The organism is Phytomonospora sp. NPDC050363 (genome assembly GCF_040655735.1).
Classification (GTDB): Bacteria; Actinomycetota; Actinomycetes; order Mycobacteriales; family Micromonosporaceae; genus Phytomonospora.
The window spans coordinates 1-57,083 of record NZ_JBFAKK010000006.1; the positions used below are offsets into that span (position 1 = coordinate 1).

At 69.8% G+C, this 57,083-nt stretch carries 52 protein-coding genes (1 of these 52 running past the window's edge); 20 read left to right on the plus strand and 32 right to left on the minus strand.

Annotated features, from left to right (window positions below; translation table 11 throughout):
- Positions 1-89: 89 nt before the first annotated feature.
- Entirely contained in the window at positions 90-563 is a 474-nt protein-coding gene (locus AB0I28_RS17320) for a PPOX class F420-dependent oxidoreductase (RefSeq protein ID WP_357494297.1), read from the minus strand.
- A gap of 112 nt (positions 564-675) precedes the next feature.
- On the opposite strand from AB0I28_RS17320, the gene AB0I28_RS17325 reads away from it, so the two are divergent.
- Positions 676-1,536, plus strand: coding sequence for an SGNH/GDSL hydrolase family protein (locus AB0I28_RS17325; protein WP_357494299.1), 861 nt, complete (start codon positions 676-678; stop codon positions 1,534-1,536).
- Between the two features lie 154 nt (positions 1,537-1,690).
- Here AB0I28_RS17325 and AB0I28_RS17330 read toward each other — a convergent pair whose 3' ends face one another.
- Together AB0I28_RS17330 and AB0I28_RS17335 are read right to left on the minus strand one after the other, a co-directional pair.
- Entirely contained in the window at positions 1,691-6,043 is a 4,353-nt protein-coding gene (locus tag AB0I28_RS17330; RefSeq protein ID WP_357494301.1) for a S8 family serine peptidase, read from the minus strand.
- Between the two features lie 269 nt (positions 6,044-6,312).
- Positions 6,313-6,507, minus strand: a complete 195-nt coding sequence (locus AB0I28_RS17335) for a hypothetical protein (protein WP_357494303.1) — start codon at positions 6,505-6,507, stop codon at positions 6,313-6,315.
- A gap of 598 nt (positions 6,508-7,105) precedes the next feature.
- On the opposite strand from AB0I28_RS17335, the gene AB0I28_RS17340 reads away from it, so the two are divergent.
- The 3 genes from AB0I28_RS17340 to AB0I28_RS17350 all read left to right on the plus strand — a co-directional run bounded on the left by AB0I28_RS17340 (position 7,106) and on the right by AB0I28_RS17350 (position 10,103).
- Positions 7,106-7,873, plus strand: a complete 768-nt coding sequence (locus AB0I28_RS17340) for a PadR family transcriptional regulator (protein ID WP_357494304.1) — start codon at positions 7,106-7,108, stop codon at positions 7,871-7,873.
- A gap of 116 nt (positions 7,874-7,989) precedes the next feature.
- The gene (locus AB0I28_RS17345) at positions 7,990-8,997 is read left to right on the plus strand and encodes a phosphotransferase (RefSeq protein WP_357494306.1); all 1,008 of its coding nucleotides are present in this window, start codon (positions 7,990-7,992) and stop codon (positions 8,995-8,997) included.
- An 11-nt stretch (positions 8,998-9,008) separates the two neighbouring features.
- Entirely contained in the window at positions 9,009-10,103 is a 1,095-nt protein-coding gene (locus tag AB0I28_RS17350) for a C45 family peptidase (RefSeq protein ID WP_357494308.1), read from the plus strand.
- Positions 10,104-10,172: 69 nt separating this feature from the next.
- Here AB0I28_RS17350 and AB0I28_RS17355 read toward each other — a convergent pair whose 3' ends face one another.
- From AB0I28_RS17355 to ngcE (AB0I28_RS17380), 6 genes are all read right to left on the minus strand, one after another.
- Complete coding sequence (locus tag AB0I28_RS17355) at positions 10,173-11,072, minus strand: carbohydrate ABC transporter permease (protein WP_357494310.1); 900 nt, start codon at positions 11,070-11,072, stop codon at positions 10,173-10,175.
- Positions 11,073-11,086: 14 nt separating this feature from the next.
- Complete coding sequence (locus tag AB0I28_RS17360) at positions 11,087-12,013, minus strand: sugar ABC transporter permease (protein WP_357494312.1); 927 nt, start codon at positions 12,011-12,013, stop codon at positions 11,087-11,089.
- Positions 12,014-12,036: 23 nt separating this feature from the next.
- Positions 12,037-13,476 carry an N-acetylglucosamine/diacetylchitobiose ABC transporter substrate-binding protein gene (ngcE, locus tag AB0I28_RS17365; RefSeq protein ID WP_357494314.1) on the minus strand — a complete coding sequence of 480 codons (1,440 nt, stop codon included), beginning with the start codon at positions 13,474-13,476 and terminating at the stop codon, positions 12,037-12,039.
- Between the two features lie 24 nt (positions 13,477-13,500).
- A complete protein-coding gene (locus tag AB0I28_RS17370) occupies positions 13,501-14,253 on the minus strand; it encodes an SIS domain-containing protein (protein WP_357494316.1) in 753 nt (250 codons plus the stop codon).
- A 57-nt stretch (positions 14,254-14,310) separates the two neighbouring features.
- Positions 14,311-15,285 (minus strand): MurR/RpiR family transcriptional regulator, encoded by a 975-nt coding sequence (locus AB0I28_RS17375; protein ID WP_357494318.1) that lies wholly within the window; start codon positions 15,283-15,285, stop codon positions 14,311-14,313.
- A gap of 534 nt (positions 15,286-15,819) precedes the next feature.
- Positions 15,820-17,253, minus strand: a complete 1,434-nt coding sequence (gene ngcE, locus AB0I28_RS17380) for an N-acetylglucosamine/diacetylchitobiose ABC transporter substrate-binding protein (protein ID WP_357494320.1) — start codon at positions 17,251-17,253, stop codon at positions 15,820-15,822.
- A 147-nt stretch (positions 17,254-17,400) separates the two neighbouring features.
- On the opposite strand from ngcE (AB0I28_RS17380), the gene AB0I28_RS17385 reads away from it, so the two are divergent.
- Entirely contained in the window at positions 17,401-18,360 is a 960-nt protein-coding gene (locus tag AB0I28_RS17385) for a BadF/BadG/BcrA/BcrD ATPase family protein (protein WP_357494322.1), read from the plus strand.
- On the opposite strand, the gene AB0I28_RS17390 is transcribed toward AB0I28_RS17385, so the two are convergent.
- Genes AB0I28_RS17390 through AB0I28_RS17400 form a run of 3 tightly spaced genes read right to left on the minus strand, consistent with a single transcriptional unit; the run spans position 18,361 to position 20,704 of the window.
- Positions 18,361-19,179 (minus strand): RNA methyltransferase, encoded by an 819-nt coding sequence (locus AB0I28_RS17390; protein WP_357495118.1) that lies wholly within the window; start codon positions 19,177-19,179, stop codon positions 18,361-18,363.
- An 11-nt stretch (positions 19,180-19,190) separates the two neighbouring features.
- On the minus strand, positions 19,191-20,273 hold the full coding sequence (locus tag AB0I28_RS17395) for an SPFH domain-containing protein (RefSeq protein ID WP_357494323.1): 1,083 nt from the start codon (positions 20,271-20,273) through the stop codon (positions 19,191-19,193).
- The gene (locus AB0I28_RS17400; RefSeq protein ID WP_357494325.1) at positions 20,270-20,704 is read right to left on the minus strand and encodes an NfeD family protein; all 435 of its coding nucleotides are present in this window, start codon (positions 20,702-20,704) and stop codon (positions 20,270-20,272) included. The genes AB0I28_RS17395 and AB0I28_RS17400 overlap by 4 nt, the downstream gene beginning before the upstream one ends.
- A 100-nt stretch (positions 20,705-20,804) precedes the next feature.
- Between AB0I28_RS17400 and AB0I28_RS17405 the strand changes: the two genes are divergently transcribed.
- Complete coding sequence (locus AB0I28_RS17405) at positions 20,805-21,602, plus strand: hypothetical protein (protein ID WP_357494327.1); 798 nt, start codon at positions 20,805-20,807, stop codon at positions 21,600-21,602.
- 61 nt (positions 21,603-21,663) lie between these two features.
- Entirely contained in the window at positions 21,664-22,158 is a 495-nt protein-coding gene (locus AB0I28_RS17410) for a GNAT family N-acetyltransferase (RefSeq protein ID WP_357494329.1), read from the plus strand.
- A gap of 57 nt (positions 22,159-22,215) precedes the next feature.
- On the opposite strand, the gene AB0I28_RS17415 is transcribed toward AB0I28_RS17410, so the two are convergent.
- The 6 genes from AB0I28_RS17415 to AB0I28_RS17440 form a co-directional block, all read right to left on the minus strand.
- The gene (locus AB0I28_RS17415; protein WP_357494331.1) at positions 22,216-23,235 is read right to left on the minus strand and encodes a ferrochelatase; all 1,020 of its coding nucleotides are present in this window, start codon (positions 23,233-23,235) and stop codon (positions 22,216-22,218) included.
- Positions 23,235-24,002, minus strand: coding sequence for an enoyl-ACP reductase FabI (gene fabI, locus AB0I28_RS17420; RefSeq protein ID WP_357494333.1), 768 nt, complete (start codon positions 24,000-24,002; stop codon positions 23,235-23,237). Before fabI ends, AB0I28_RS17415 begins: the two co-directional genes overlap by 1 nt.
- Before the next feature lie 88 nt (positions 24,003-24,090).
- Entirely contained in the window at positions 24,091-24,795 is a 705-nt protein-coding gene (gene fabG, locus AB0I28_RS17425) for a 3-oxoacyl-ACP reductase FabG (protein WP_357494335.1), read from the minus strand.
- Between the two features lie 94 nt (positions 24,796-24,889).
- Positions 24,890-25,840 (minus strand): VWA domain-containing protein, encoded by a 951-nt coding sequence (locus AB0I28_RS17430; RefSeq protein ID WP_357494337.1) that lies wholly within the window; start codon positions 25,838-25,840, stop codon positions 24,890-24,892.
- Entirely contained in the window at positions 25,837-26,775 is a 939-nt protein-coding gene (locus AB0I28_RS17435; protein WP_357495120.1) for a DUF58 domain-containing protein, read from the minus strand. The genes AB0I28_RS17430 and AB0I28_RS17435 overlap by 4 nt, the downstream gene beginning before the upstream one ends.
- Positions 26,776-26,830: 55 nt before the next feature.
- Positions 26,831-27,910, minus strand: a complete 1,080-nt coding sequence (locus tag AB0I28_RS17440; protein ID WP_357495122.1) for a MoxR family ATPase — start codon at positions 27,908-27,910, stop codon at positions 26,831-26,833.
- Between the two features lie 197 nt (positions 27,911-28,107).
- Between AB0I28_RS17440 and AB0I28_RS17445 the strand changes: the two genes are divergently transcribed.
- From AB0I28_RS17445 to AB0I28_RS17455, 3 genes are read left to right on the plus strand one after another with little or no spacing between them, the layout of a single operon-like run.
- Positions 28,108-28,314, plus strand: coding sequence for a hypothetical protein (locus tag AB0I28_RS17445; RefSeq protein ID WP_357494339.1), 207 nt, complete (start codon positions 28,108-28,110; stop codon positions 28,312-28,314).
- A 22-nt stretch (positions 28,315-28,336) separates the two neighbouring features.
- Complete coding sequence (locus AB0I28_RS17450) at positions 28,337-28,834, plus strand: PH domain-containing protein (RefSeq protein ID WP_357494341.1); 498 nt, start codon at positions 28,337-28,339, stop codon at positions 28,832-28,834.
- Positions 28,831-30,162, plus strand: coding sequence for a PH domain-containing protein (locus AB0I28_RS17455; protein ID WP_357494343.1), 1,332 nt, complete (start codon positions 28,831-28,833; stop codon positions 30,160-30,162). The genes AB0I28_RS17450 and AB0I28_RS17455 overlap by 4 nt, the downstream gene beginning before the upstream one ends.
- Here AB0I28_RS17455 and AB0I28_RS17460 read toward each other — a convergent pair.
- Positions 30,089-31,120 carry a phosphatase PAP2 family protein gene (locus tag AB0I28_RS17460; RefSeq protein WP_357494345.1) on the minus strand — a complete coding sequence of 344 codons (1,032 nt, stop codon included), beginning with the start codon at positions 31,118-31,120 and terminating at the stop codon, positions 30,089-30,091. The genes AB0I28_RS17455 and AB0I28_RS17460 overlap by 74 nt on opposite strands.
- Positions 31,121-31,132: 12 nt before the next feature.
- Positions 31,133-31,900, minus strand: a complete 768-nt coding sequence (locus AB0I28_RS17465) for a Sir2 family NAD-dependent protein deacetylase (protein ID WP_357494347.1) — start codon at positions 31,898-31,900, stop codon at positions 31,133-31,135.
- 47 nt (positions 31,901-31,947) lie between these two features.
- Between AB0I28_RS17465 and AB0I28_RS17470 the strand changes: the two genes are divergently transcribed.
- Complete coding sequence (locus AB0I28_RS17470; RefSeq protein WP_357494349.1) at positions 31,948-32,328, plus strand: hotdog domain-containing protein; 381 nt, start codon at positions 31,948-31,950, stop codon at positions 32,326-32,328.
- Here AB0I28_RS17470 and AB0I28_RS17475 read toward each other — a convergent pair.
- The 3 genes from AB0I28_RS17475 to asnB are packed head-to-tail and all read right to left on the minus strand — an operon-like array spanning position 32,325 to position 34,992.
- Positions 32,325-32,720: a hypothetical protein gene (locus tag AB0I28_RS17475; RefSeq protein WP_357494350.1), complete on the minus strand. Its 396-nt coding sequence runs from the start codon at positions 32,718-32,720 to the stop codon at positions 32,325-32,327. The genes AB0I28_RS17470 and AB0I28_RS17475 overlap by 4 nt on opposite strands.
- Positions 32,717-32,986: a ribbon-helix-helix domain-containing protein gene (locus AB0I28_RS17480; RefSeq protein ID WP_357494352.1), complete on the minus strand. Its 270-nt coding sequence runs from the start codon at positions 32,984-32,986 to the stop codon at positions 32,717-32,719. Before AB0I28_RS17480 ends, AB0I28_RS17475 begins: the two co-directional genes overlap by 4 nt.
- Before the next feature lie 53 nt (positions 32,987-33,039).
- Complete coding sequence (asnB, locus tag AB0I28_RS17485) at positions 33,040-34,992, minus strand: asparagine synthase (glutamine-hydrolyzing) (protein ID WP_357494353.1); 1,953 nt, start codon at positions 34,990-34,992, stop codon at positions 33,040-33,042.
- 456 nt (positions 34,993-35,448) lie between these two features.
- On the opposite strand from asnB, the gene AB0I28_RS17490 reads away from it, so the two are divergent.
- On the plus strand, positions 35,449-36,924 hold the full coding sequence (locus AB0I28_RS17490) for an aminopeptidase P family protein (protein ID WP_357494355.1): 1,476 nt from the start codon (positions 35,449-35,451) through the stop codon (positions 36,922-36,924).
- Between the two features lie 129 nt (positions 36,925-37,053).
- Positions 37,054-38,043: an aldo/keto reductase gene (locus AB0I28_RS17495; protein WP_357494357.1), complete on the plus strand. Its 990-nt coding sequence runs from the start codon at positions 37,054-37,056 to the stop codon at positions 38,041-38,043.
- Positions 38,044-38,097: 54 nt separating this feature from the next.
- Here AB0I28_RS17495 and AB0I28_RS17500 read toward each other — a convergent pair whose 3' ends face one another.
- Positions 38,098-38,472 (minus strand): VOC family protein, encoded by a 375-nt coding sequence (locus tag AB0I28_RS17500; RefSeq protein WP_357494359.1) that lies wholly within the window; start codon positions 38,470-38,472, stop codon positions 38,098-38,100.
- A gap of 159 nt (positions 38,473-38,631) precedes the next feature.
- Between AB0I28_RS17500 and acnA the strand changes: the two genes are divergently transcribed.
- Positions 38,632-41,364, plus strand: coding sequence for an aconitate hydratase AcnA (acnA, locus tag AB0I28_RS17505; protein WP_357494360.1), 2,733 nt, complete (start codon positions 38,632-38,634; stop codon positions 41,362-41,364).
- A 93-nt stretch (positions 41,365-41,457) separates the two neighbouring features.
- On the opposite strand, the gene AB0I28_RS17510 is transcribed toward acnA, so the two are convergent.
- From AB0I28_RS17510 to AB0I28_RS17520, 3 genes are all read right to left on the minus strand, one after another.
- Positions 41,458-41,748, minus strand: a complete 291-nt coding sequence (locus AB0I28_RS17510; RefSeq protein ID WP_357494361.1) for a hypothetical protein — start codon at positions 41,746-41,748, stop codon at positions 41,458-41,460.
- A 62-nt stretch (positions 41,749-41,810) separates the two neighbouring features.
- Positions 41,811-42,950 carry an aminotransferase class I/II-fold pyridoxal phosphate-dependent enzyme gene (locus AB0I28_RS17515; protein WP_357494363.1) on the minus strand — a complete coding sequence of 380 codons (1,140 nt, stop codon included), beginning with the start codon at positions 42,948-42,950 and terminating at the stop codon, positions 41,811-41,813.
- A gap of 92 nt (positions 42,951-43,042) precedes the next feature.
- A complete protein-coding gene (locus AB0I28_RS17520) occupies positions 43,043-45,478 on the minus strand; it encodes a M4 family metallopeptidase (protein ID WP_357494365.1) in 2,436 nt (811 codons plus the stop codon).
- A gap of 258 nt (positions 45,479-45,736) precedes the next feature.
- Here AB0I28_RS17520 and AB0I28_RS17525 point away from each other — a divergent pair, with 258 nt between their 5' ends.
- The gene (locus tag AB0I28_RS17525; protein WP_357494367.1) at positions 45,737-46,594 is read left to right on the plus strand and encodes an alpha/beta fold hydrolase; all 858 of its coding nucleotides are present in this window, start codon (positions 45,737-45,739) and stop codon (positions 46,592-46,594) included.
- Positions 46,595-47,102: 508 nt separating this feature from the next.
- Complete coding sequence (locus AB0I28_RS17530) at positions 47,103-48,380, plus strand: MFS transporter (RefSeq protein WP_357494369.1); 1,278 nt, start codon at positions 47,103-47,105, stop codon at positions 48,378-48,380.
- A 21-nt stretch (positions 48,381-48,401) separates the two neighbouring features.
- Here the strand turns inward: AB0I28_RS17530 and AB0I28_RS17535 are convergent, their stop codons facing one another.
- Positions 48,402-49,271: a carbon-nitrogen hydrolase family protein gene (locus AB0I28_RS17535; RefSeq protein WP_357494371.1), complete on the minus strand. Its 870-nt coding sequence runs from the start codon at positions 49,269-49,271 to the stop codon at positions 48,402-48,404.
- Between the two features lie 227 nt (positions 49,272-49,498).
- Between AB0I28_RS17535 and AB0I28_RS17540 the strand changes: the two genes are divergently transcribed.
- On the plus strand, positions 49,499-50,152 hold the full coding sequence (locus AB0I28_RS17540) for a DUF998 domain-containing protein (RefSeq protein ID WP_357494373.1): 654 nt from the start codon (positions 49,499-49,501) through the stop codon (positions 50,150-50,152).
- A gap of 62 nt (positions 50,153-50,214) precedes the next feature.
- On the opposite strand, the gene AB0I28_RS17545 is transcribed toward AB0I28_RS17540, so the two are convergent.
- A complete protein-coding gene (locus AB0I28_RS17545) occupies positions 50,215-50,634 on the minus strand; it encodes a VOC family protein (protein WP_357494374.1) in 420 nt (139 codons plus the stop codon).
- Between the two features lie 40 nt (positions 50,635-50,674).
- Positions 50,675-51,322, minus strand: coding sequence for an HAD family hydrolase (locus AB0I28_RS17550; RefSeq protein WP_357494376.1), 648 nt, complete (start codon positions 51,320-51,322; stop codon positions 50,675-50,677).
- Between the two features lie 111 nt (positions 51,323-51,433).
- Between AB0I28_RS17550 and AB0I28_RS17555 the strand changes: the two genes are divergently transcribed.
- From AB0I28_RS17555 to AB0I28_RS17565, 3 genes are all read left to right on the plus strand, one after another.
- Positions 51,434-52,009 carry a helix-turn-helix domain-containing protein gene (locus AB0I28_RS17555; protein ID WP_357494378.1) on the plus strand — a complete coding sequence of 192 codons (576 nt, stop codon included), beginning with the start codon at positions 51,434-51,436 and terminating at the stop codon, positions 52,007-52,009.
- Between the two features lie 45 nt (positions 52,010-52,054).
- The gene (locus AB0I28_RS17560) at positions 52,055-53,218 is read left to right on the plus strand and encodes a hypothetical protein (protein WP_357494380.1); all 1,164 of its coding nucleotides are present in this window, start codon (positions 52,055-52,057) and stop codon (positions 53,216-53,218) included.
- Between the two features lie 81 nt (positions 53,219-53,299).
- Complete coding sequence (locus tag AB0I28_RS17565; RefSeq protein ID WP_357494381.1) at positions 53,300-54,496, plus strand: hypothetical protein; 1,197 nt, start codon at positions 53,300-53,302, stop codon at positions 54,494-54,496.
- Positions 54,497-54,533: 37 nt separating this feature from the next.
- Here AB0I28_RS17565 and AB0I28_RS17570 read toward each other — a convergent pair whose 3' ends face one another.
- Both AB0I28_RS17570 and AB0I28_RS17575 read right to left on the minus strand, forming a co-directional pair.
- Positions 54,534-56,444 (minus strand): ABC transporter ATP-binding protein, encoded by a 1,911-nt coding sequence (locus AB0I28_RS17570; protein ID WP_357495124.1) that lies wholly within the window; start codon positions 56,442-56,444, stop codon positions 54,534-54,536.
- A 135-nt stretch (positions 56,445-56,579) separates the two neighbouring features.
- On the minus strand, positions 56,580-57,083 hold the 3' portion of the coding sequence (locus tag AB0I28_RS17575) for an enoyl-CoA hydratase/isomerase family protein (protein ID WP_357494383.1). Its footprint extends 249 nt past the window's final position; only the last 504 of its 753 coding nucleotides appear in the window; its start codon lies off the right edge, out of view; it ends in the stop codon at positions 56,580-56,582.

Sequence of the window (57,083 nt, forward strand, 5' to 3'; positions counted from 1 at the left end):
GTACAGTGCAGTCAGAAGGGCGTCCAGATCAGTCTTCACACACCGATCCTGACGCCCTTCGTCATGCCCACTAATTCCACATCAACGATCTAGGCCGTGTTCTGGGACATGTCGAGGTGGGCGGGGAATCCGCCGGTGCTGACCGGGCTCCAGCGTTGGACGGTGACGCGGATGAGGCACTTGCCCTGGCGGGTCATGGCGGCGCGGTAGTCGTCCCAGTCGGGGTGTTCGCCGGAGATGACGCGGAAGTAGTCGACGAGGGGTTCGAGGGCGCCGGGCAGGTCGAGGACCTCGCCGGTGCCGTCGGCTTGGACGTAGGGGCCGTTCCAGTCGTCGGACAGGACGCACACCGAGACGCGGGGGTCTTTGCGGATGTTGCGGGCCTTGGCGCGTTCGGGGTAGGTGGAGATGACGACGCGGCCTTGGGCGTCGAGGCCGCAGGCGACCGGTGAGGTCTGGGGGCGGCCGTCGGCGCGGGTGGTGATCAGCAGGGCCTTGTGGCGGGGGCGGATGAACTCTTCGAGGCTCGCGCGGCTCACCGTGGTGGTCGAGGCCGTTGCCATGGGTGTCCTCCATCTGTCGGGTCTGGTGCGCAAGGCTAGTCGTTCGAGGCGGGTCGGTTATCGTCGATCCCCTGGCGGCACCTCTCCATCGATACGCATAAAGGGGACACTCATGCGCCGTACACTCCTCGCGCTGGGCTCGGCGGTTGTTCTGGTCTTGAGCGGTTGCGGTATCGACTCTCCCCTGTCGGCGCCTGCGGAGTCCTCCTCGGCGCCTGCTGTGGCCGCCGAGCTCGGTGAGCCCAATCCTGAGGCGCCGGCCTCGATCGCGGCGCTGGGCGACTCCATCTCGCGGGGGGTGAACTCCTGCGAGACGATCGGTGAGTGCGTCGAGGCGAACTGGTCGACGGGGACCGATCCGGCGGTGGGCAGTCACTTCCTGCGGTTGCAGGCGGCGCGTCCGGGTGAGGTGGTGGAGTCGCTGAACTTCGCGGTGCCCGGCGCGAAGGTCGCCGATCTGGCGGGGCAGGCGGGGCAGGCGGCGGGCAAGGCGGAGTACGTGACGGTGCTGATCGGCGCGAACGACGCCTGCGATCCCACGCCGGTGTCGGCGCTGGAGTTCGGGGGGTATGTGGAGGCGGCGCTGGCGGCGTTGTCGGCGGCCGATCCGGACGTGAAGGTCTTGGTGGCCAGTGTTCCGAACCTGTACCGGTTGTGGGAGGCGGGGCGTGACAACGACCGGGCGCTATGGGTGTGGGACCTCGATGTGTGCGGGCAGATGCTGGGCGATGCCGCGTCGGACAGTCTCGTCGATGAGGAGCGGCGCAAGGGGGTGCTGGCTTTGATCGAGGAGTACAACCAGGCGCTGGCGGCGGCGTGCGCGGTGTTCACGTCGTGCCGCTATGACCAGGGGGCGGTGTTCAACGCCGAGTTGGGTCTCGACGACGTGTCGGGGATCGACTTCTTCCATCCGAGCCTGGCGGGGCAGAAGGCCTTGTCGGAGGCTTTGTGGAAGGCCGGGTACGACTGGTGAGCGGGTGTCGGGCGCGTTGAGGTCGTAGAGGGCCCCGCGCCCGGGCACGAACGCGGGGCCGCAGGGGCTTGGAGAGGACCGGGGCAGAGTAAGGGCCGCCGCCCCGGTGCGGAGGCTGGATGCCTTCGCGCCGAGACGGCGGCCGGTGGAACCGTTAGATCAGCGGGATGAGCCAGCCGCCGTCGACCTTGGTGGCCGTGCAGCCGATCTTGTCCAGCGTGAACGACAGTTCGTTGATCTGCTGCTTCTTGACGGTGAAGACCGAGACATCGGCCGCCCAGCCGTCCTTGCTGACGATGACCTGGTACTTGGCCGCCTTCAGCCACCACGCGTAGTTGCCCTTGGCGTCGGTCTTGAGGTCGGTGCGGACACCGGTCGAGACGTTCTTGACCTGCACCTGGGCTCCCACGATCGGGCTGGTGGACCCGTCGCAGTTCTTGCCCGAGATGGTGCCGATCAGTTTGCCGAGGTTGGCTGTGGGCGCGACCAGCATCTGGACGCCCACGGCGATGGTGCCGTAGGGAGTGCCGGTCTTGACCGACAGTCCGGCGGTGTAGGTACCCGGCTGGTCGACCCCGTCAGCGGCCTTCGCCGACGTGGTGACCTTGACCGTCACGGTCTGGCCGGGGTTGACGGTGACCGTCTGCGGGTTCTCCTTCAGCCACGGCACATCGGCCGAGCCACCGCAGTCGTCGAGTCCGCCGAGGGTCTCGGCACTGTTCGTGCCGGTCCAGGCGGTCTGCCATCCACCGACCTTGAAGAAACCGCACGCGCCGGTGGTGCGAGCACGCGGAGCGGTGTTGTTGGGCAGGGTCTCCCACGCACCGGAGGCCTTGTCGAAGGCGACCGTGGCGTTGGTGGTTCCCGCTCCGTTGACCCAGCCGCCGGAGATGACCAGCTTGCCGTTGGCCGCCGAGTACGCCGAACCGGCCAGCGACACGGGGATGGCCGGGAGGGCCGTCCACGCGTCGGCGCTGGGGTCGTAGGCGTAAGCGTCGGTCGTGGGCGACTGGTCGTCGAAGCCGCCGGCGCAGACCAGGGTGCCGTCGAGGCCACCGCAGGACAGGAACGCCGTGGCCAGCGGGTAGTCGGCGTGCGTCGACCACGAGTCGGAACCGGCGTCGTAGCTGACGACGTCGTTGCTCATGGCGCACTGGTCGTCGGCGCAGCCGCCGACCAGGTACAGGTCACCGTCGACCGAGGCGTGGCCCGCCGCGGCACGGCCGGTGCCGTTGTCGGCGCCGGTCGACCAGGAGTTGGTGGAGGGGTCGTAGACCTCGACCTCGGTGGCCGGCGCGCCGCTGGCGAGCCATCCACCGGTGACGTAGAGCTTGCCTCCGATGAACTCCGACTGGGGCTGGTTACGCGGTGTGGGCATGTCGGCGATGGCCGTCCATGCACCGTCGGCGTACTTGTAGCCCTTGCCGGTCTGGTCGGCACCGATCGTGCCGCCCACCACGTAGAGCGCACCGTCACCGTAGGAGGCGGTCGCGTCGAACACGGCCACCGGGTAGTTGGCGATGGCGGCCCACGCGTCGTCGGCGGTCACCGACGGCACCGACTCCGGCTTGACCGGGGCCTGTGCGGGCTTGGCCGACAGGTCGGCCTTCTGGTCGGGGTTGAGGACGGTGAAGGGCGCGCCGGTGCTCGACGCGGTCCAGTCGCCGCCGTTCTCGCCGATCTCGATGGTCGCCGGTGCGGTACCGGTGTTGGTGAACTTCAGGTCGTGCGTCCAGGCCGCTCCGAGGGTGACCACGGAGTCCAGCTGGGTCTTGTCGACCACGATCCGGCCGGCACCGAGGGTGAAGTCGGCTTCGGTCGTGCCGTGGTTGGCGACGTCGACGGCCTTGGTGTGCGACTGGTATCCACCCTTCGAGGCGGTCAGGTCGTGGGACCCGGTCGCCTCGGTGAACAGCCAGTAGAAGCCGTCGGCCAGCTGGGTGTCGTCGGGGGTCGCCGCGGTGGTCGCGGTGGCACCCGAGACGGTGTCGGTGACCTTGGCGCCGTTGAGCGTGGTGCCGGCGTTCTGGTCGAGGACGTTGCCCACGACCAGGCCACCGTCGACGGCGACGCAGTCGGGGGTGCCGATCTGCACGTTGTCGACCTGCCACCACCAGTCGTAGGTGCCGGCGTAGTGGAACTTGACCTTGACGGCCGTGGCGGTGCCGATCGTGGCGAGGTCGATGCTCTCCACGCGCGGGCCGCGACGGTCCTGGCCGTTGGTGTACTCCCACAGCTTCGTCCACGTCGCACCGTCGTCGGTGGTGACCGAAACGGACGCCACGTCGCCGGTGAGCATGTTGAGGTCGCTGTTGAAGGTCAAGACCTTCGTCGCCGAGGCCGACAGGTCGAAGGCCGGGGAGATCAGGTCGGTGTCGACGTCCTTGCCGGAGCCCGACTCGTCACTGTCGCCGATGGCGAAGCCGCCGTCGCCGCCGGTGAGGTTCTTGCGGGCGCCCGGGTCGTTGAACACCCACGGCAGTCCACCCTTGGTGCTGTTGTTCACCACGGTCCAGCCCGCGGGGGCCGAAGTCGACGTGAAGCGCTCGGCCAGGGCCAAGTTGCCGTAGTCGAGCTCGTAGCCGGGGGTGGTGCAGTCCGCGCCCGGGATCAGCGCCACATCGGCGCTGGCGCCGGTGGAAGCGTCGACAGGGACGTCGGCGGCGGTGTAACCGGGGATGACCGACTCGACGTGGAGAGTGTGCTGGCTGCTGGGCAGCGTCAGCGCGAACTCGCCGGTGGCGGGGTCGGTGTAGGTGAACATGTCGGTACCGGTGACGGTGACCTTGGCGTACAGGGGCCAGCCCTGGCCGCCGCCGTCGGTGACGACGCCTTCGACGTCCCCGGACGGGACGGCTTCGAGCGCGAGGTCGACGGTGGTCGTCTGTCCTTCGGTGACCGTGCCGGTGGCCGAGTCGGTGCCGTACCCGAACTTGCTGGCCGTCACGGTGTAGTCGCCGACCGAGGCGACGGCCACGGCGAACTTGCCGTCGGCGCCGGTGGTCAGCGTGCGGTCCATCGGGCCGTCGATGACGACGGTGGCACCCGCGAGGGGCGCTCCGTCACCGGTGACGGTTCCGTTGAGCGCGCCGGTGCCTCCGCGAGGGCTGGCCTCGACGGCCGCGAGGGCGTCGAGTCGGCCTTCACCGAAGACGTTGTTGTTGGCGAGGGTGCCACCGCATTCAAGGTTCTCGGTGTCACGCGCGGTGCCATCGAGGAGGGCCTTGGTCGCGGCGACGTCGCCGACCAGCGCCGGAGCAGCCGACCACATCAGGGCGACGACGGCGGTGGTGTGCGGAGCCGCCATCGACGTTCCGGAGAACGCCTGGTAACCGCCGTTGGGGACCGAGGAGCGCACGTTCACGCCGGGAGCGGCCAGGTTGGGCTTGACCTCACCGTCACGGCCGGGGCCGCGTCCGGAGAAGTCGGCGATGGCGTTGTTGATGTCGTAGGCACCCGAGGAGTAGCTGACCGGGTAGACACCGGGGTCGCCGCTGCTGTTGCAGCCGAGCTCGCCGTCGTTGCCGTTGGACCACGACGGGAAGATCCCCGCGTCTTCCCACGACTGGACGATCTCCTCGTACCACGGGTCGTCGCTGGTGCCGCCGCCCCAGGAGTTGTTGACGACGTGCGGGGCCTTCGACGGATCGGGGTTGTCACCGTTGGCGTCGGTGGGAGCCACGATCCACTGTCCGGCCGCCAGGAGCGCGGCTTCGGGGCAGCTGCTGGTCGCGCAGCCCTTGGCGGCGATCCACTTCGCGCCGGGAGCCACACCGATGGTGTTGGCGCCGTCCCCGCCGACCATGGTGCCCATGGTGTGGGTGCCGTGGCCGTTGTTGTCACAGGGAACGCCCGCCGTCGGGCAGACACCGGTGGGGTCGAACCAGTTGTAGTCGTTGCTGTAGGTGCCGTCGGCGTTCTTGCCGCGGTACTTGGAGTTCACCGCCGGGTGGAGGTAGTCGACGCCGCTGTCGATGTTGGCGACGACGATTCCCTCACCGTGAACGCCGTACTGGTCCCAGACCTGGGGGGCGTTGATGTTGGTGATGTTCCACTCGACGGCGTTGACCGCCGCTTCGTCCGTGCCTGCCGTGGGCTCGTCGAGCTGGATCTCGGCGTCGGCCTTGATGCTCTCCACGCCGTCGAGGACGGCGAGGTCCTCTACGAGCGCGGCGTCGCCGGTGACCTTGATCGTGTTGACGATCCAGAAGCTCTGATAGGACACGCCCTGCTCGGCGAGCAGTTCACGGGCCTGCTTCTGCGTGCGGTCGGCGTATTCGGTCTTGGCCTCGTAGACCGCGGCGCCCTTGGCCTCCTTGGTCTTCGCCGCGTGAGCGGCGTCGAGGTCGGCGTCGTCACCGAAGCGCAACCAGAAATCGGCCGTGCCCTGGGTGGACAGTTCGGACAGAACCTGGGTGTCGACCTTCTTGGCGACCGCGTCGGCGGCGCCTCCGGCCGGGTCGGCGTAGGCCGTTCCCTGTCCCAGGAAAAGCGGCAGTGCTACCACTGCCGCTGTGATCGTTAAGGTGGTCCGCCATCGCCGTGTTGGGCTATGCACGACGGCTCCCTTCTCGGTGGTATGCCGGGAACGCGGGTTGGGTCGCCCGCGTATTCCGGTTCGCCGACGATCGTCGTCTATGCGAACACCGAGAGGCAATGGATCTGTTGTGGCGTCTTTACGCCAGGACAGGATACGCCAAAGGGTTTATGGAACCGACCGAACGGCCAGTGCGTCCTCGGGTGATCATTGCCGGGCCGGTTGAGCTGCCCCGACGATCAGTTGAACTGTTCCAGGAAGCCGACGCCGGCCGCCGCCAGCAGCAGACCCACCACGAAGAAAATGACCGAGAGGACGATGCCCGCGACCGCGGCTCCGAAGGCCCCGAAGAAGCCGATCTTGAAGGCGGTGCCCGCCGAGACCGACATTTCCTGGCGCCCGCTGTAGCCGCCCCCGTACTGCTCATAGCTCATGTCCACCGACGGTAGAGCACCGGTGCCAGGGCCGATATTGCCCGGACAGGTGATTGACGGCAGACGGGGGTATTTGAGCTGGGGCGACGCCGGTGAGTGCAGGGAATGGGGAACTCGGGGGCAGTACGGAAGGGCGGTGGGTGCCTACCGGGCGCAAAGGGGCGAGCGCGGTCGTTGTGGTGTGGGTGTCGGTTCGGTGGGGCTGTGGGTCCGCTGTGGGGCGGTGTTGGTCCGTCGGGGTTGGGCGCGGTGGGTCGGGTGTTGCGGGTGGGTTCGTCCGATTCTTCGGGGAGCGGCGGTGGTGGCGAGCGCGGTGTGCTGGCGGGTGTGGGGTTCTGCGGGGGTCGTGGTGGGTCGTGGGGCGGTGGGGTGCGTCGGGTGGTGGGTGCGGGGGCTGGTGTGGCCGGCGGGCGTGTGGGTGGCGTGTGGGCGGGTGGCGGTGGTCGGCTGCTCGGGTTGTTCGGTGGGGTCGTTCGTCGGATTCTTCGCTGGTGGTGCGGGTGTGGGTGTGGAGTGGGGGCGGGTGGGTGTCGTCACCGTTGCACCAGAACCCGTTTCGATATATCGTTGACTTACTTCGATAGATAGGAGAAGTCCGATGACAGATCATCGTGAACACCGTTGGTTCAGCGGCGGCCTCGACCCGCGCGAGCAGTTGCGGGCGCACCGCCGTTCCGAGCGGGGGCACCGGCGCGGCCGGGATCACGGCCCTCGCGACCACCAGGGCTTCCCGCCCGGACCGCCGCACATGCCGCCGGTGCCTCCCATGCCACCTGGCGTGCCGTTCCCTCCGCACGGGGGCGTGCCCCCGATGCCCCCGCCGGGGCCGTGGGGCTTCGGTCCGCAGCACGGCAGACGGGGCCGTCCCCGGATGCGGCGCGGTGACGTCCGCTCGGCGGTCCTGAGCCTGCTGGTCGAGCAGCCGCGCAACGGCTACCAGCTCATCCAGGAGCTCGGCAACCGCAGTGGCGGGATGTGGCGCCCGAGTCCCGGCTCGATCTACCCCGCTCTCCAGCAGATGGAGGACGAGGGCCTGGTGCGGGCCGTCGACGTCGACGGCAAGCGCACCTTCGAGCTGACCGAGGAGGGCCGCGGTTATGCCGAGGCCAACCCCGAGCGGCTGCGCGACCCGTGGGAGACGCTCCAGTCGTCGGTCGACGACGAGGCGGTGGAGTACCAGCGCCTCATGGGTCAGGTCGTGACCGCCGCTCAGCAGGTCGCCGCCGCCGGCGGGCCGGGTCAGCTGGACAAGGCGCGGGCGCTGCTGGGCGAGACCCGCCGCGGCCTGTACCGCATCCTCGCCGAAGACGAGGAGGCCGCCCCGGTCGCGCCGGTGGCCGACGACATCGACGACGGCGAGGAGTGACCCTCCACGCCGGTTGAGACCGCGCCCGGCGCGGGCGCGGTCTCAACGCTCACCCCAATCGACAAGCGGAGGCCTCCGGTGCCCACAAGCGGGCCACGACCGAATACCGTGGCGACATGGTGTTGACCTCCGTGCCGCCCCCGGCAACCGTTATCGCCCAGTGGCGGCTTGGCCAGGTCCACAAGATCCACCGCGTCGCCACCGGCATGATGAACCGCAACTGGCGTGTCGACACCGACACCGGCAGCTACGTCCTCAAGCTCTTCCTCGACGTCCGGGGCCCTCAGCTGGCCTTCCAGATCCGTGTCCTGCGCTCGCTGGCCCAGGTCGGGGTGCCCGTGCCGCTGCCGGTGCGCACCCAGCACAACACCGACACGATCCTGATCGGCGGGCACGAGTACGGGGTGTTCCCCTGGGTGACCGGTGTGCACCGCTCGGGGCTGTCGATGACGTTGGAGCGCTGCGGTGAACTGGGCGCGACCCTCGGCCGCATCCACGGCACCCTGCGGCAGACCCTGCCCACTCCCCCGCACCCCTACCAGGCGTCGGCGGCGCCGACGGTGCAGGCGCTGACCAACATCGACCGTCTCCTCGACGTGGTCGACAGCCGCAACGGCAACACCGACTTCGACCGCCTCGCCGAACGCACCCTGCGCATGAAGCGCGGCATGCTCCTGCGCCTGGCCGACCGCTGCCCGCCGCAGATCCCCACCACCATGGCCGGCTACGTGCACGGCGACTTCCACCCGCACAACGTCCTGCTCGACCGCACCGACGACGTCATCGCCGTCCTCGACTGGGACCGCCTGCGCATCGGCCCCTACGCGCGCGAGCTCGTCCGGGCCGCGACCTTCTTCTTCACCTACGGCGACGAGCGCGGCTTCGACCTCGAACGCGCCAAGACCTTCGTGGCCGGCTACCGCCGTGTGTTCGACATCGGCGTCCCCGCCATCGCCGACGGCCTGCACCGCCTGTGGTGGGAGCGGCTCACCGAGAACTGGATCGTCGAATGGCACTACCTGCGCAAGAACCCCGCCTCCGACCACCTCCTGGCCGGCCAGGCGGCCCTGCTGCAGTGGTGGACGGCAAGATATGACGAGGTGATGGCGGCCCTCACCATGTAAGACTGGCCGCCATGACCACCACCCCCCTCCCGCACCTGACCCTGTCCGGCTCCCCCCGCGAGCAGGGACTGACCCACGGCCGCGCCCTGGCCGACGACATCGCCGCCAACATCGCGCTGTACGCGCGAAGACTCCACGACGACGCCGGCCTCACCGACGCCGAGGTCAACGCGCGGGCGGCGGTGTACCTGGAGGTCTTCGGCCGCGCCGACCCGGCCTACCGGGAGATGATGGAGGGCATCGCCGAGGGCAGCGGGCAGCCACTGGCCGCCATCACCGTCCTCAACGCCCGCTACGAGGTCCTCTACAGCGCCTGGAGCGCCGCCGGCGTCGCCCACGACGTCGACGAGTGCACCTCATTCGGGATCCTGCGCGAGGCCGCCACCGACGGCCGCCAGCGCATCGGCCAGAACTGGGACTGGTTCCCCGACGTGCGCTGCGCCCTGCTGCGCGTCGAGGAGCCCGGCCGCACCGTCCTGGGCTTCACCGAGGCCGGCATCGCCGGCGTCAAGATCGGCGTCAACGACGCCGGCGTCGCCCTGTGCGTCAACGGGCTCACCTCCGACAGCGACGACTGGACCCGCGCCGGGATCCCCTTCCACCTGCGGACCTGGCGGGCACTGCACAGCTCGACGGTCGCCGAGGCCGTCGGGCACCTCACCACCGGCGTGGCCGACAAGGCCGTGTCGAACTCGGCGAACTTCATGGTCGGCGGGCCCGAGGCCGTCGTCGACGTCGAACTCGCCCCGGTCGCGGCCAACGAGATCGCCTGCGAGGGCGTCCTGGTGCACGCCAACCACTTCACCGACCCCGCCGCGCTCGGCGTGACCGAGACCTGGCGGCACTGGCCGCCGACGACCTACGACCGCAACGACCGCCTGAGCACGCTGCTGGGCACCGGCCCGGTCGACCCGGCCGCGCTCCCGGCGAAGCTGCGCGACCACGAGAACGGCGCCAACGCCCTGTGCCGCCACCCCATCGCCGCGCAGGAGCCGCACCAGCGGATCCACACCGCCCTGTCGGTCGTCATCGACGTCGACGCCCGCGAACTGTCCTACACCGCCGGCCCGCCCTGCGAGTCGGAGTACACCACCGTCGCCTTGTAGAAGACGACGAAACGGCGCCGGGACGGTCATCCACAGTGACCGTCCCGGCGCCGCCCGCGCGGAGTCCGGCTACTTCAGCGCACCGGCGGTCATGCCGGCCTGGATCTGCCGCTGGAAGATGATGTAGGCGATGAGCACCGGCACCATCGAGATCACCATCGAGGCCATCAACGCCGAGAAGTCGGGGTTGTAACGCTCCTGGACGGCGATGTTGGCGATGCCCTGGGTGATCACCGAGTTGCTCTCCCCGGGCATGAGCACCAGGGGCATGAGGAACTGGTTCCACTGGCCGATCACGTTGAAGATCGCGATGGAGATGATGCCCGGCTTGGCCATCGGCAGCATCACCTGGAAGAACAGGCGGTAGTGCCCGGCCCCGTCGATCATCGCCGCCTCGGCGACACCGGTGGGAAGCGTCCTGAAGAACGACGTCAGGAAGAACACCGTGAACGGCAGTGAATAGGCGGTGTAGACCAATATGAGGCCGTGGAAGGTCCCGAGCAGGCCCATGCCGTCGACTATGTAGTACAGCGGCACCAGTGCCAGGAACACCGGGAACATCATGCCCGAGACGAACATGTAGAAGAAGAACCGGTTGCCCCTGAACTCGTAGCGGGCCAGGACGTAGGCCGCCATCGAGCCCAGCGTCATGGTGAAGAACACCCCGCCGCCGACGACGATGATGGTGTTGATGAAGAACTGGCCGATGCCGGCCTTCTCCCACGCCCGGATGTAGTTCTCGAACTGCCACACGTCGGGCAGACCCAGCGGGTCGGTGAAGATCTCGGTGTTGTTCTTCAGCGAGGTGACGACCATCCAGATGAGGGGAAGGATGATCATCACCGCCCACAAGAACAGGAAACCGTGGGAGAAGACGTTGAGGACGCCGCCGGTCTTCTTCTGCTTACCCCCGGTCGGGGGGTTGTTCTCGACCGGGGCCGGAGCCGTCTGGCTGGTAGTGGTCGCCATTGCAGTGGCTCCTCTCAGAATTCCACGCGGTCGCGGCGGGTCAGCCGCATCGACAGGGCCATCAAAGACAAGGTGAAGAAGAACAGGATCACGCCCACGGCGCAGGCCATGGCGGCCTTGCCGTTGGCGAAGAAGTTGTACATGACCCCGCCGAGGACTTCACTGCCGTGGTCGGGGCCGCCCTGCTGGGGCGTCATGATGAACACCAGCGCGAACCCGTCGAGAGCCACGATGCCCAGGTAGATCCAGGCGGTGCGGATGGAGTCGAACAGCAGCGGCACGGTGATCTTGAAGAAGGTCTGCACCCGTGTCGAACCGTCGAGCGCGGCCGCCTCGTAGATCTCGGCGGGAATCGAGGCCATCGCCGAGGAGAAGTAGACCAGGTAGAACCCGACCGAACTCCAGATCATGACCAGCATGACCATGATCAGCACCAGGCTCGGATCGGACAGCCAGCCACTCGACTTCAACGGCACCCCGAACAGCGCCAGGACCGAGTTGAGCAGACCGTACTCGTCCGAGCGGTACACCGCCTGCCACAGCACACCGATCATGACGACCGAGAGCACCTGCGGGAAGAAATAGATGATCTTGTAGAAGCCGGCGCCGCCGACGCCGCGCATCTGACCGCCCCGGCTTCGCCCTCCGACGTTCAGCATGAACGCGAAGAACAAAGCCAGGGCGATCACGACCAGGGGCACCACGATCAGCATCACCGCGTTGTGCTTGAGCGCAGGGATCAGATACACCGAGTAGAGCTCGCTGGTGAACAGCTTCTGGAAGTTCTCCAGACCGACGAACTCGTAGTTCGGATTCGTGCCGTTCCAGTTCGTCATGGAGAACCAGAACGCCTGCGCGAATGGTGACAGCACCAGTACGAGGTACAGCGTCACCGGCAGCACCAGGAACGATGCCACGAACAAGTTCTTGCGGCGTTTCATGGTCGTGGTGCCTCCCGCCCCGTCTAGCGCTTCTGCTTGAGGATCGCCGAGTCGCTCTTGACGTCGTCGGCGGCCTTCTGGATGGTGTCGATGAACTCGTCGGGGGTCAGACGTCCCGCCATGACCTCACCCAGCTTCGGACGCAGGATGCCCTTGCCGAAGTCGGGGTACCACTCGTCGATCTTGAACGGGAAGGCCGAGGTGGCCGTGGTCTTGAGCGCCTCGTTGGCCGCGCGGACACCGGGGCTGTCGGGCATGCCCTCGGTCTTGCCGGCCACCACCGTCAGGGAGCTCGTGTTCTTCGAGAACGCCTCACGGCCCTTGGCCGACAGCATGATGCGCAGGTACTCCAGGCCGCCTTCACGGTTCTTGGCGTCCTGCGGCACCGCGAAGCCCTCACCCGGAGCGGCCCAGACCGCGTTGGGGTTGGTGCTGCCGTCCAGCGGCGGCATGATCAGGCACTTCATCTCGAAGTTGGGGTCGGCGGCGAGGAGTTCCTTCTCCTCGTTCTCCAGCCAGCTGCCGACCGGGATGAACGCCGCGTCCTTCTTGGCCCAGCGGGCCTGGGAGGCGCGGTGGTCGAGGCCGTCGGAGCCTTCGAGGATGTAGCCCTTGGCCTTGAGGTCGGCCATGGCCTCCAGCGCCAGCTTGATCGACGCGTGACGCCACGCGTCGGGCTCAAGGTTGTCGATGTTCTTGATGACGTCGTTGCCACCATGACGGGCGGCGAGGGTCACCATCATGTCGAACAGGTAGTACGGGTGGACACCGGTGTAGGTCCACGGCGCGATGCCGGCCTTCTTGATCTCCTCACAGAGGGTCAGCATTTCGGCCCACGTGGTCGGAGCGGTCCAGCCCTTCTCGGCGAACAGGCCGCCGGAGTACCAGATCGCGTACAGCGTGAACCCGTAGTTGAGCACGTGGAACTTGCCGTTGTAGGTACCCAGCTCGACCACGCCGCCCAGCAGGGTGTCGCGCACCTTGACGTTGGCGTCGTCGATGGTCGGGGCGTCCAGCAGCGGCGTCAGGTCGGCGTACTGCCCGTTGTTGGCCAGGTCGGCGTGGTTGATCTGCTGCGCGCCGGAGTTGTCGATGACGTCGGGCGGGTTCTTCGAGTTGAAGCGCGGACCCATCTCGGCCCGGATGTCCTCGATGCCGTGGTGGGTGATGACCGACTCGGGGAACTTCTCCTTGTAGATCGCCTCCTGGGCGATGGCGTACTTGTCGTCGTAGCCGCCCTTGAAGATCACGACCTCGAGGGGCTTCTTGCCGTCGACCTTGAAGGGGTTGACCGCGTCGGCGGTGTCGACGCCGACGCCTTCCTTGTCCTCGCTGCCGCCGGACGCGCACGCGCTGAGCAGACCCACGGCCGGGACGGCCAGCAGGCCGAGCGCCGCGGAGGTCTTGAGGACGGAACGACGGGTGAGGTCGCCGGCCTCGTTGGGGGTGGTGTCAGATGCCATGGTGTTGTCTCTCCTGGGTTCGGGTCACGCGGTGCGCCGGATGCGTCCGGCGTACCGCGACTCGAGGGTGTTGTTGTGGGCGTCCCCTTCGGGAACGTTCGCGGAGAGGTACACGGGTGGCACCTCACCGCCGTCGAGCTGTCGCCGCACGACCTCGGCGACGACCATCTGCGCGAGCAGCGCCGCGCTGATGGAGGAGGCGGCGCAGACCGCGCCGCCGGTGGGCATGGGCAGTAGCGCGTCGCCGTACGGAGCGCAGTTGTCGAGCACTACGTCGGCGATGTCGAGCAGCCGCTTGCCCGAGGGGTGCCGCGGTGGAACCCGGGCACTGTGGTCGGTGGACGTGATCGCGATCAGCGGGTGGCCGTGCTCTTTCACGGTGAGCGCGAACTCGACGATGGAGCCGTTGATCCCCGACTGCGAGGCGACGACGAACACGTCGCCCTCGGCGGCGCCGGCGAGGCTGTAGAGCTCGCGGGCGTAGGCCGGGTCGCGTTCGAGGAGGCCCCCGTCGAGGATGGCGGCGTCGTGGCCGCCGAGGAGGACCAGGTCGCGCAGGGCGACGCGGTTGGTGGGGACGAACCCGCCGGCGCGGCCGGCCAGTTCCATCGCCAGGGCCTCGGAGTGGCCGGTCCCGAAGACCTGCAGGACACCGTCGGCGCTCAGCGAGGCCGCGATCAGGTCGGCGGCCCGGGCGACGTTGTCGCCCTGGGTTGCGGTGACGGTGGCCAGCACCTTGTTGAGTGCCTCGACGTAGGCGTTGGCGTCGACGCTCATGGGCCGGGCTCCTCTTCTCTTCGGGATGTGGCGCGGGTCGCTAAACGGTACAGATACCTAAGAGTTGTTCGGCGCGGGGGCCGTGATCTCCTGCGCCGGCGGATCGGCGCCCAGCGCCCGGTCGGTGCGGTGCGCCGCGACCGCCCGTGAGGTGGAGGCGAAGAACGTGTTGGTGCGCCGGAAGGTGCGCTGGGCGACGGCCACGTAGAGCAGGTCGAGGACCAGCAGCTGGGAGTGGCGGGCGGCCAGCACGTCGGCGCGGAAGCTGCGCGCCTGGGTGCAGGTGGTCAGCACGATGTCGGCGACGTCGGTGATCGGCGCGGCGAGGTAGCTGGTCACCGCGATGGTCAGCGCGCCGTGACTGGAGGCCTCGGCCAGCATCTCGATCGTCTCGACCGTCGAGCCCGAGTGCGACACCGCGATGGCCACGTCGCCGTCGCCGAGCAGGGCCGCGCTGGTCAGCCCGTCGTGGACTTCGCGCCAGGCCCAGATCGGGATGCCGATGCGGTGCAGCCCCGACTGCAGTTCGGCGCCGACCAGGGCGCTGCCGCCGATGCCGTAGACGTCGACGCGGCCGGCGTGACTGATGGCGTCGGCGGCACTGGCCACCGCGGCGATGTCGATCAGCGCGGCGGTGTCCTGGAGGCTGGCCACGCCGGCGGCGAGAATGTTTCCCAAGACGAGATCGAGCGGGTCCTGCGGCGAGATCTCGCGGCCGATGTCGACCGTCCAGCCATTCGAGGCGGCCGCGCGGCCACTGGCCGTGGCGATGGCCACCCGCAGCGCGGCGTAGCCGTCGAAGCCGAGCGCGCGGCAGAAACGGGTGATCGTCGCCGGTGAGGTTCCGGAGCGTTCGGCCAGCTCGACGATGGTGCTGCGGGCCGCGCCGGCGGGGTCGGCGAGCACCTGTTCGGCGACTTTGCGCAAGGCCCCGGTGAGCTCGTGCTGAGCGGTGCGGATACGGACCAGCACTCCGCCGGCGGAGTCTTCGGCCGTGGCGGCCGGACCCGCTTCGGTGTCGTGCTCGGTCATTCCCAACGCTCCTTTGCGCCGCGCCGGTGACGTTGAGCGCGTCGTGGCTTGAGAAGAACTTTTACCTTCTGGAGCCGATCGTCAATAGCGGGCGGCAAATCTTTTCAGAGCCGAGACTTTTCGTAACAGTGCGTTAAAGATCTCGTCACGATGAGCTGACCTGCAGGGCCCGTCCGTGGGCGAAACGATTACCGAGCCCGAAGGGGCGCCGACCACGGCAGCGGGAAGTAGGGGATGGCTTACGCGGCACTGTCCTCGGCGAAAATAGGAGTTACCAAAGCGTCGGGGGCGGCGGGACGCTCATGGTCTGAGGGCCCTCGACGGCCGGCATCGGCGTGACCGCGGCCAGCCTGATCCCCGACGACCTCGCCGCGAAGCCGAGGTGGCCCCGCGCGGCGGCCACGGCGGCCGTGCGCGCGCGACCGGCACCGGCCGGGGATTCCCCCGTCGGCACTGTTGTTACCCACGGGTCCGGGGGCTCTGGGGCCTCCGGGCACAAAAACGGCCCCCGCCGACCCGGCGAGGGCCGTCGCCCTAGGCGATGCTCTGCTTGGCGCCGCTCTTGCGGAGGGCGTCGGTGGCCTTCTGCATGTCGCGGACGAAGTCGTCGGGCCGCCGGGCGTTCGACAGCAGCTCGCGAATGGCGGGGCCGACGGTCTTGTCGGCGAAAGCCCGGTAGCGCTTGTCGAAGTAGAACGCGTAGACGTCCTTACCGGCCGTCTTGAGCAGCTCGTTGGTGGAGCGCACGCCAGGGGCGTCGAGGCCCTCCTCGGCGCCGGCGACGCACGTCAGCGACGACACCCGGCTGGTGAACTGCTTGGCGCCCTCTTTCGACAGCATCATGCGCAGATATTCAAGGCCCCCGGCGCGGTTGCGGGCCAGCGCCGGGACGATGAAGGCCTCGGTACCGCTGGCGCAGACCGTTCCCGGGGAGACACTGCCCTCCAGCGGGGGCATGGCCATGATCTGCATCTCGAAGTCGGGCGGGGTCTTGTCGCGCTGCTCGTTCTCCAGCCACGTGCCGCAAGGGATGAAGGCGGCCTCGTCGGCGTTCCACAGGTCCTGGGCCTCGGTGTGGGAGGCCGAGACGGCCTTGTTGTGGACGTAGCCGGACTCGCCGAGATCGTAGAGGGCCTGGGCCGCCATCCGCACGGAGTCATTGTCCCAGGAGCCGGGTTCGAGCTCGTCGATGGCGCGGGCGACGCCGATGCCGCCGTGGCGCACCGCCAGGGTCATGAACGGTTCGAGCAGGTAGTACGGGTACTGGCCCTGGAAGATCAGCGGTGAGATGCCCTGGCCGCGGATACGGCCGCACAGGTCGGTGAACTCCGGCCAGCTCGCCGGCACCTCCCAGCCGCGGTCGTCGAAGAGGGTCTTGTTGTACCAAAGACCGAAGGCGGTGTAGCCGTAGTAGAGCAGGTGCATGCGCTCTTGGCCTTTCAGGCCGAGCGAGCCGTCGGGGATGATCCCCGGGCGCAGCGTGTCGCGGACCTTGACGTCGGGATCGTCGAAGGACGGCGCGTCGAGCAGCAGCGTCAGGTCGGTCAGGTGCCCGTCGCGGAACAGCTCGTCGGCGGGGACCTGGTGGGCACCGGAGTTGTTGACGACGTCGGGCGGGCGGCCGGCGACCAGCAGCGGGTTGAGCTGCTCGCTGATCTGGGTGACCGCGATGTGCTGGATCGGCGCCTCGGGGTATCGGTTGTGATAGATGACCTCATGGCCTTCGGCCGCGTAGCGGTCGCTGTAGCCGCCGTTGAAGATCACCACGTCGAGGGCGCGCTCGCCGTCGACGTTGAAGGGGTTCGACGGGCCGCCGGTGTTGCTCAGCGGCAGCGGCGCCGAGGCCTCCTCTTCGGCGGGCGAACAGCCGGCGAGCAGGCCCGCGGCCGGTCCGGCGGCCACGGCCGCGGCCGCGCCGCGGCGGAGGATCTGACGACGGGTACTGCCTGACGACGGTTTCGGGGGCACCGACGGTCTCCTTCGGGCGTCACCGTGTGACAAATTTTCAAGACTGGGAGGGTAAATTACCCTGACAGCGGCCCAACGTACACACACGGCCTCCTCGTCGACACCCGCCGAACAGTCCGGGGCATCCTCCGCGCGTACGATCGCCCGATGCGCAAGGACCTCGTGCTCGGCTTCGACATCGGCGGCACCTCCACCCGCGCCCTGCTGGCCACAATGGACGGAACCCCCGCCGGAACCGGCCGGGCGGGCGGCGGTAACCCCACCTCCCACGGCGTCGAGGCGTCCATCGCCGCGATCGGCGCGGCCGCCCGCGAAGCCCTCGGCGACACCGACCCGGCAAGGGTCCGCGCCGGTCACCTCGGCCTGGCCGGCGGCCAGCCCTACGAGGAGCCCGGCAACCGCGCACGCCTCGATCACTTGTGGACCGCCCTGGGACTCGACGCGCCGTTCGCCGTCGACATCGACCTCACCGTCGCGTTCGCCGCGGCCACACCTACCCCCGACGGCACCGTCGCCATCGGCGGGACCGGCGCCATCGCCGCCGCCGTCGAACAACGCCGCCTCACCCGCCGCGCCGACGGCTACGGCTGGCTCCTCGGCGACGAGGGCTCCGGATTCTGGCTCGGCCGCCAAGCCGCCCGCACCGCGCTGAAAGCCGTCGACGGGTTCCTGCCCACCGGCCCGCTCGCCGAGGCCGTCATCGCCGAGGCGTGGCCGCACCCGCGCCGCCCCGCCATCCGCGAACTCGTCGACGTCCTCGCCCGCCGCCCGCCCCTCGAACTGGCCGCCTACGCCCCGCTGGTCACCGCCGCCGCGGGGGCCGGCGACCCGCAGGCCACCGCGATCCTCGACGAGGCCGCGCGCCTGCTGTCGGCGACGATCGCCTCGATCCGCGACGACAGCGCCGACACGCCCATCGTCCTCGGCGGGAGCCTGCTCACCGCGGGGACACCCGTCGGCGCGAGCGTCCGCGCCCGCCTTGCCGAACTGTTCCCCACCGCCACGATCCACACCGCCCGCGACGGCGCCGCCGGGGCGGCCTGGCTGGCCGCGCTGCCCTACCTCGCCGACCCCGAAGCGGCCCACAAGGCCTTCACCGGCGCCTGATCACACCGGGTCGTCGCGGGTCAGCTCCCAGCAGGCCACCGCCGCGGCCGCGGCGACGTTGAGGGAGTCCACTCCCCCGCGCATCGGGATCCGCACCCGCACGTCCGACGCGCCCATCGCCGCACCCGTCAGGCCCGGACCCTCCGCGCCGAACAGCAGCGCCGCCCGGTCACGCTGCGCCGCCGTCAGCCGCTGCATCGGCAGCGCGTCCTCGGCCGGAGTCAGCGCCAGCACCGTGAACCCCGCCGCGCGCACCTCGTCGAGAGCCTGCGGCCACGGCCCCAGCGTCGCGTAAGGCACCGCGAACACCTCGCCCATGCTCACCCGCACCGCCCGCCGGTACAGCGGATCGGCGCACGTCGGCGACAGCAGCACCGCGTCCATCCCCAGCCCCGCCGCGCCCCGAAACAGCGCCCCGATGTTGGTGTGGTTGTTCAAGTCCTCGCAGATGATCACCCGCCGCGCCCCCGCCAGCACCTCGGCGGCACCCCGCGCCGGTTTGCGATGGAACGAGGCGAGCACGCCCCGGTGCACGTGGAACCCGGTGACGGACTCCAGCACCTCCTGGCTCGCCGCGTAGACCGGCGCGCCCTCGGCGCCCGGATGCGCGGCGAGGTCGGCGACCTGCCCGACGCGTTTGGTGTCGACGAGCAGCGAGCGCATCCGGTATCCCGCGCGCAGCGCCCGCCGGATCACCAGCTCCCCTTCGGCGATGAACAGCCCGTGGGGCTGCTCGAACCTGGTGCGCAGCGCGACGTCGGTGAGTGCCTGGTAGTCGCCGAGCCGGTCATCCGTGGAGACGGTGACCGGCTCGGCGATGAGCGGAGTGACTATTTCCGTTCGCCTTCTTCGGCGGCCGCAGCCGGGGCCGGGGCCGGGTGGACCGGGTCGGCCGTGGCCGGCGGCTTGAGCAGACCCGTCGAGGCCATCGGCACCGCCGAGGCCTCGATGGCGCGCTCGCTGTCGCCGCTGTCGTTGTCGGCCGTCTCGTCGGACTCGGCGGGCTTGTCCTCACCACCGCCGGCTCCACCGAAGTTGCCCAGCGCGCCGGAGAACGACTCCAGTGCCCGGGTCAGCTCGGCCGGGATGATCCAGATCTTGTTCGACGGGCTGTTGGCGATCTGCGGAAGTGTCTGCAGGTACTGGTAGGCCAGCAGCTTCTCGTCGGGCTTGGCGGCGTGGATCGCCTCGAAGACCTGCTTGATGGCCTTGGCCTGACCGTCGGCCTGCAGGACACGCGCCTGGCGCTCACCCTGCGCGCGCAGGACCGCCGCCTGCTGCTCGCCTTCGGCCGACAGGATCTGCGACTGCTTGACGCCCTCGGCGTTCAAGATCGCCGCACGGCGGTCCCGCTCGGCGCGCATCTGCTTCTCCATGGAGTCGCGGATGCTCGGCGGCGGCTCGATCGCCTTGATCTCGACCCGCGTGACCTTCAGGCCCCACTTGCCGGTCGCCTCGTCGAGGACACCGCGCAGCACGCGGTTGATGTCGTCGCGGCTGGTCAGGGCCTTCTCCAGGTCGAGCGAGCCGACCACGTTGCGCAGCGTCGTCACCGTCAGCTGCTCGACGCCCTGAAGGTAGTTCTCGATCGAGTAGGTCGCGTCGGTCGGGTTGGTGACCTGGTAGTACAAGACCGTGTCGATGGATACGACCAGGTTGTCGGAGGTGATCACCGGCTGCGGAGGGAAGCTGACGACCCGCTCGCGCAGATCCACCTTCGCCCGCACCGCGTCGACGAAGGGCACCAGGAAGTTCAGGCCCGCCCCGAGGGTCTTCTTGTAGCGGCCGAGCCGCTCGATCACATAGGCCTGCTGCTGCGGCACGATCCGGATCGACTTCGCCAGCGTCACGACCACGAACAGGCCGATCACGGCGAGGAAGAGCCAGACGACTATCTGGCCGGCGTCACTCACTGTTGCCTCCATACCATTGCGGTTGCACCTCTGATCTCCACGACGTGGACGCGCTCACCGGCTTCGAGGATCTGCCCGTCCTCATAGACCCGCGCGGTCCATTCTTCCCCGCCGATCTTGACCAGACCGTGCTGGTCGTCGACGGTCTCCAGCACCAGCGCCGGCGAACCTTCCAATGCGGCCAGTCCGATATCGGCGTCGGGACCGGTCCGGTCGTTCATCATCCTCTTGGCGAATGGACGGACCACGAAGAGAGCGAACGCCGACACCACCGAGAAGACCCCGACCTGGACGAACGGGTCGGCGCCCAGCGCCGCGGCGCCGGCGGCCGCCAGCGCACCGGCGGCGAGCATGATCAGCACGAAGGAGAGCGCGAACATCTCGGCGACGGCCAGCAGGACCGCGATGATCAGCCAGATGAAGGGGGCCATCCGTAAATCCTGGCATGTTCGCGCTCGTCTCGCCCACCTGGCCCGCCATCGGCGATCTCCTCACACCACCCTCGGGCGCCCGAGAGGTTAAGTTGGGCAGATGCCGGTAGCGTCCCCCCACTCTGGATTGACGATCCGCCCGTCGGCGCGATTGGTGCCGTGGCTGCGCTCCTGGCGCACCGGACTCGTCCCCTACGACGCGGTCGTCGACGCCGTCGTCGAAGAGATCGACGGGGGTGACGACATCGAACACGTGGTGGCCGACCTGCCCGACAGCTGGCACCCGGTCTCCCTCGCCGAGGCTCCCGCCCTGTTCTCCCGCATCCACCCCGACGACATCCGCCTGATCCTCCCCGCGCCCGGCGACCCCCGCGGCCTGCCCGTCAAAGGCCCCTTCACCGCCGCCGCGCTGGGCACCGGCGAGGCCGTCATCGCCGGAACCGTCGGCCTCGTCCCCGAGATCACCACTCACGTCTCCGGCTCGGGCGACCAGTGGCAGTCGGTCACCTGGCGCGTCTACGAGTGCGGACCGGTCAAACCCGTCCCACCGGTCTCACCCGGTGAGGCCGAGGCCGAACTCGCCGAAGCGCTGCACACCGCCACCGGGCAGCTCGTGGCCCTCGACGTCGCGCGCTGGCGCCCCGAACTCGGCGTCGCCCTGACCCAGCTGCGCCGCAGCGAGCACGGCATGGACCTGCCGCCCGGATACGACCAGCGGGCCCGCCGCCTCTACGCGCGCGCCGGCGTCCTCGAACGCGTCCTGGCCATCGCCGACGGCGACGCCCCCGGCGGTGCGGTCAACGTTCACGAGGCCGGAGCCCGCGACGCCGCCCTGCGCCCTTTGGGCGCAGCCTGCCGTCAGGCGCTCACCGCGGCCTGCAACTCCACCCTCGGCTGAGGCGCCGACCGGCTCAGCCGAGCGGCCGAAATCCGCTCGACACGTCGGTTAGGTTCTGGTCATGCCCGAACTCCAGCTCCTCGACGCCGGCCACGTCTCCGCGCTGCTGGCCTTCGAACTCGACAACCGCGACTTCTTCGCCGCGACGATCCCGGACCGGGGTGACGCCTACTTCGCCGAGTTCGACGAGCGGCTCGCCGCGCTGCTGGCCGAGCAGGCCGAGGGCGTGTGCTTCTTCCACGTCCTGGTCGACGACGACGGCTCGATCCTCGGCCGCTTCAATCTCGTCGACGTCGCCGACGGTCAGGCCGAGTTGGGTTTCCGGCTCGCCGAGAAGGCCACCGGGCGCGGCCTGGCCACCGCCGCGGTCGCCGAGTTGTTCGGGCGGGCGGCGCGCGACTACGGCCTGACGTCGCTGCGGGCCGGGACGACGCTGACCAACACCGCTTCGCGGGCGGTCCTCGAACGCAACGGTTTCCAGCGCGACGGTGTGACCGAGTTTCGGGGCCGGCCCGCCTTGACGTTCGTTCGCGACCTGCGCGAGTTCACCGTTTAGGGGTATACCGCCGAAAAGATGATCGGCCCGGGTCGGTGTGCGACCCGGGCCGCGTCGTCATCGTGAGGGCAGTGGCGGCCGCCGCGCGGGGCAGCAGCCGTCGGGGGTGTTGTCGAAGGTCGCGATCTTGCCGAGGTGCTGTGCGGGGGCTCCCTGGGTGCGCTCGGCGATCAGTTCGCGCACCATCGACACGAAAGCCGGGTGCGTGCCGGGCGTCGGCACCCGGGTGAAGGCCATGCCGTGCTGCTCGGCGGTCTTGGCGGCCTCGTTGTCGAGGTCCCAGATCACTTCCAGGTGGTCGGAGGTGAAGCCGATGGGCACCACGATCACGCCCTCGGTTCCGCCGTCGGCGAGTTTGGCGAGGTGGTCGTTGACATCCGGTTCGAGCCACGAGGACTCCGGTGTGCCCGACCGCGACTGCCACACCAGGTCGTAGTCGAGGCCGGGCGCGGCGGCCTCGGCCACGATCCGGGCGACCTCGGCGTGCTGCTCGGTGTAGCGGGCCCCGGCGGGTCCCGACACCTCGTTCATCGACGTGGGGATCGAGTGGGAGGTGAACACCAGGCGCGTGTTGGCCGGCATGCGCGGCAGGGCCGCCTTGACGCCGTCCACGAAGGGCGCGATGAAGCCCGGGTGGTCGAAGTAGTGGCGGATCTTGTCGACGATGGGCGCGTCGACGCCCACCGCGGCGCGGGCCGCGGCGATGTCGTCGAGGTACTGCCGGCACGACGAGTAGGACCCGTAGGCGCTGGTCACGAAGGCCAGTGCCCGCTTGATCCCGTCGGCGCGCATGCGCTGGAGCGCCTCGACCAGCATCGGCGGCCAGTTGCGGTTGCCCCAGTAGACCGGCAGGTGCAGGTTGTGGACGGACAGTTCTCCGCGCAGCGCCGCGATCAGCGCCCGGCACTGGGCGTTGATCGGCGAGACGCCGCCGAAGTGGTAGTAGTGTTCGGCGACCTCGGTGAGGCGGTCGTCGGGGACACCCCGTCCCCGCGTGACGTTACGCAGGAACGGGAGTACGTCGTCGGGCCCCTCGGGTCCCCCGAAGGAGACCAGGAGCAAAGCGTCGTAGGTCATCAGACCCCAACCGCGTGAAACCCGCCATCCACGTGGACGATCTCGCCGGTGGTGGCCGGGAACCAGTCGGAGAGCAGGGCGAGGCAGGCCTTGGCGACCGGTTCGGAGTCGGTGAGGTTCCAGCCGAGAGGGGCGCGGCCCGTCCAGGCCTCCTCGAAGGCCTCGAAACCCGGAATGGACTTGGCTGCCAGGGTGCGCACCGGTCCCGCCGCCACGAGGTTGACCCGGATCCCCTTGGGACCGAAGTCGCGCGCGAGGTAGCGGCAGGTGGACTCCAGGGTCGCCTTCGACACGCCCATCCAGTCGTAGACCGGCCACGCCTTGGAGGCGTCGAAGTCCAGGCCGACGATGCCCGCGCCCTGACTCAGCAGCGGCAGGGTGGCCATGGCCAGGGACTTGAACGAGAACGCCGAGACGTGCAGGGCGGTGGCGACGTCCTCCCACGGGGCGGTGAGGAACCCGCCGCCGAGGGCGCTGGGCGGCGCGTAGGCGATGGAGTGCAGGACCCCGTCGAGGCCGTCGGTGTGCTCTTTGACCCGCTCGGCGAGGGAGTCGAGTTGCTCGGCGTCGGTCACGTCGAGTTCGAGCACGGGGGCGGGCGCGGGCAGCCGTTTGGCGATCCGCTCGACGAGGGACATCCGGCCGAACCCGGTGAGGATCACCTGGGCACCGTGTTGCTGGGCGAGCTTGGCCACCCCGAATGCCAGCGATTGCTCTGTGATCAGGCCGGTCACAAGCAGACGCTTACCTTCAAGCATCCCGGTCACGTGTGTTCCCTTCGTACGGTCGTTTTTCGGCGAAGCAAGGGGGTCTTCGCCCACCTGCCGCCTACGCAGTCAGTATGGGGGTGCGCGGCTAGTGGCCCATCCCGAGGCCACCGTCGACAGGAATAACCGCGCCGGAGACGTAACCGGCGGCGTCGCCGGCGAGCCAGCACACCGCCGAGGCGATCTCGTCGGTGCGCCCGAAACGAGCGGCGGGAATGGCTTTGAGGAACCCGTCGCGCTGGGCTTCGGGCAGTGCCGCGGTCATGTCGGTCTCGACGAAGCCGGGAGCGACGACGTTGGCGGTGATGTTGCGGCTGCCCAGTTCACGGGTGATCGAGCGGGCCATGCCGACCAGTCCGGCCTTGCTGGCGGCGTAGTTGGTCTGACCTGCGTTGCCGTAGAGGCCCGAGACCGAAGAGATGAAGATCATCCGGCCCCACTTGGCGCGCAGCATCTTCGACGAGGCCCGCTTCGCGCAGCGCCAGGCGCCGGTGAGGTTGGTGTCGACGACGCTGGTGAACTGGTCCTCGCTCATGCGCAGCAGCAGGGTGTCGTCAGTGATCCCGGCGTTGGCGATCAGGACCTCGACGGGGCCGAGCTCCTTCTCCACGCTGGTGAACGCGGCGTCGACGGCCGCGCCGTCGGTGATGTCGCATTCGACGCCGAAGAGGCCGTCGGGTGCCCCGCTGCCCCGATGCGTCACGGCCACGGTGTCGCCCTGCTTGGCGAACGCCTGGGCGATGGCCAGTCCGATGCCGCGGTTTCCGCCGGTGACGAGGACGGTTCTAGGCACGGCGGATTCTCCTCGGTGTTGTGGCCTCAGACGGTCGGCGATGATCGTACGCGATGGGGGCCGATCAGCCGCCGCCCCCACCCGTACGGACACGTCACGGAATGCGAGAAGTCCACAGTAGACTCATCGCGGCCGCGGCGATGGCGGCGACCAGGCCTATCCCGATGAACCACTGCGCGATCTCTCGGGCCACCGTCCGGTAGCCGATCGAGGAGCCCATGTCGGCGTAGACCTCGCTGAGCTCGTCGCCGGAGACGGCCTCGTAGTAGCGGCCCTCGGTGTCCTCGGCGAGCTGGGCGAGCGCCTTGCGGTCGACGGGGACCTTGGTGGTCTGGCCCTCGATCTCCACGACGCCGTCGTCGGTGCCGAAGGCGATCGTGGAGACCGGCACGTTGGCGGCCAGGGCCGCCGCGGAGGCCTCTTCGACGAAGCGGCCGGCGGTGCGGTAGCCGTCGGACAGCAGCACGATCCTGGCCGGTGCCAGGCCCTGGGCGCCTTCGGGCGGGACCGACTGGATGGCCTGGAGCGCGGCGAAGACGGCCTCGCCGGTGGCGGTGGCGGCGGCCATTTCGAGTCCGTCGATGGCCGTCGACATCTGGGCGCGGTCCTTGGTCGGGGAGACCACGACGTTGGCGGTCTTGGCGAAGGAGACCAGGCCGACGTTGAAGTTCTGGGGCAGTCCGGTGACGAACTTCTTGGCCGCCTCCTTGGCGGCCTCCATCCTGGTGGGGGCGACGTCGTCGGCCATCATCGACAGTGAGACGTCCATGGCCAAGACGACCGTGGCGCGCTCGTTGGGTTCCTGGATGTCGACCGAGGGCCTGGTCATGCCCACGGCCAGGACGGCCAGGGCCGCCAGGAGCACCCCGGCGGCGGCGTGGCGGCGCCAGCCGAGGCCCTTGGGGGCGATGTCGCGCAGGAGTTCGAGGTTGGAGAAGCGCACGGCGGTGACGCGGCGTCTGCGCTGGGCCCAGATGTAGGCGCCCGCCAGCGCCAGCACGGGAAGCAGTGCCAGCAGCCAGATGGGTTGAAGCAGACGGATCATCGGGTGGTCCCTCCGGTGCGTGCGTGGCGGCGGGCGGCCACGAAGCGCACGATGTCGAGCAGCCAGTCGGAGTCGGTGCGCAGGCGCAGGTGGCCCGCACCGGCTCGGCGCAGGGCCGCGGCGATGGTGGCGCGCTGCGCGGCGGCGGCCTGTTTGTAGCGTTCGCGCAGGCGCGCGTCAGCGGTCTGGATTTCGTGCACGGCGCCGGTCTCGGGATCGACGAGTTCGAGGACGCCGACGTCGGGGAGTTCGAGTTCGCGCGGGTCGACGATCTCGATGGCCAGCAGGTCGTGGCGCACGCCGAGCTTGCGCAGCGGCTTCTGCCAGCCGTCGGCGGCCAGGAAGTCCGACACGACCACGGCCAGGCCCCGCCTGCGCGGGGGCCTGTTGAGGGTGTCGACGAGCGCGGCGAGGTCGGTGCGGCCGCCGGCGCCGGCGCGCGGGGTGTCGTGGACCTTCTTGAGCAGGACCTGGGCGCCTTTGCGTCCCGGCATGGCCGGGATGCGCCGGGGCGTGCCGCCGGTGCCCACGACCGCGCCGATGCGGTTGCCGCCGCGCACGGTCAGGTGCGCCATGGCCGCCACCGCCGCCAGGGCGAGGTCGCGTTTGAGGCAGCGCGCGGTGCCGAAGTCGAGGCTTGCCGACATGTCGACGGCCAGCCACGTCTCGAGTTCGCGGTCGGCGATGGTGGTGCGCACGTGCGGGTGGGTGGTCCGCGCGGTCACGGGCCAGTCCATGCGGCGCACGTCGTCGCCGGGCCGGTACTCGCGGGACTCGCCGGGTTCGCTGCCGGCGCCGGGCAGCAGGCCCAGGTAGTCGCCGTGGAGGAGCCCGTCGAGTTTGTTGGTGATCAGCAGCTGCAGTTTGGCCAGCACGAACTCGTCGCGCCCGCCCGGCCCGGCGGCCGGATGCCCACCGGAGTCGTCGCGGCGCATCCGGCCGAACACCGACAGTCCCGCGCGGCTCATGCGGCGCTACCGCCCGCGCCGGTCACAAGGGCCGTCCGGCGGGTTCGCCCGGCCCGACCCAGCCGGTGGCCGCCTTGGCGGCCACCGGCCGCGCGTTGGCGTCCTGGCGGGGCGCGACGGTCGGCGCCGGCACGGTCGCCAGGACCATGCTGACGATCTCCTCGGCCGGGACGCCGTCGGCGAGCGCGTCGTAGGACAGCACGAGCCGGTGGCGCAGGATGTCGGGCGCGATGTCCTGGAGGTCTTGGGGCAGCGCGTAGTCGCGGCCGCGCAGGAGCGCCAGTGCCCTGGTGGCGCGCACGATGCCCAGCGACGCGCGCGGGCTGGCGCCGTACTGGATGAGGCCCGCGGCGGAGGCCAGGCCGTACTCGGCGGGTTTGCGGGTGGCCATGACCAGCCGCACGGCGTAGTCGACCAGCGCGTTGTGGACGAAGACCTCGTCGGCCTTGCCCTGGAGCCGGCGGACGTCGTCGGGGGTGAAGACCGGCTCCGGCTCGGGCGCCTTGACGCCCATTCGGTAGACGATCTCGCGCTCCTCGGAGTCGGTGGGGTAACCGACCATGATCTTGAGGAGGAAGCGGTCGCGCTGCGCCTCGGGCAGCGGGTAGACGCCCTCCTGCTCGATCGGGTTCTGCGTGGCCATCACCAAGAACGGGTCGGGCACCGAGTGGGTGTCACCGCCGATCGACACGTGCGCCTCGGCCATGACCTCCAGCAGCGCCGACTGCACCTTCGCCGGTGCCCGGTTGATCTCGTCGGCGAGCAGGAAGTTCACGAACACCGGCCCCAGCTCGACGTCGAACTTCTCGCTCGACTGCCGGTAGATCCGGGTGCCCACCACGTCGGAGGGGACCAGGTCGGGGGTGAACTGGATCCGGCTGAACGTCCCGCCGACCACCCGCGCCAGGGTCTCCACCGCGAGGGTCTTGGCCACACCGGGCACACCCTCCAGCAGGCAGTGGCCCCTGGCCAGCAGCGACACGAACATCCGCTCGATCATCCGGTCCTGCCCGACGATCACCTTCTTGACCTCGAACAGCGCCCTCTCCAGGGAAGCCGCGTCCTGCGCGGGGGTCGTTCGACCCGCCTCGTCGTTCGTCATGGCCTCGGTAGCCACCTGCACCTCCAACACCCGTCGCCGACGATCCTAACGACCATCGGCGAGCGGCGAACTTTTACGCGCCCGGGTCTGGACAACCCCTGAGGTGACACCTGTAACATGAGCCTCACGTCGGGCGGCTTCCCCCGTGGCCGCCCGACGTCTCCACGCCCACCGCGACTGTTCTAGGCTCTGCGGTGATGCTCCCCCTCGAAGAACCCGCCCCCGTGTGCTCGGCACGCGGCTGCCGGCGTGTCGCGGTCTGGGCCCTCAACTGGCGCAACCCGAAGATCCACGACGCCGCGCGGGTGAAGACCTGGCTCGCCTGCGACACCCACCGCGACACCCTCGGCGAGTTCCTGCGCGCCCGCGGCTTCCCTCTCGAGGTCGAGGCCTTCACGCCCTGAAGGCCATGACTAGGCTCGCGGTGTGGAGCACCCGATCTGGAACGGCATGGACGGCGAAGTCGACTGGCGCCCGGTCGACCCGCGCCTGGTGTGGGTCCGTCTGATCAACCTCGCCCTCGGCGCGATACCCGCCACCGCCCTGGCGGTGGTCTTGTCGGCCTGGTGGTGGGGGGCGCGCTTCGCGCTCCTGGCCGGCGTCCTGGCCGCCGTCCTGATCGTCTCGCGCGTCATCGCCATCGTGCGCGCCGTACGCGTGTGGGCCTACGCCGAGGCCGACGAGCACCTGCTGATCCGCCACGGCATCTGGACCCGCCGACTCTCGATCGTCCCCTACGGACGGCTCCAGTACCTCGACTTGACCGCCGACCCCGCCTCCCGCGTGTTCGGCCTGACCACCGTCAAACTCCACACCGCCGCGGCCACCACCGACGCCACCGTCCCCGGCCTGGCACCCGACGAGGCCACCGCCCTGCGCGACCGCCTCGCCGACGTGTCCGGCGCCCGCACGGAGGGCCTGTGAAACCCGCCGCCGCGGGCATGGACCGCCTGCACCCCCTCACCCCCCTGATCAAAGGCGTGCGCAGCTTCTGGTTCGTCATCGCCGCGATCTCCTGGCAGGGCTTCGCCCAGCTCGGCGTGTCGCGCGGAGCGATGATCGTCGCCGCGTTCGGCGTCTTGGGCCTGGCGTGGTCGTGGATCGGCTGGTTCGTCACCGGCTACGAGGTCACCGACGACGAACTGCGCATCGCCGACGGCATCCTGACCCGCAGCCGCCGCACCATCCCCGTCGCGCGCCTCCAGGCCGTCGACGTCGTCCGTCCCCTCCTGGCGCGCCTGTTCGGCCTGGCCGAACTGCGCCTCGAAGTCGCCGGCGGATCCAAGACCGAGGCACCCCTGTCGTATCTGACCCTCCCCCGCGCCCGCCAGCTGCGCCGCGACCTGCTCGCCGCCTCGGGCACCCACGACCGGCCCGAACCCCAAGACACCGACACCGATCCCGACGCCGAGGCGCCGCCCGTCGCCGAGACCGCCGTGGTCACCGTCCCGGCCAGACGCCTGCTCGTCGCCCAGCTGATCACCCCCCAGATCCTGTTCCTCCCCATCGCCGTGGCCGTCACCATCTGGCTGTTCGCCGTCGACCCCGACCTGACCCTGCTCGGCCTGGCCGGCGTCATCACCGCCGTGGCCGGCATCATCTTCCAGCCCGTCAAAGAGGCCTTCGTCAACTACGGCTTCACCGGCAAGGTCACCGCCGACGGCCTGCGCATCCGCCACGGCCTCATCGAACAACGCCAGCAGACCCTCCCCCTGCGCCGCGTCACGGCCGTCACCGTGCGCTCGCCGCTGCTGTGGCGCCCGGCGGGCTGGGTTCGCGCGCACGTCGCCTCGGCGGCCTACTCGACCACCGGCGCCGGTGCGGAGGCCTTCACCGGCCGCAGTCTCCTGCCGGTCGGCACCCGCGACGAGGCCCGCCTGATCACCGGCGAGGTGCTCCCCGGTGTCGACATCGACGACGTCGTGTACCGCGGCCTGCCGTCCCGGGCGCGCTGGCGCGCGCCGCTGCGGTGGCGGTTTTTCGGCGTGAGCCTGACCGGGGACGTCTACGCGGTCCGCTCGGGCCGCTGGACCGGCTCGGAGGCGTTCATCCCCTACGAGCGGATCCTGAGCGTGCGCGTGACGCAGGGACGCTGGCAGCGGGCGCTGCGCCTGGCCACCGTCCACGTCGACCTCGCCGGGGGCATGTCGGTGCGCTCGGCGGCGCGCCACCGCGACGTCAGCGAGGCGGTGACGCTGGCGAAGGACCTGATCCGGCGTTCACGGACTCCTCGTCCTCCCGCTCAGGACTGACCTCGGGATCCGGCCCGGCGGCCTCGGCCTTGCGTCGCTTGCGGCGGGCCCACCACTTCTCGGCCCCGCCAACCACCGCGAACGTGATCGCCACGTACACCCACCCGACCAGCACGTCGATGATCCAGTGCTCGCCGCTGTAGACGAGGGTGAAGGTCATGGCCAGGGGGTAGACGACCAGGACCGGGATCCACATCTTGCGGACCTTCGGGAAGAAGAACGCCACGACCAGTAGGGCGAAGGCGGTGTGCAGTGATGGCATCGCCGCGACGGGGTTGGACAGCCCGATCTGGGCCTTGTTGAGCATGTTCCCGGCGCCGTGGAGCCCGACGAGGTCCCAGCCGCGGGTGGAGATGCGCGCGATGGGCTCGATCATCCCGTACTTGGCGGCCCACCAGGGGGGCGCGGCCGGGTAGAGGAAGTAGGTCAGCAGGCCGAAGAACATCAGGAAGAACCAGCGGCGGGTGAAGCGGCCCCACTGCGGGCGGTCGCGCAGCCACAGCAGGACGGCCACGATGAGGGCGGCCACGAAGTGCGAGAAGTAGACGACGCTGACCACGACGTCCCACCACTGGACGTGGGCGGGGTCGTAGAGGTGCTCCTGGAGCCACACGGTGGGCACGTGCCCGCCGAACATCCAGGCGTCGAAGGCGATGAGTTCGGCGGCGTGGGGCACGAAGCCGTCGTCGGCGAAACCGCGGGAGACGTTGTAGACCTGCAGCAGCAGGATCATCGGCAGCCAGTCGCGCAGGAAGCGCAGGTGCCGCCGGGCCGGGTAGTGGCTGTTCCAGGCGTAGGTCAGCGCCCACAGCCACAGAAACGCCAGCACGGGGTCGGTCGTCGGCAGGCCCAGCGCGAAGCTGTAGGCCACGAACGCCGCGATCCACGCCGTGACGCCGATGGCGCGCCGTTTGGCGATGCTCATCGTCCCGGTCGTCTCACCGCTGTCGGCCGTCATGCGCATCCACCCTCAGGGCTGCTCGTCGATTTCGGTTTCCGCGACCACCGAGGGCAGCGCCTCGCCGATCGGATCGCGCACCACCGCGTGCGCCACCGCATCGTACGGGGTGGGTTCAGCGTTGCAGATCACGACGCGCGACCCGGCGTTCAAGGCGACGTCGACGAGCCCGGCGGCGGGGTGGACGGTCAGGGAGGTGCCGATGGTGACCAGCAGGTCGGCGGCGCGGACGGCCTCGACCGAGGCGCGCAGGACTTCGGTGTCGAGGTTTTGCCCGAAGGAGATCGTCGCCGACTTGAGGATGCCGCCGCATTCCAGGCAGGCCGGGTCGGCCTCGCCGCCGGCGACGCGGTCGAGGGCCGAGCGCATCGTGGTCCGCTGCCGGCAGGTCATGCACTCCACACCGAAGATCGTCCCGTGGATCTCGATGACCTTGGCCGGGTCGCTGCCGGCCTTCTGGTGGAGGCCGTCGATGTTCTGGGTGATGATCGCGGCGAGCTGTCCGCGCTTTTCGAGGGCGACCAGCGCGGCGTGGGCGGCGTTGGGTTCGGCGTCCCAGGCGGGGTGGTCGCGGCGGCGCAGCCACGACTCGCGGCGCAGTTGCGGGTCGGCGAGGTAGGTGTCGAGGGTGACGTACTTGGCGGCGTCGGGATCCTTCGTCCACACCCCCTGTGGGCCCCGGTAGTCGGGGATGCCGGAGTCGGTGGAGATCCCGGCGCCGGTCAGGACGCACACCGCGGGTGCGGCCGCCAGCAGCCTGGCGAAGGCGCTCGTGGTCATGCCGCGACGCTACCGGGCGGGCGCGCGCCTCCTTTAGGCTGGTGGGCATGGAAATCGTTGCGGGCCAGGAGTCGGGCGTGGAGTTGAGGGTCACCGAAGCCGACACCGCCCAGGCGCTGGGGTCGGGGGACGTGCCGGTTCTGGCCACGCCCAAGGTGGTGGCCCTGGCCGAGGCGGCGTGCGTCGCGGTCACGGTGGGCCGCCTGGGGCCGGGCCGCACGAGCGTGGGCACGCGCGTGGAGTTGACGCACCTGGCACCCACACCCGTCGGGGGGCGTGTGTGGGCCACCGCGCGGGTCGAGTCGGCCGAAGGACGCCGGCTGGTGTTCTCCGTGCGCGTCTCCGACGGCGTCGAGGTCGTGGCCGAGGGCACCGTCGAGCGTGTCGTGGTCGACCGGGAGAAGTTCGTCGCGAAGGCGCTGGCCTAGGGCAGGCGGTCGATCTCCAGCGAGGAGTCCATTTCGAGCAGTGCCTGGGGCTCGCCGGTGACGACGGGCCAGCCGCGGCGTCTCTGCGCGCACCAGGCGACGTGTCCCGAGGAGAGGTTGCCGTGCTGTTTGGTGCGTGACAGCAACAGGCCGATGTCCTTGGCGGCGCGGTGGTCGAGGTCGAGGATGACCGTGACGGGCAGGCCGAGCAGGACGGTGAGGGCGTCGCGGTCGCGGCGGGGCGCGTGCGACCAGGCGGCGGTGAGCGCGCCGGAGGGCACGGCCAGGACCATGCCCTGTTCCACGGCGGTCCACACGACGGCCTGGGGGTAGGGACGGCTGGCGGCGAAGCCGATGATGGCCGAGGAGTCGAGGATGCGGCCCCCGATCACGACACGGCACCCTGGGGGTCGCCGGCCTCGTCCACGCCCAGGAGTTCCCTCGCCCACGCCAGGTGCTCGGCGCCGGGCCCGGTGCCCTTGCGGTCGAACAGGTCGCGCAGGTCGGCCAGGCCCTGGTCGCGGTCGAGGCGGGACTTGACCGCCTCGGCGACGTAGGAGGACACCGAGTCCGCGCCGCCGGCGTCGACGAGCCTCTTGAGCTGATCGGCCTGATCGGCCGGCATCGTCACGGTTATCCGCTGACTGTTGCTCTGCATACCGGACACGGTAGTCCACGCATACTCGTCGTCGCTAGCGGCGTGTCGTCCCATCAGGCCACCACCGAGCCGACCGCGGGCTTGTTGGCGAGCTGGGACGAGGCGCGGCGCACGCCCGGGTCGAGGGACTTCTCCACGAAGATCGCGAACCAGGTGCAGAACACCAGGACCGTCCAGACCTTGCGGGAGTTGTCGGCCACACCGGCCTTGTGGTCGCGCAGGAGCTTGCGGGCGTAGTTGAGGTCGAGGTACTCCCCGGCGTTGGAGGTGGCCAGGATGTGGTCGGCCCACTCGAACATCTCGTCTTTGAGCCACACGCGCGTCGGGGTGGGAAAGCCCATCTTCTCGCGGTTGACGATCGGCGGGGGCACCACCGATTCCAGGGCCATGCGCAGCGCGTGCTTGGTCTGCCCGGCCATGCGCGCCGGGACCTTCAAGTCGAGCGGGACCTTCGAGGCGACCTTGAACACCTCGGGGTCGAGGAAGGGCACGCGCACCTCAAGGGAGTGCGCCATCGACATCCGGTCGGCCTTGACGAGGATGTCGCCGCGCAGCCAGGTGTAGATGTCGACGTACTGCATGCGCGTGGTCGGGTCGAGGCCCTGGCACTCGGCGTAGACCGGCCCGGTGATGTCGGTGTAGCGCACGTCGGGGTTGTAGCGGCGCATCAGCAGCTGCTTCTCGGCCTCCCCGAAGATGTTGGCGTTGCCGACGAAGCGCTCCTCCAGCGGCGTGGTGCCGCGCTGGAGGAAGCTCCTGCCCTTGACGCCCTCGGGAATGACCTTCGAGACCGCGCGCAGGCCCGACTGCATCGTCTGCGGCAGCGACTGCACGCCCTTCAGCGACAAAGGCTCACGGTAGATGGGGTACCCGGCGAAGAACTCGTCGGCACCCTCACCCCCGATGGCGACCGTGACGTACTCGGCGGCCTTCTTGGCCACGAAGTACAACGGCACCAGCGCCGGGTCGGCGACCGGGTCGTCGAGGTGCCACACGATGCGCGGCAGCTCCTCCATCATCTCCCGCGCGCCGATCTTCGTGCCGATCGAGGTCACGCCCATGTGCCGCGCGGAGTCCTGGGCGACGTCGAGCTCGTTGTAGTGCCCGGGGACGTCGAAGCCCATGGTGAAGGTCAGGATCTCGGGGTTGAACTCCCGGGCGAGGGCGACAACACCGGTGGAGTCGATGCCCGAGGACAAAAACGCCCCCACCGGCACATCCGAGCGCATGTGGATGCGCACACTCTCCCGCAGGACGTCGAGGATCTCGTCATAGAGGCGCTTGGGATCGTCGACCGGACGCGGCTGGAAGTCGGCGCGGTAGTAGCGCGCCGAGGTCACCGGCGCGGCCGGCTCGCCCGGCGCACCCGGATCGAACACGACCTGGTAGCCCGAGCCGATGCGCTTGACCGGCCGGTGCATCGTGCCCGGCTCCGGCGGATACTGCAGCGTCAGATAGTGCGAGAGGTTGACCTCGTCGATGTCGCGCGAGTCGACGAAGGGCATCAGCGCCTTCTTCTCGCTGGCGAAGAACACCCCGTCACCGGTCTGCAGGTAGAACATCGGCTTGATGCCGAAGGGGTCGCGCGCACCGAACGCGCGGCGGTCGCGCCGGTCCCAGATCACGAACGCGAACATGCCCCGCAGACGCGTGGTCACCGACGGACCCCAGTGGTGGTACCCGGCGAGGATGACCTCCCCGTCACCGTCGGTGGCGAAGGTCGCCCCGTGATTGGCGATCAGCTCGGCGCGCAGTTCCTTGTAGTTGTAGATCTCGCCGTTGAAGGTCATGACGTACCGGCCGTCGGCGTACCACATCGGCTGATGCGAACTGGCCACGTCGATGATCGACAAACGCTTGTGCGACAGCACCGCGTCGTTGTCGATCAGTTCCACGCCGGTCTCGTCAGGACCCCGGTGGTGGAGATGCTCGACAGCCTCCCCGATCGGGCCTTTGAACAGGCTCGCCGTCCCGTGGGCGCTGATGAAGGTAAGGAGTCCGCACATGGAAAACGTGTAATCCCTTCACGGCGGTGGATCTCAAGTCACTACAGACTGGGTCGAGACTACCGAGATGCCCGGCGACGGCGAGCCCCGGCGTGCGAATGCGATCGACGAACGACACCCGCACCACACCCCGGCCACCGAAGCCACCCACGACACGGTGACCGCAACGTGCCACCGACGTGACAGCCGGTGCGATCCGCCACCCCCCAAGCCCGCCCGCACACCCGCCGAAAGAAGTGGCACGGATCACTGAACGCGACCCCGGCCACCCACATCCGCGCCCGCGCTCGCCCTCCCGCGGCGCTCGTGCCTGCTCCTCGGCCCGCGACCTTGCCCACCCCCACGGCCGCCTCGCCCCCACGGCCGCCGTCCAGGCGATACCGTCGAGAAGACAGCGCGGCGAGCGCAGTAATATTGCAATGGCGCAATGGTTTCGTGTGAATGGAGACACCCCGCATGACCGCTGAGGACAACGCCGTTCCCGCCCAGGGAGTCGAAGGCGAACGCAAGCACGACCCCGGTTTCCCGCCGAAACTGCTGGAGTTCATGCGCACCGGCTGGGGCGAGAGCACCATCCCCGACCTGCGTGAACTCGCACAGGCCCGCCATCACGCCCGCCGCCGCGAGCAACTGTCGGCGGCCTTCCCCGGCGACACCCTCGTCATCCCCACCGGCGCCGAACTCCGCCGCGCCAACGACACCTTCTTCCGCTTCCGCCCCGGCAGCGATTTCGCCTGGCTCACCGGCGACTACGACCCCGAGTCGGTCCTGGTGCTCCACCCCACCGAAGGCGGGCACGACGCCGTCCTCTACCGCCGGCCCCGCAAATCCCGCGAGACCGACGAGTTCTTCCGCAGCGCCCAGTACGGCGAACTGTGGGTCGGCCGCCAGCTCTCCCTCGACGAGAAGGCCACCCTCCTGGGCCTGGAATGCCGTGACCTCGCCGAGCTCGAGGCCGTCCTGGCAGCCCTCGACGACGCCAAGGCCCGCGTCCTGCGCGGCCTCGACGCCGACGTCGACGCGGGCGTGGCCGTCACCGGCGAGGGCGAGCGCGACAAGGAGCTCGCCGAGATCCTGTCGGAGCTGCGCGCGATCAAGGACGAGTGGGAGATCGCCCAGCTGCAGGACGCCATCGACGCCACCGTTCGCGGCTTCGAGGACGTCGCGCGGATCCTGCCGGCCGACCGGGCGGTGTCGGAGCGCCTCATCGAGGGTGTCTTCGAGCTGCGCGCCCGCCACGACGGCAACGCCGTGGGTTACTCCTCGATCGTGGGCGCCGGTTCGCACGCCACGACCCTTCACTGGATCCGCAACGACGGCAGGACCACTCCCGGCGAGCTGCTGCTGATGGACATGGGTGTGGAGAACGAGCACCTCTACACCGCCGATGTCACCCGCACCGTTCCGGTCGACGGGGCCTTCACCGATCTTCAGCGTCAGGTCTACGACCTGGTCTACGCCTCGCAGCAGGCCGGCATCGACGCGATCCGCCCGGGTCTGGTCTACAAGGAGATCCAGCAGGTGACGATGCGCGTGCTGGCCGAGGGGCTCGCCGACCTCGACCTGCTGCCCTCGTCGGTGGAGGAGGCGATGGACCCCGACTCGCAGGTCTACCGCCGCTGGACGCTGCACAGCTTCGGGCACATGCTCGGCCTTGACGTCCACGACTGCGCCGAGGCGCGCCGGGAGCACTACCAGGACGGCGAGTTGCAGGCCGGGCACGTGCTGACCGTCGAGCCGGGTCTGTACTTCCAGGCCGACGACGAGCTCGTCCCGGCCGAGTTGCGGGGTGTGGGCGTGCGCATCGAAGACGACATCCTGGTGACCCCGACGGGTTCGAAGAACCTCTCCGACGGTCTGCCGCGCACCTCCGCCGAGGTGGAGACGTGGCTGGGCGAGCAGCGTGAGGCGGGGCCGCGCCTGCCCGGTTAGCCGTCTGTTCTCTGCGATCGAGGGCGCCCGCATTCGCGGGCGCCCTCTTTCGTGCCTTGACCTGGAGTGCGCTCCAGGTCCTATCGTCGGCCCGGCGTAGTCGAACAACTTTCTTAAAGGAGAGCTCTCGTGGAGTATCGCTATCTGGGCCGCACCGGCCTGAAAGTCAGTGAACTGGCCCTTGGTTCGGCCTTCTTCGGGGGCAAGGTCGACGAGGCGGTCGCCCACACGATCCTCGACGCCTTCGCCGAGGACGGCGGGACCTTCATCGACACCGCCGACGGCTACTCCGGCGGCGCCGCCGAGCAGGTCGTCGGCCGGTGGCTGAAGAACCGCGTCCGCGACGACTTCGTGGTGGCCACGAAGGTCTACGGGAGCACCGGGGACGGCCCCAACGACGGCGGGCTGAGCCGCAAGCACATCATCGCCGGTGTCGAGGCGAGCCTGCGGCGCCTCGACACCGACTACATCGACCTCTACTACACCCACGTCTTCGACGACGCCACGCCGCTGGAGGAGACGCTGTCGACTCTCGACGGTCTGGTGCGCGCCGGGAAGGTGCGCTACCTGGGCGGGTCGAACCTGTCGGGCTGGCAGCTGCAGAAGGCCGTCGACGTTGCCGACCGCAACGGCTTCGAGCGCTACAGCGCGCTCCAGCCGCTGTACAACCTCCTCGACCGCGAGGCCGAGTGGGAGCTGGTGGAGGTGGCGCGCCACGAGGGCATCGGCGTGGTGCCCTGGGCGCCGCTGCGGGAAGGGTGGCTGTCGGGCCGCTACCGGCGCGGCGACAGCGCCGGCGCCCCGGGCACACGCCTGGGCGACACCCCCGCCGCGTGGGACGACTACGCCAACGAGCGGACCTGGTCGGTGCTGGACGTGCTGGGCGAGGTGGCCGCGGAAGCCGGCCGCAGTGTCGCGCAGGTCGCGCTGCGCTGGCTGATCCAGGCCGACACGGTGACCGCCCCGATCATCGGGCCGAGCAGCGCCGAGCAGTACGCCGACTGCGCCGGCGCGGCCGGGTGGACGCTCAGCCCCGAACAGGTCGAGCGGCTCGACACCGTCAGCGACACCAAACTGCCCTACCCCTACAACGTGCTGGCCGCCAACCGGCGCCGCTGAAGCGCACACCGGCGCCCGGCCCCTCACCAGGGCCGGGCGCTTTGGCGTGTAGGTCTACACCGGCGCCAGGAACTCCAGGCGGTTGCCGTGCGGGTCGCTGGTGTGGAAGCGGCGACGGCCGACGATCGTCTCGTTGTCCCAGGTCACCGGGTACCCGGCGGCCTCAAGACGCTCGGCGAGGCCGTCGAGGTCGGGCCACAGCAGCCCCGGGTGCGCCTTGCGGGCGGGAGCGAAGTCGGCCTCCACGCCCAGGTGCAGCTCGATGCCGCCATCGCCGGGGCCGCGAAACCAGCAGCCGCCGCGCGCGGCCAGCTCCGCGGGCTTGGGCAGCTCGGTCATGCCCAGCAGGCCGGTGAAGAATGCTCGCGAGGAGTCCTCCGAACCCGCCGGGCAGGCCAGCTGAACGTGGTCGATGCGGTATGAATTCATCAGGGTCTCCTCGGGTGCTCGGGGTAACACCGAGACCATAGCAAGACGAACGTACGGTTTGTAGTAGGGTGGAGGCGAACCAACCCTTACCGCAACACCGCACCACCCCCTACGGCAAACTTGACAACGATCATCAATCAACCATTCGAGGGAGTACCAGTGGCCAGCCTCGACAGCTTCGGCGCCAAGACCAACCTCCAAGTCGGCGACCAGGCGTTCGAAATCTTCAACCTGTCCGCCGTCGACGGACACCAAAAACTCCCCTACAGCCTCAAAATCCTGCTGGAAAACCTCCTGCGCACCGAAGACGGCGCCAACATCACCGCCGACCACATCCGCGCGCTCGCCGGCTGGGACCCCAAGGCCAAGCCCAGCGTCGAGATCCAGTTCACGCCCGCCCGCGTGATCATGCAGGACTTCACCGGCGTCCCCTGCGTCGTCGACCTGGCCACCATGCGCGAAGCCGTCCGCGACCTCGGCGGCGACGCCGACCAGATCAACCCCCTCGCCCCCGCCGAACTCGTCATCGACCACTCGGTCATCGTCGACTACTTCGGCAACGCCGACGCCTTCGAACGCAACGTCATCCGCGAATACGAACGCAACCGCGAGCGCTACCAGTTCCTCCGCTGGGGCCAGACCGCCTTCGACGAGTTCAAGGTCGTCCCCCCCGGCACCGGCATCGTCCACCAGGTCAACATCGAACACCTCGCCCGCGTCGTCATGTCGCGCGAGGAAGACGGCACCGTGGTCGCCTACCCCGACACCTGCGTCGGCACCGACTCCCACACCACCATGGAAAACGGCATCGGCGTCCTCGGCTGGGGCGTCGGCGGCATCGAAGCCGAAGCGGCCATGCTCGGCCAGCCCATCTCCATGCTCATCCCCCGCGTCCTCGGCTTCAAGCTCACCGGCGCGCTCCCCGCCGGCGCCACCGCCACCGACCTGGTCCTCACCATCACCGAAATGCTGCGCGACCACGGCGTCGTCGGCAAATTCGTCGAGTTCTACGGCGAAGGCGTCACCGCCGTACCCCTGGCCAACCGCGCCACCATCGGCAACATGAGCCCCGAGTTCGGCTCCACCTGCGCCATCTTCCCCATCGACGACGAGACCGTCTCCTACCTGCGCCTGACCGGCCGCAGCGAAGAACAGCTCGCCCTCGTCGAGGCCTACGCCAAGGCCCAGGGCCTGTGGCACGACCCCTCCGTCGAGCCCGTCTTCAGCGAGTACCTCGAACTCGACCTGTCGACGGTCGTGCCGTCCATCGCCGGCCCCAAGCGCCCGCAGGACCGCATCTCGCTGACGGACTCCAAGCAGACCTGGCGCCACGACGTCGGCAACTACGTCTCCGACGGCGAGGAGGCCGGCAAGGAGAGCTTCCCCGCCTCCGACGCCCCCGCCGTGGCCGCCAACGGCAACCGCCCGCACCGGCCCACCCCGGTCACCCTCGAAGACGGCTCGGCCTTCGAGCTCGACCACGGCGCCGTGGTGATCGCCGCGATCACCTCCTGCACCAACACGTCCAACCCCTACGTCATGATCGGCGCGGCCCTGCTGGCCAAGAAGGCCGTCGACAAGGGACTCTCCCGCAAGCCCTGGGTCAAGACCTCCCTGGCCCCCGGCTCCCAGGTCGTCACCGGCTACCTCGAGCGCGCGGGCCTTGCCCCCTACCTCGACAAGCTCGGCTTCAACCTCGTCGGATACGGCTGCACCACCTGCATCGGCAACTCCGGGCCCCTGCCCACCGAGGTCTCCGCGGCCATCGCCGAGGCCGACCTCGCCGTGACCTCGGTCCTGTCGGGCAACCGCAACTTCGAAGGCCGCATCAACCCCGACGTCAAGATGAACTACCTCGCCTCCCCGCCGCTGGTCGTCGCCTACGCCCTAGCCGGGTCGATGGACTTCGACCTCGACAACGAGGCCCTGGGCACCGACGCCGACGGCAAGCCGGTCTTCCTCGCCGACATCTGGCCCTCGCACGACGAGATCTCCACGATCGTCAACTCCTCCATCGGCCGCGAGATGTTCCTGTCGGACTACGCCGGCGTCTTCGACGGCGACGAGCGCTGGACCTCGCTGCCCATCCCGACCGGCGCGACCTTCGAGTGGGACCCCGACTCGACCTACGTGCGCAAGGCCCCCTACTTCGACGGCATGCCGGCCCAGCCCGAGGCCGTCACCGACATCAGCGGTGCCCGCGTCCTGGCCAAGCTCGGCGACTCGGTCACCACCGACCACATCTCCCCGGCCGGCTCCATCAAGGCCGACTCCCCCGCCGGGAAGTACCTCACCGAACACGGCGTGCCCGCCGGAGACTTCAACTCCTACGGCTCCCGCCGCGGCAACCACGAGGTCATGATCCGCGGAACCTTCGCCAACATCCGCCTGCGCAACCAGATCGCGCCGGGCACCGAAGGCGGCTTCACCCGCGACTTCACCCTCGACGGCGCCCCCGTCAGCACCATCTACGACGCCGCCCAGAACTACGCCGCCGCCCAGACACCCCTGGTCGTCCTGGCCGGCAAGGAATACGGCTCGGGCTCCTCACGAGACTGGGCCGCCAAGGGAACCTCCCTGCTGGGCGTGCGCGCCGTCATCGCCCAGTCTTACGAGCGCATCCACCGCTCCAACCTCATCGGCATGGGCGTCCTGCCCCTCCAATACCCCGAGGGCGCCACCGCCGAGTCGCTCGGCCTGACCGGTGAGGAGGCCTTCACCATCACCGGCGTCACCGCACTCAACGACGGCGGCATCCCCGAAACCGTGAAGGTCACCGCCGGCGACACCACCTTCGACGCGATCGTCCGCATCGACACCCCCGGTGAAGCCGACTACTACCGCCACGGCGGCATCCTCCAGTACGTCCTGCGGTCCCTGATCGCCAAGTAACACCAGCCAGAACAAGCAAGAGGGCGGCGCACCCATCAGGTGCGCCGCTCTCTTGCTCAAGTGGCCGCGAGAAGCGCGCCACCGGCCGGCCCGCTACCGGTGATTGAGCACCTGACTCAACGCCTCCCCCGCAGCCCCACCCATCACCGGATCCAGCAACAACCCCCGCAACACCCGCAACGCACGCTCACGATCCACACCCCGCGGCGCCAACCGCCCCAACGCCACCGCCCCCACCCGACGCACCTCGGCATCGGTGGCCACCAGCATCTCGTGCGCCAGACCCTCCAACTCCCCCACCGGCTCACCGGCCTCCACCGCCGCCGCCATCGCCTGCGCGACCCGCCCCCGCGTCACCGCCAACCGCACCAACGCCGAGCGCACCCCGGCCGCCGTCCCCGGCGGCGCCTCACCCAACGGCCACCCACTACTCCCCCCGGGACCGCTCACCGCACGGCCTTGACGATCCGGTCGACACCCTCGGCCAAGATCTCCCGCGAAGTCGCCAGATTCAACCGCGCGAACCCCGCCCCCTCCACACCGAACGCGGGCCCCGGCACCAGCGCCACCCGACCCCTCTCCAGCAAGACCCCCGCCGGATCATCCCCAAGACCGAGCCGGCGAAAGTCCAGCCACGCCAGATACGTCGCCCGCGGCGGGAAGAACCCCACCTCCGGCAACCGCTCGGCCAGCTCACCGGCCAGCCACGCGGCATTACCCCCGATCGCCACCCGCAACGCCTCCAGCCACCGCTCGCCCTCCTCGAAGGCGGCGGTACCGGCCAGCACGCCCAGGTGCCCCACGTGTTCCTCCAGGTCGATGGCCGAGGCCGGCCTGGCGCAGGCCGTGCCGGGCACCAGCAGCGCCGCCTTCAGCCCCGCGAGGTTCCACGCCTTCGACGCCGACACCGCCGTATAGGCCAGCGCCGAGGCCTCCGTCGGCAGCGACGCGAAGGGGATGTGCTCCACGCCCGGCATCGTCAGCGGCGCGTGGATCTCGTCGGCGACGACCCGCACGCCGTACTTCTCCGCCAGTGCCGCCACGCCCAGCAGCTCCTCGCGGGTGTAGGCCAGCCCGCAGGGGTTGTGCGGGTTGCACAGCAGGTAGGCCTTGGCGCCTGCCGCGAAGTCCGACTCCAGCCGATCCAGGTCGAGACGGAAACCCTCGGGCGTGGACCGCAGCGGACTGGAGATCAGCGGCCGCCGCGACAACTCCAGGTTCCGGAAGAACGGCGGGTATGCCGGCGTCGACACCACCACCGGATCGCCCGGCCCGCACACCTCGTCCAAAGCCGCCATCAACCCGACCATCACATCGGAGACCAGGACCGGCGCCTCATCGGCGACCGCCCACCCGAACCGCCGCGACGCGAAACGCGCGAACGCCGCCGGGAACCGACCCGGATGCGGGTACCCGGTGTCCCCGCGCTCGATCGCCGCGGTCAACACCGCCGCCACCGGCGGCGCCAGACCCGCGTCCATCTCGGCGACGAACAACGGCAGCACGTCGGGCTCGAACAAGCGCCACTTCACGCTCTCGCGAGTGCGCAGCCCGGACAGGGAGACTCGGCTGAGTGGATCGGTCACCGGTCCATCCTGCCAGCACATCGAAACATCGAAAAGGATCACCGGGCGCCCGCCGAAACGGGCACCCGGTGATCCATGGGAAGGGAGGAAAGTCAGCCCGAGACCACCCGCACGTTGTCCACCGAACCCTCGACGAGACTGGCCGTCGAACCATCGGTGACCGACACGGTGATCCTGATCGTCGACCCCGCGAACTCACTGATGCTCACCGCCGACAGCGCCGCCCACGCACCCGCGCGGTTGCTCGCCGCGCCCGCCACGGACAGCACCGTCTTGGTGGCCACACCCGTCGCGGTGATCGTGACGGTGAGACCGTCGGCCGAACTCGAATTGTTCAGGTGCGCCAGGTAGTACGACAGCGACACCGTCGCCGGCTCACCCGCCGGTACGGCGATCGCCGGCGAGGTGATCGACGTGCGACCACCATCGACATCGTTGCCACCGGCGTCGGCACCCGCCGCCGCACCCGTCACCAGGCACTGCGACTCACCGGCACAGTCCGCACGCTGCAAAGCCGTACCCGAGTAGGTCGTCCCCGCCGGGTCACCGCGCTCGAACAGACCCGACGTGGCCGTGTCACTGCCGGCCGAGTTGCGCGTCCAGCCCTTGTTCGTGGTGAAGTCGTCCTCGAACACCACCGTCGGACCGGTACCGTCGCTCACCGCCAGCGAGTAGGTCTTCGACTTCGTACCCGTCACACCCACACCGGTCACCGTCAACGTGTACGTCCGCTGCGGCGTGGCCGCCGTCGTCGACACGCTCAACGTCGCCGACGCCCCCGACGTCACCGAGGACGGCGACACCGACGCGCTCACCGTCGAGTCCGCCGGAGACACCGACACGCTCAGGTTCACCGTCTGCGCGGCACCCGACAACGTCGTCGTCGACACCGTCGCCGACGCCGAACCACCCGGAGCCACCGAACCGCTCGCCGGCGTCACACCCAGATCCCAGTCACGCGTCGGCGTCTTGTTGCACACCGGGTCACTGCCACCGGGAACACTCACAGCGTCGAAGGCGGCCTTGGCCACGTTGTACTCCGCACACGTGGCGAACACCGGAGAACTCGCCGCGAAATTGAGCGCCGCGCGACGCGACTGCGCGTAGGTCCACGAGGAGTTCTTGCCGTTGAGGGCGCCCATCCACACCTTGCCGGCGTCGTCGACGCCGATGCCGGCGGCGATCGTGGTGCCGTTGCAGGTCGTGCTGCCGGGCTTGCCGGCACCACCGGCCGCGGTGCCCTCGGCGGTCAGGTAGAACCAGTGGTTGATCGGGCCGGCCGCCGCGTGCACCTCGGTGCTCGGGATGGACGTCGACCAGCAGTTCGGGTCGCCCTCGGCGCCCGGGTTGGGCATGTTGCGGATCGGCACGCCCGGCGACGACAGGCCGCCCTCCTCACCGACGAGATAGTCGGGCGGGTCGTTGGGCTCGGCGTTGGCCTGGTTGTCCCACCACTCGGTCAGCGCACCGAAGATGTCGCCGGTGCCCTCATTGAGGCCACCGGTCTCGTTACCGCCGCTGGAACCGCCGGGCGTGGTCTGGAAGATCCCGTGACCGAGCTCGTGGGCCACGATGTCGATGGGCGTCAGCTGACGCTGGTTGTCCTGCGAGTGGCCGAAGGTCGCCGAACTGCCGTTCCAGAAGGCGTTGACCTGGTTGAGACCGACGTACATCGGATAACCCGAACCGGAACCGTTGATGCCGTTGCGGCTCAGCCAGCCGGCGAGCATGTCCCACTGCTGCCCGGCGGCGTACATCGCGTCGACGCAGGCGGTCACCAGGTTGGTGCCGGTGCTGTTGCCCCACACGTCGTCGGGGTCGGTGTAGGGCTGCCCACCCTGCTGCGCGCAGGACACACCCGGACGCGCCGGGTCGCGCATCACGTAGGAACCGCCCGAGGACGTCGTCCCGAAGGCGACCTGTCCACCACGCCCGTTGTAGTAGGTGTTACCCGTCCCGGCCATCGCCAGGTCGTAGACCGCGAGCTCGCCGCCGGAGTCGGCGTCGGTGTAGACATGGCGCAGGATCGGCGCGCCCTCGTCGTCGACACCCGTCAAGACGCTCTCCCAGGCCAGCGCGGGCTCATCGCCGTGCGCGAAGACGACCAGGCGCGCCCGGCCGATCGCACCCTCGACGGTGCCCTCGGCCGCGGACAACTCCGCCGAGGTGTCGACCTTGAGCGTCGCCGTCTGAGCCACCGACGTGTACTCGACGGTGCCCACGTCATCGGTCACCACGACGAAGTCACCGCCGACGACGGGAACACCGTCATGGCTGCGCGCGTAGGAGATGAAGTTGAGGCCGAGAGAGTGCTCGGCCTTGACCCGCTGGAAAGTGTCACCCGGACTGACGAACAGTTCGGCGGCACGGGAGTTGACGTAACCGTCGGCGGACCGCGCCGCGACCGATAACACGTCCGGTCGAGCGGAGGGCGCGGCCGGGTTCGGATCGGCGAAGGCGGCACCCGGGGTTAAGGCGACCCCGGCGCACAATCCGAACGCGGCGGCCGCCACGAGCAGGCGTCTCATATGGACCGTCTCCTTCATTGTCAGCGGCCCGGAAACCAGGCCGGTAACACCGCAATGTGTCGGAACGGCCCCGAACTGTCAACGCACGACACCACGAGGTGAGTCAGCGAATACCGAACGTTCGTTCAGTGCACCCTCAAGCGCCACCCATTCCCACTACCACCGACCACCACCCAGGCCACAGACCCCCGACCCACCGATACCGCCAACGATTGTCATCCCAGCCGACCCCGGTTACCCGCCGGTAGGATGGCCGACGTGACCCCAGCCGTGTCCCACACCCAAGACCACATCCCCCACCAAGGGCAGCGTCTCGGCGTGCACCGCTACCCCTCCCCCGGCCACGGCCCCGCCGTCCTCATCCTCCCCGCCATGGGCGTCCCCGCCGGCTACTACCGACGCTTCGCCGCCGACCTCACCGAACAAGGCGCCAACGTCGCCGTCGCCGACCTGCGCGGCACCGGATCGAGCTCGCCGAGGGCCGTGCGGGCCCAGCGCTACGGGTACGCCGAACTCGTCGCCGACGTCCCCGTGATCCTCGATCACCTCATCGGGCGCGGCTTCCTCGGCGACGACGGGCGGCGGCCCCTCATGCTCCTCGGACACAGCCTCGGCGGCCACATCGCCAGCCTCTACCTCGCCACGACACCGGACACTCCTGTTCGCGGACTCACACTGGTCGCCTGCGGCATCCCGTACCACGCGCTCTACGGCTGGCGAAGTCCCTTCGTGCACGGCATGGCGACCACGCTGCGCACGACCGCGCGGGCCCTCGGGCACTGGCCGGGCACCGGTTTCGCCGGGCGCCAGACCCACGGCATCATTCGCGACTGGGCCCACACCGTGCACAAGGGACGGTTCGTCGCCCTCGCCGGCGTCGACGCCGACCAGGCCCTGGCGAGCGTCCGGCAGCCGGTCTTCGCGGTGACCGTCGACGCCGACCAGTTCACGCCCCCGGTCACCTCCGAGCACCTCTGCGCGAAGTTCACCGGCACCAGCGTGACCAGGCACCACTACACCACCGAAGAGGCCGGCGGACGACTCGACCACTTCATGTGGGCCCGCTCGGCCGCTCCCCTGGCCGCACGCGTCACGAAATTCGCCGCCGGGCTTTAAGCAAGGCTCACCCGCGGCCGGTGCCGTGCTGTCGGGCACACGGCGCGGGGGACGCGCGTACGCAAGATCAACTGCTGGGAGGCCGTTCGTTGGTGAGGGTTGTGGCTTTCGGATCTCGCTTCCCGCGCCGAAAATGACATAACCCTTGCTTATCGTCCGATTGAGTTTCGGTGCGCGGCCGCAAGTGATCCGTGGTTTTTCGCGAAAGCAACCGCCGCCCCTGGCCCTCGGCGCCTTCCTTCCAGACGACGCGACCGGACCCGCGGGCCCACCCAAACCCCTTTCGCTCCACCGTGTGCGGCGGCTACTCTTGCCGGCAGCAAGCGACTCAAGGGAGCTGAGGATGGTCGGTAGACCCCGCACGCGCTGACGTCTCAGGCCGACATCGGCCGGTCAACCGCGTGCTGCCTTCGATCCGCGGCACGGCGAACCCTTTCACGCCCTGAAACCGGCGCACGACCCGTGCGCCGGACGGTGGGCGCCATCCTCAGTGTTCCCAGGAGTCCCCTTGCCGTCCTCCCCCTCCCCCACCATGCCCAAGAGCCTGTGGCACGACCCGGATTTCCGCCGGCTCTGGATCGGCCAGACCGCATCCCAACTCGGCGCTCAGGCCGTCATGGTGACCCTCCCGCTGATCGCGGTACTCGCCCTCGACGCCTCGGCCGGCGAACTCGGCCTGTTGCGCGCCGTCGAGCAGGCACCGGTCCTGCTGTTCTCACTACTCGCCGGCGCATGGGTCGACCGCCGGCGTTCCCGCGACGTCCTGGTCGGCACCGACTTCGGCCGGGCGCTGGCCCTCACCGCGATCCCGGTGGCCTTCGCGTTCGGGCTGCTGGGCATGCCCGTGCTGCTGGTGGTCGCCTTCACCGTCGGCGTGCTCGGCGTATTCTTCGACGTCGCCTACCACGCCTCGCTCGTGCGACTGGTGGACCGAGACCGCCTCACCCTGGGCAACAGCGCCCTCGAGGGGAGCAGATCGGCCGCCCAGGTCGCCGGTCCGGCACTCGGCGGCACCCTGGTATCGCTGTTCTCGGCCCCCGTGGCGGCGGCGAGCGCGGCCGTCTTCTTCGTGTGGTCCTTCGTCGCGGTGCGGCGGATCCAGCGTGTGGAGGTCGTCGCGCGGGAGAGTGGCCCGGTCGAGCCGGTATGGCGGCGGATCGGGGCGGGCCTGCGGTTCGTGGTGGGCAACGGCGTGCTGCGCGCGGTGGGTCTGGCCTCGGCGGCCTACCAGTTCTCCTTCGCGGCGATGATGACGGTCTACCTGCTGTTTCTGCCGCGTGAGCTGGGTCTGCCGGGTTCGGCGGTGGGTGTGGCGCTGGCCGCGCCGGGGCCGGGGGCGATTCTCGGCTCGGTGCTGGCGGCGAGGTTGCCGGGCCGGTTCGGGTACGGGGTGGTGATGGTGTCGGCGGCGGCCTTGGCCGACGTGGTGCTGCTCGCGCTGCCGGGGCTGGATGGTTCGGGGGTGGTCACGGTGGCGCTTCTGGTCGCGGTGAACTTCGTGTTCGGCGCGTGCGGTCAGCTCGTGAACGTGACGGTCATGGCGGTGCGGCAGGCGATCACGCCGGTGGCGGTGCAAGGTCGGGTGGTGGCCACGATCAACTTCGCCGGCATGGGCATGATGCCCTTCGGCTCGCTGCTCGGCGGGTTCCTGGCCGATGCGTGGGGACTGCGCACCGGGTTGCTGCTGGCGGTGCTCGGCATGACGCTGTCGCCGCTGTCGATGGCCCTGTCGCCGTTGAGGCGACTGGGCCGGCGGCTTCCCGAGCCGTGCGACGGGCCGCGGTGACGGCCCGTCGCACGCGGTGGACTACATGGGCGCCTTGGTGATGGAGCGGCCGCCGAGGTCGCCGGGACGGTCGACGAGCATGGTGTGGTCCGAGCGCGTCTCCGACAGCCGCTGCGGGTCGAGGTCGGCGACGGCGAGGCCCTCGGTGTCCTCCTCGACGCGGGAGAGGACCTGGCCCTCGGGGTCGAAGATGGCGCTGCCGCCGCCGAAGCGCCAGGGGTCCTCGCCGCCGACGGCCCCGGCGAACACGGTGTAGAACGTGTTGTCCAGCGCGCGGGCGGCGTGGTAGAGGTCGCGGCGGTGTCCTCCGCCGGTGAGGTAGGCGCCGCCGACCACGTAGGCGTGGGCGCCGTCGGTGGCCGCGGCGCGGGCGTGCTCGGGGAAGCAGGCGTCGTAACAGATGCCCAGACCGAGGTGCCAGTCGCCGAGGAGGACCGAGCCGCCGTCGGTGCCGTTGGTGAACAGGCGCTTCTCGTCGGCCCACAGCTGCTGCTTGTGGTAGACGTCGTGCACGAGCCCGTACTTGTCGACCAGCAGCTGGGAGATGTGGCGCTCCCCGCCACGCCGCACACTGGCTCCGATGAGGACGCTGACGTGGTGGTGCTGGACGATCTGCCGCAAGGGGTCCAGCCGCGTGTCGGCGACCAGGCCCTCGGCGTCGGGCTCGACGTCGCAACCGGCCGGATCGGCCGCGAGGGTGTCGGGTTGGTAGCCGGGCAGGTAGAGCTCGCCGAAGACGACGAGGTCGGCGCCCTCGTTGTCGGCGCGGTCGACGAAGTCGGCGGCCTTGGCGACATTGGCGACCAGGTCGCCGGGTACCGACGCGGCTTGCGCGGCGGCCACCCGCAGGTCCGTCACCGGCGGTTGCGGAAGTCGCTCCTCAGCAGTCATGAGCCGATGATGACATGCCGCGCCGGGCGCCGGCTGAGAGCTCTTTCAGGCTGGGACGGCAGGGGTGGTGGCGGTCCGCGAAGAGAGCGGGAGCCGTCGGTGGCCGTTGGCGGTCGGGAGAGATTTCGGCGGTCCTGTTCCTCGATCGTGTCGAGATCGCGTCTTCGGCTTCGTGGTGTCGGGGAAGCGCCGCCGAAGGGGCGGCGCCGCGATCGGAGGAGACAGTCATGAGCACCATCACCGCACCCGCGACTCCCACCGGCGAGCGCGTCGCGCGGAGGTCGACGCGGGTGTTGCTTGCCGGGGCCATGGCGGCGGGTCCGGTCTTCTACGCGTCGTCGCTCGCCCAGGCGCTGGCCCGGGACGGTTTCGACATCAGGGTGCATCCGCTCAGTCAGCTGGCGACCGGAGGGCCCGGCTGGGTTCAGGCGGCGACGTTCGTCCTCGCGGGGCTCGGTGCGGCCGGTTTCGCCGTCGCCCGCAGGCGGGTCGTGAGCACGGGGGTCGGGGCGCGGCTCGTTCCGGTGTTCGTGGCGGTCTTCGGGGTGGCTTTCGCGCTCGCGGGGTGTTTCCCGATGGACGCCCAGAACGGGTTTCCTGTGGGGGCGCCGGCCGGGGCGGTCGAGATGTCGTGGCACAGCGTGGTGCACACCGTGGCGGCGGCGGTGTCGTTCCTGGCGCTGGCCGCGGCCTGCGTGACGTCACTCGTCGCCTCGATCCGTGGCCGCCGGGTGTGGCCGTCGGTGGGGCACGCGCTGGTCGCGTTGGTGTTGCTCATGCCGGTGTCGCCGACCGAATCGAGTGTGCAGATCGCGGTGACCGGCGCGATGGCGTTCGCGTGGGTGGGCGTCTCGGCGGCACGGTCGCGGCGAGCGCGCTGAGCTTGAGGGCCTTTCGCGGCGATCGCGGGGACGGCCGGGCGGGTGCGCCCGGCCGTCGTCGATCATGCCCGGCTGCTGATCTCCTGTACCGCCCACGAGTTGCCGTCGGGGTCGTCGAAGGTCAAGAACCCGACGTTGTTGAGGTTCTCGCCTTCCTGTGCCGGCCGGAAGCCCTCGGGTGCGGCGACCTGGACCTCGCCGACGTCGACGCCGCGTTCGGTGAGTTCGGCGTGGGCGGCTCGGATGTCGTTGACGACCAGCTGGATGCCCTTGAGGGAGCCGGGCTCCATGTACGCGATGCCCGGGCCGAAGCCGAAGACGACCGAGCAGCCTGAGCCGCGCGGGGTGACCTGCACGATGCGGCCGGTGTCGCCGAAGTGGGAGTCGTGGTCGAGGGCGAAGCCGAGACGCTCGGTGTAGAACTCCTTGGCGCGATCGATGTCGGCGACGGGGACGATGACGACTTCCAGGGTCCAGTTCATGGATCTTCCTCCTGGTACTCGGACCGGTGAGCCGCCATTGTCACCCGGCGAGGGCGCTTCTGACCGCTTCGCCGACGGTCGCGGCGGTCAGCGTCGGCCGGAACTCCCCGATCGTCCACTGCCTGCCGAGGTGCAGCCACACGCTCGACAGGCCGAGACGGTGGGCACCGGCGATGTCGGCGTCGTCGCGGTCGCCGATGACCCAGGCACCGTCGAGGGGCAGACCGGCGGTCGCGGCGGCGGCGTGGAAGATCGCCGGCTCGGGTTTGCGCGCGCCCACGCCCTCGCTGACGGTCCACCCGTCGACGAGGACGTCGAGCCCGGCGGTGCGGATCTTGCCGCTCTGCTGCTCGACGAGTCCGTTGGTGACGATGACGACGCGGTGCCCGGCCTCGCGCGCCTCGGTGAGCGCCTCGCGGGTGTCGGGAGTGATGCGGGCGTGCTCGCGCGCCCCTCGTCGCAACAGGTCGAGGACCTCGTCGGCGTCCAGACCGGTCCGGCGGTACCGGTCGGCCACGGCGGCGGCGACCGTCGGACGAGGCGTATAGCCTGAGGCGTCGACCTCCATCACCCAGTCGACGTCGGCGGCGGGCAGACCGTGCGCGGTGAGGAAGTCGCCGACACCGGTCCGGAAGGCCGCGTCCCGGTCGATGAGGGTGTTGTCGAGGTCGATCAGCAGCAGGGTCACGCCGCGAGGGTGGCACGCGGCGGGCAAGTCGTACGTACGGATTGCATCGCTGTCCACTTAGTGGAACGATCAACGCGACACGGGAAGCCGGGCGGGGAGGGGAACGCAACTGTGCCACGGGTGAGCCAAGACCATCTCGACGCCAGGCGCCGCCAGATCCTTGCCGGCGCGCGCACCTGCTTCGCCCGCTTCGGCTACGAGGGCGCCACGGTGCGGCGGCTGGAGCAGGAGATCGGGCTGTCCCGCGGCGCCATCTTCCACCACTTCCGCGACAAGGACTCCCTCTTCCTGGCCGTCGCCGAGGACGACGCGGCGACCATGGTCGAGACCGTCGCCGACAACGGACTGGTCCAGGTCATGCGCGACCTCGCCGAACGCGCCCACGAGCCGGAGACGGCCGGCTGGCTCGGCAGCCAGCTCGAGGTGTCGCGCCGGCTTCGCACCGACCCGGAGTTCGCCGCGCGCTGGGAGCAGCGTTCGGCCGCGATCGCCGAAGCGACCCGCGAGCGCCTCGAACGGCAGCGGGAGGCCGGGGTGCTGCGCGCGGACCGGCCCATCGAGGTCCTCCAGCAGTTCCTCGAACTCGCCTACGACGGTCTGGTGCTGCACCTGGCGATGGGCCGCGACGCCAAGGACATCGAGCCGATCCTCGGCCTGATCGAGGAAGCCGTGCGCCGCCGGAGCTGACCGTTACCCGGCGGGTGTCCATGATCGACACTACATTGTGGAACTGTGTCGCGAATATCGTGGAATGTCGCACGGCTCGCCTTCGTCGCCGTGTCCTGCGCGGCACTACTGACGCAGACCTCCTCCCCTGCCCTCGCCGGCGGCCCTGATGCGGGCCGCTTCAAGTTCGGCTACGAACCCACCTCGCCCGACATCCTCGGTGAACTCGACGACCGGCTTCCCAACTCCTCGGTCCGCGACCTCGTCGACGGCGCCAACCGCCAGGCCCGCGCATGCGAGGCCCCGGTGGCCCGACTGGCGGCCTCCTTCTGCTGGAACGACGACGACGCCGAGACCGGCAGGTGGATGCCCCAGGGCATCACCACCAGCGCCGACGCCGAGAAGGACGGCCTCTACCAGGACCGCCGGATCCTCATCACCTCCTGGTACGACACCGGCGACGGCGGAGACGACGACAAGGGCTCGCGGATCACCTTCGTCAACCTCACCGACCCCGCCGCGCCCACCTACCGCCACGTCGTGCTGGTCGCACCCACCGGACGCGCCGGCTCGGCGAGCTTCGCGCCCATCCGCATCCACGCCGGAGGGCTCGCCTGGTACGGAGACCGCCTCTTCGTCGCCGACACCTGGCGCGGCGTGCGTGTCTTCGACCTCTCCCACATCTGGCGGCCCGCCGCCGACTCCCCCGACCAGCTCGGCCTCCAGCCCGATGGCAGCTACCAGGGCTACGGCTATGCCTACGTCCTGGGCCAGTCGGGCCTCTACCGGCACACCACCGACGACGGCGAGCGCGGTCTGCGCTTCTCCTTCCTGTCCGTCGACCGGGGCGCGGGCCGCGACTCGTTGCTCGCCGGGGAGTTCTCCGCCTCGGGCGACGGAACCCGGCTGGCGCGGATCCCGCTCGGCAAGGAGGGCATGCCCTGGGAGGGGGAGGACGGTTTCGTCCGCTGCGACGAGGTCCACGTCGTGTCGCTCGGGAACATGCAGGGCGTCGCGCACGTCGGTGAGAGGTATCTGTTCGCCACCAGCGAGGACGCCGGCAACGGCGGGGATCTCACCGCGTGGCGGCCCGGGGGCAAGGCCACCACCGAGTACGACGTGTTCCCGCCGGGCCCGGAGGATCTGTCCTACTGGGAGTCGCGGGACCAGTTGTGGTCTCTGAGCGAGCATCCCGGGCAGCGTTTCGTCTACGCCATCACTCCGGGTTGAGCCCGCTTGGGGCTGTTGTATCGAATATGTGCCTTGATCGGTTAGTGTGCCCGCCAATACCGAGCACTCGGAGGTGCACCAGTGAAGACCACCTCAGTCCCCCGCCGCGGCTTAGCCGCACTGCTCACGATCGCCGCGACGGCACTCGCCGCGATCGCGCCGCCGGTCGCGGCCAACGCGGCCGATCCGGCGGTCTCGTCGGTGCTGACGGCGCCGAACTTCCGCTTCAAGCTGTCGAACACCCCGGCCTCGCTGATCTCGGGCCTCGACGCGGCCCTGCCCAACGTCACGATGCAGGCGGTCGTCGACTCGGGCAACCGCACCGGTGTCGCCTGCAGCGCTCCCGCGCAGCACCGGGTGGCGTCGTTCTGCTGGAACTCCGGTGACGCCGGGACCGGCGAGTGGATGCCGCAGGGCATCACCACCAGCGCCGACGCGCTGGGCGCGGGCACCTACGAGGACCGGCGAGTCCTCATGGCGAGCTGGTACAGCACCGCCTCGACGGGCCTCGACAAGGGCGTGCGCATCAGCGTCGTCGACTTGTCCAACCCCTCGGCGCCGGCCTACCGGCACATCCTCCTGGTCGCACCGGCCACCATCGGGGGTCAGCCCAGCTTCAACCCCGTGCGCGTTCACGCCGGCGGCCTGGCCTGGTACGGCAACCTGCTCTACGTCGTGGACACCTACAACGGTCTGCGCGTGTTCGACCTGAACCACCTCTGGCAGGTCACCACCGGCGACGAGTCGAAGATCGGCCGCCAGGCCGACGGGACCTATCACGCTTACAACTACGCCTACGTCCTGCCGCAGACGGCCGCCTACGCGCACAGCACCGAGGGCGGTTACGCGAAGTTGCGCTTCTCGGCGGTGTCCCTCGACCGCACCAGCACCCCTGACAGCCTCGTCATCGCCGAGTACGCCAGCCCCGGCACCGGTACGCGACTGGCGCGAGTCCCCATCGACTACACCGATCGCCTCCTGGTGACCGGGTCCGACGGGTACGCCCGCGCCAACGAGGCGCATCTGGTGAACTTCACCAGCATGCAGGGCGCCACCGCGATCAACGGAACCTTCCACGTGTCCACCAGTGACGGCACGGGCAACGCCGGTGACCGGATCAAGTGGAAGCCGCCAGCCGGGGCGGTCGACATCGCCACCGACACCCTCCCCATCGGGCCCGAGGACGTCTCCTACGACGGGCCGAGGGACATGCTCTGGTCTTTGAGCGAGTACGCCGGCAAACGCTACGTCTGGGCCAGCAGGGCCTCGAGTCTGTGAGCACCGCGGGGCCGGGCATCGCGCCCGGCCCCGCCTGTCACAGCTCCACCGGTGAGGCGACCGGTCGCGTCGCGGCCGTCAGCGGATCGGGATCCTCCGGGCGCGACGGCGAGTCCGTCCGCGCGAACTGCGTGCGGTAGAGGTCGGCGTACATGCCCCCGGCGGCCACCAGCTCGTCGTGCGTGCCGCGCTCGGCGATCAGCCCACCGGCCAGCACGATGATCTGGTCGGCGTCGCGGACCGTCGACAGGCGGTGAGCGATCACCAGCGCCGTGCGCCCCGCCAGGGCCTCGGCCAGTGCGGCCTGCACCGCGGCCTCCGACTCGGAGTCCAGGTGCGCGGTGGCCTCGTCGAGGATCACCACCCCCGGCGAGCGCAGCAGCAGCCGAGCGATGGCCAGCCGCTGCTTCTCGCCTCCGGAGAAGCGGTAGCCGCGCTCACCGACGACGGTGTCCAGGCCGTCGGGCAGGCCCCGCACCAGCGGCGCGATCTGCGCCCGCTCCAGCGCCTCCCACAGGCTCTCGTCGGGGGTCTCGTCGAGACCGTAGGCGAGGTTGGCGCGGATGGTGTCGTGGAACAGGTGCGCGTCTTGGGTGACCACACCGATCTCGGCGCGCAGGGACGCGGCCGTGGCGTGGCGGACGTCGACGTCGCCGACCAGGACCGCGCCCTCGGTCACGTCGTAGATGCGGGGAACGAGCATCGACGTGGTGGTCTTGCCCGCGCCCGAGGGGCCGACGATCGCGACGAGCTGACCGCGCTCGACGGTGAAGGAAACCCCGCGCAGCACCGGCTCGTTGCGCGACTGGTCGAGGGTGGCGACCTCCTCCAGCGAGGCCAGCGACACCTCCGAGGCCGAGGGGTAGCGGAAGTGAACGTCGCGGAACTCGACCCGGCCGCTGCCGCGCGGGATGTCGACCGCGTCGGCAGCGTCCTTGATCGGCGGGTCCAGGTCGAGGATCTCGAAGACCCGCTGGAAGCTCACCAGCGCGCTCATCACGTCCACGCGCACGTTCGACAGCGCCGTCAGCGGACCGTACAGGCGCGTCAGCAGCAGGGCCAGGGTCACCACGGTGCCCGCGCTGAGGCTCTGGTTGAACGCCAGCCAGCCGCCCAGGCCCCAGGTCAGGGCCTGTGTCAGGCCAGCGGTCACGGTCAGTGCGACGAAGAAGATCCGGGCGTACATCGCCGAGGTGACACCGATGTCGCGGACCCGCCCGGCACGAGACCCGAAGGCCTCGGCCTCGCGGTCGGGGTTCCCGAACAGCTTCACCAGCAAGGCCCCGCCGACACCGAAACGCTCGGTCATCCGCGCGTTCATGCTCGCGTTGAGGTCGAAGCTCTCCTTGGTCAGCGCCGCCAGCTTCCGCCCGAAGTACCGCGCCGGGAACACGAACACCGGCAGCAGCACCAGCGAGATCAGGGTGATCTGCCAGCTCTGCCCCAGCATCACGCCCAGCGTCAGCGTCACCGCGATCGTATTGCTCGCCACGCCCGACAAGGTCGTCGTGAAGGCCCGCTGCGCGCCGATGATGTCGTTGTTGAGCCGCGACACCAGCGCACCGGTCTGCGTGCGCGTGAAGAACTGCAGCGGCATCCGCTGCACGTGCCCGAAGATCCCCCGCCGCAGGTCGAAGATGATCCCCTCGCCGATGCGCGCCGAGAACCACCGGTCCACCAGCGACAGCGCGCCGTCGACGACGGCCAGGATCGCGATGATCACCGCGATGCGCACCACCACCGAGGCGTCACCGCCCCCGCCGGTGATCGCGTTGATCACGTCGCCGGCCAGCACCGGTGTGGCCACCCCGATCGCCGAGGAGAGCACCACCGTGACCAGGAAGACCACGATCTTGCCCCGGTAAGGCGACGCGAAGCGCAGAATCCGGCGCATCGTGCCCTTGCTGAGCTTCATCCCGGCCAGTTTGGTGCGGTCATGGCGGACCATCATCGGGAATCCGCGCCCGCCCATCATCGCCACAGTTCAATACCTCCGGGTGAGTCGTCCCCTGTGACAATTTCGAAAGGCGTCGAAATATTTCACTCCGGTGAAGTGATGTGAATAGAAGTGGGCTGCCGCGAGTCAGGCACCGCCGGCCAGACCGCGCAGCAGACGCAGCTGCGCCGCCCGCTCGGCCTCCAACTGGGCGGGCGCGCCACGGCCCACCGCACCCAGCAGCAGAGCCTTCGCCTCGATCGCGGCGTCCCGGGGAGCCGACAGCAAGGCCGCCACCAGATCCCCCACCGCGCCTTCCAGGTCACCACCGTCGACGGCCAGCGTGGCCAGCCCCATCGACACCGCCTCCGACGCGCCCACGGCCCGGCCGGTCAGGCACAACTCCAGCGCCCGCCCGTAGCCGACCAGCTCCACCAGACGGCCCGTACCGCCCAGGTCGGGCACCAGCCCGAGGCTCACCTCGGGCATCCGCAGCTTCGCGTCCAGGCTCAACACCCGAAAATCGCAGGCCAGGGCCAACTGCAGCCCCGCCCCGATCGCGTGCCCCTGCACCGCGGCCACCGTCAGCAGATCCGGACGGCGAAGCCACGAGAAGGCCTCCTGGAAGCGCGCGATCCGCGCCTCACCGTC

Coding starts and splice junctions, on each gene's coding strand:
- AB0I28_RS17460 (WP_357494345.1), bottom strand. CDS start 31,120: ATGACGGCCGACAGCGGTGAGACGACCGGGACGATGAGCATCGCCAAA.
- AB0I28_RS17370 (WP_357494316.1), bottom strand. CDS start 14,253: ATGAGCGTCGACGCCAACGCCTACGTCGAGGCACTCAACAAGGTGCTG.
- AB0I28_RS17340 (WP_357494304.1), top strand. CDS start 7,106: ATGACAGATCATCGTGAACACCGTTGGTTCAGCGGCGGCCTCGACCCG.
- AB0I28_RS17350 (WP_357494308.1), top strand. CDS start 9,009: ATGACCACCACCCCCCTCCCGCACCTGACCCTGTCCGGCTCCCCCCGC.
- AB0I28_RS17360 (WP_357494312.1), bottom strand. CDS start 12,013: ATGAAACGCCGCAAGAACTTGTTCGTGGCATCGTTCCTGGTGCTGCCG.
- AB0I28_RS17405 (WP_357494327.1), top strand. CDS start 20,805: ATGCCGGTAGCGTCCCCCCACTCTGGATTGACGATCCGCCCGTCGGCG.
- asnB (WP_357494353.1), bottom strand. CDS start 34,992: ATGTGCGGACTCCTTACCTTCATCAGCGCCCACGGGACGGCGAGCCTG.
- AB0I28_RS17355 (WP_357494310.1), bottom strand. CDS start 11,072: ATGGCGACCACTACCAGCCAGACGGCTCCGGCCCCGGTCGAGAACAAC.
- AB0I28_RS17540 (WP_357494373.1), top strand. CDS start 49,499: ATGAGCACCATCACCGCACCCGCGACTCCCACCGGCGAGCGCGTCGCG.
- AB0I28_RS17490 (WP_357494355.1), top strand. CDS start 35,449: ATGACCGCTGAGGACAACGCCGTTCCCGCCCAGGGAGTCGAAGGCGAA.
- AB0I28_RS17480 (WP_357494352.1), bottom strand. CDS start 32,986: ATGCAGAGCAACAGTCAGCGGATAACCGTGACGATGCCGGCCGATCAG.
- AB0I28_RS17500 (WP_357494359.1), bottom strand. CDS start 38,472: ATGAATTCATACCGCATCGACCACGTTCAGCTGGCCTGCCCGGCGGGT.
- AB0I28_RS17570 (WP_357495124.1), bottom strand. CDS start 56,444: ATGGTCCGCCATGACCGCACCAAACTGGCCGGGATGAAGCTCAGCAAG.
- ngcE (WP_357494314.1), bottom strand. CDS start 13,476: ATGGCATCTGACACCACCCCCAACGAGGCCGGCGACCTCACCCGTCGT.
- AB0I28_RS17400 (WP_357494325.1), bottom strand. CDS start 20,704: ATGGCCCCCTTCATCTGGCTGATCATCGCGGTCCTGCTGGCCGTCGCC.
- AB0I28_RS17325 (WP_357494299.1), top strand. CDS start 676: ATGCGCCGTACACTCCTCGCGCTGGGCTCGGCGGTTGTTCTGGTCTTG.
- AB0I28_RS17520 (WP_357494365.1), bottom strand. CDS start 45,478: ATGAGACGCCTGCTCGTGGCGGCCGCCGCGTTCGGATTGTGCGCCGGG.
- AB0I28_RS17440 (WP_357495122.1), bottom strand. CDS start 27,910: ATGACGAACGACGAGGCGGGTCGAACGACCCCCGCGCAGGACGCGGCT.
- AB0I28_RS17430 (WP_357494337.1), bottom strand. CDS start 25,840: ATGATCCGTCTGCTTCAACCCATCTGGCTGCTGGCACTGCTTCCCGTG.
- AB0I28_RS17465 (WP_357494347.1), bottom strand. CDS start 31,900: ATGACCACGAGCGCCTTCGCCAGGCTGCTGGCGGCCGCACCCGCGGTG.
- AB0I28_RS17335 (WP_357494303.1), bottom strand. CDS start 6,507: ATGAGCTATGAGCAGTACGGGGGCGGCTACAGCGGGCGCCAGGAAATG.
- AB0I28_RS17535 (WP_357494371.1), bottom strand. CDS start 49,271: ATGACTGCTGAGGAGCGACTTCCGCAACCGCCGGTGACGGACCTGCGG.
- AB0I28_RS17375 (WP_357494318.1), bottom strand. CDS start 15,285: ATGACCGAGCACGACACCGAAGCGGGTCCGGCCGCCACGGCCGAAGAC.
- AB0I28_RS17445 (WP_357494339.1), top strand. CDS start 28,108: ATGCTCCCCCTCGAAGAACCCGCCCCCGTGTGCTCGGCACGCGGCTGC.
- AB0I28_RS17470 (WP_357494349.1), top strand. CDS start 31,948: ATGGAAATCGTTGCGGGCCAGGAGTCGGGCGTGGAGTTGAGGGTCACC.
- AB0I28_RS17545 (WP_357494374.1), bottom strand. CDS start 50,634: ATGAACTGGACCCTGGAAGTCGTCATCGTCCCCGTCGCCGACATCGAT.
- AB0I28_RS17385 (WP_357494322.1), top strand. CDS start 17,401: ATGCGCAAGGACCTCGTGCTCGGCTTCGACATCGGCGGCACCTCCACC.
- AB0I28_RS17345 (WP_357494306.1), top strand. CDS start 7,990: ATGGTGTTGACCTCCGTGCCGCCCCCGGCAACCGTTATCGCCCAGTGG.
- AB0I28_RS17410 (WP_357494329.1), top strand. CDS start 21,664: ATGCCCGAACTCCAGCTCCTCGACGCCGGCCACGTCTCCGCGCTGCTG.
- AB0I28_RS17415 (WP_357494331.1), bottom strand. CDS start 23,235: ATGACCTACGACGCTTTGCTCCTGGTCTCCTTCGGGGGACCCGAGGGG.
- AB0I28_RS17320 (WP_357494297.1), bottom strand. CDS start 563: ATGGCAACGGCCTCGACCACCACGGTGAGCCGCGCGAGCCTCGAAGAG.
- AB0I28_RS17435 (WP_357495120.1), bottom strand. CDS start 26,775: ATGCGCCGCGACGACTCCGGTGGGCATCCGGCCGCCGGGCCGGGCGGG.